The sequence below is a fragment of the Zooshikella harenae genome (assembly GCF_018837975.1).
Taxonomy (GTDB): Bacteria; Pseudomonadota; Gammaproteobacteria; order Pseudomonadales; family Zooshikellaceae; genus Zooshikella; species Zooshikella harenae.
The window spans coordinates 57,672-115,342 of sequence record NZ_JAGSOY010000008.1 but is presented as its reverse complement, the minus strand read 5'-3'; the positions used below and the strand labels follow the sequence as shown (position 1 = coordinate 115,342).

General features: G+C 39.9%; 39 protein-coding genes and 2 tRNA genes (2 of these 41 cut by a window edge). 39 read left to right on the top strand and 2 right to left on the bottom strand.

The genetic code is table 11. From position 1 onward, the window contains the following. From grpE to greA, 7 genes are all read left to right on the top strand, one after another. Positions 1-232, top strand: partial view of a nucleotide exchange factor GrpE gene (grpE, locus tag KCG35_RS05975; protein ID WP_215818763.1) — the final stretch only. 407 nt of this gene lie to the left of the window's left edge; the window shows 232 of its 639 coding nt (coding positions 408-639); the start codon falls outside the window, past its left edge; it ends in the stop codon at positions 230-232. Positions 233-389: 157 nt separating this feature from the next. Then, entirely contained in the window at positions 390-2,318 is a 1,929-nt protein-coding gene (gene dnaK, locus KCG35_RS05970) for a molecular chaperone DnaK (RefSeq protein WP_215818762.1), read from the top strand. Between the two features lie 153 nt (positions 2,319-2,471). Continuing rightward, the gene (gene dnaJ / locus KCG35_RS05965) at positions 2,472-3,602 is read left to right on the top strand and encodes a molecular chaperone DnaJ (protein WP_215818761.1); all 1,131 of its coding nucleotides are present in this window, start codon (positions 2,472-2,474) and stop codon (positions 3,600-3,602) included. A gap of 285 nt (positions 3,603-3,887) precedes the next feature. Next, on the top strand, positions 3,888-4,691 hold the full coding sequence (gene dapB, locus KCG35_RS05960) for a 4-hydroxy-tetrahydrodipicolinate reductase (RefSeq protein WP_215818760.1): 804 nt from the start codon (positions 3,888-3,890) through the stop codon (positions 4,689-4,691). A 228-nt stretch (positions 4,692-4,919) separates the two neighbouring features. Further along, on the top strand, positions 4,920-6,050 hold the full coding sequence (gene carA, locus KCG35_RS05955) for a glutamine-hydrolyzing carbamoyl-phosphate synthase small subunit (protein ID WP_215818759.1): 1,131 nt from the start codon (positions 4,920-4,922) through the stop codon (positions 6,048-6,050). 82 nt (positions 6,051-6,132) lie between these two features. Continuing rightward, entirely contained in the window at positions 6,133-9,351 is a 3,219-nt protein-coding gene (gene carB, locus KCG35_RS05950; RefSeq protein ID WP_215818758.1) for a carbamoyl-phosphate synthase large subunit, read from the top strand. Further along, positions 9,348-9,824: a transcription elongation factor GreA gene (gene greA / locus KCG35_RS05945; protein ID WP_215818757.1), complete on the top strand. Its 477-nt coding sequence runs from the start codon at positions 9,348-9,350 to the stop codon at positions 9,822-9,824. The genes carB and greA overlap by 4 nt, the downstream gene beginning before the upstream one ends. Before the next feature lie 100 nt (positions 9,825-9,924). On the opposite strand, the gene KCG35_RS05940 is transcribed toward greA, so the two are convergent. Continuing rightward, positions 9,925-10,230 carry a YhbY family RNA-binding protein gene (locus KCG35_RS05940; RefSeq protein ID WP_215818756.1) on the bottom strand — a complete coding sequence of 102 codons (306 nt, stop codon included), beginning with the start codon at positions 10,228-10,230 and terminating at the stop codon, positions 9,925-9,927. A 158-nt stretch (positions 10,231-10,388) separates the two neighbouring features. Between KCG35_RS05940 and rlmE the strand changes: the two genes are divergently transcribed. The 16 genes from rlmE to KCG35_RS05860 all read left to right on the top strand — a co-directional run bounded on the left by rlmE (position 10,389) and on the right by KCG35_RS05860 (position 27,716). Continuing rightward, complete coding sequence (gene rlmE / locus KCG35_RS05935) at positions 10,389-11,009, top strand: 23S rRNA (uridine(2552)-2'-O)-methyltransferase RlmE (RefSeq protein ID WP_215818755.1); 621 nt, start codon at positions 10,389-10,391, stop codon at positions 11,007-11,009. Between the two features lie 208 nt (positions 11,010-11,217). Further along, on the top strand, positions 11,218-13,176 hold the full coding sequence (ftsH, locus tag KCG35_RS05930) for an ATP-dependent zinc metalloprotease FtsH (RefSeq protein ID WP_215818774.1): 1,959 nt from the start codon (positions 11,218-11,220) through the stop codon (positions 13,174-13,176). Between the two features lie 53 nt (positions 13,177-13,229). Next, positions 13,230-14,069 carry a dihydropteroate synthase gene (gene folP, locus KCG35_RS05925; protein ID WP_215818754.1) on the top strand — a complete coding sequence of 280 codons (840 nt, stop codon included), beginning with the start codon at positions 13,230-13,232 and terminating at the stop codon, positions 14,067-14,069. A gap of 49 nt (positions 14,070-14,118) precedes the next feature. Beyond that, positions 14,119-15,459: a phosphoglucosamine mutase gene (gene glmM / locus KCG35_RS05920; RefSeq protein ID WP_215818753.1), complete on the top strand. Its 1,341-nt coding sequence runs from the start codon at positions 14,119-14,121 to the stop codon at positions 15,457-15,459. Positions 15,460-15,535: 76 nt separating this feature from the next. Then, the gene (tpiA, locus tag KCG35_RS05915) at positions 15,536-16,282 is read left to right on the top strand and encodes a triose-phosphate isomerase (protein ID WP_215818752.1); all 747 of its coding nucleotides are present in this window, start codon (positions 15,536-15,538) and stop codon (positions 16,280-16,282) included. Positions 16,283-16,289: 7 nt separating this feature from the next. Further along, entirely contained in the window at positions 16,290-16,883 is a 594-nt protein-coding gene (secG, locus tag KCG35_RS05910; protein ID WP_215818751.1) for a preprotein translocase subunit SecG, read from the top strand. A gap of 22 nt (positions 16,884-16,905) precedes the next feature. After that, positions 16,906-16,990: transfer RNA gene (locus KCG35_RS05905), tRNA-Leu, on the top strand. Between the two features lie 59 nt (positions 16,991-17,049). Beyond that, positions 17,050-17,126: transfer RNA gene (locus KCG35_RS05900), tRNA-Met, on the top strand. Between the two features lie 183 nt (positions 17,127-17,309). After that, positions 17,310-17,765, top strand: coding sequence for a ribosome maturation factor RimP (gene rimP / locus KCG35_RS05895; RefSeq protein WP_215818750.1), 456 nt, complete (start codon positions 17,310-17,312; stop codon positions 17,763-17,765). A gap of 47 nt (positions 17,766-17,812) precedes the next feature. After that, entirely contained in the window at positions 17,813-19,309 is a 1,497-nt protein-coding gene (nusA, locus tag KCG35_RS05890; protein ID WP_215818749.1) for a transcription termination factor NusA, read from the top strand. A 24-nt stretch (positions 19,310-19,333) separates the two neighbouring features. Beyond that, positions 19,334-21,799 (top strand): translation initiation factor IF-2, encoded by a 2,466-nt coding sequence (infB, locus tag KCG35_RS05885; RefSeq protein WP_215818748.1) that lies wholly within the window; start codon positions 19,334-19,336, stop codon positions 21,797-21,799. Positions 21,800-21,833: 34 nt separating this feature from the next. Beyond that, positions 21,834-22,226 (top strand): 30S ribosome-binding factor RbfA, encoded by a 393-nt coding sequence (gene rbfA / locus KCG35_RS05880; RefSeq protein WP_215818747.1) that lies wholly within the window; start codon positions 21,834-21,836, stop codon positions 22,224-22,226. Between the two features lie 3 nt (positions 22,227-22,229). After that, complete coding sequence (truB, locus tag KCG35_RS05875; RefSeq protein ID WP_215818746.1) at positions 22,230-23,159, top strand: tRNA pseudouridine(55) synthase TruB; 930 nt, start codon at positions 22,230-22,232, stop codon at positions 23,157-23,159. A 190-nt stretch (positions 23,160-23,349) separates the two neighbouring features. Beyond that, positions 23,350-23,619 carry a 30S ribosomal protein S15 gene (rpsO, locus tag KCG35_RS05870; RefSeq protein WP_215818745.1) on the top strand — a complete coding sequence of 90 codons (270 nt, stop codon included), beginning with the start codon at positions 23,350-23,352 and terminating at the stop codon, positions 23,617-23,619. Between the two features lie 309 nt (positions 23,620-23,928). Then, complete coding sequence (gene pnp, locus KCG35_RS05865; protein ID WP_215818744.1) at positions 23,929-26,016, top strand: polyribonucleotide nucleotidyltransferase; 2,088 nt, start codon at positions 23,929-23,931, stop codon at positions 26,014-26,016. A 260-nt stretch (positions 26,017-26,276) separates the two neighbouring features. Then, on the top strand, positions 26,277-27,716 hold the full coding sequence (locus KCG35_RS05860; protein ID WP_215818743.1) for a DUF4013 domain-containing protein: 1,440 nt from the start codon (positions 26,277-26,279) through the stop codon (positions 27,714-27,716). Between the two features lie 71 nt (positions 27,717-27,787). Here the strand turns inward: KCG35_RS05860 and KCG35_RS05855 are convergent, their stop codons facing one another. Beyond that, positions 27,788-29,230: a rhomboid family intramembrane serine protease gene (locus tag KCG35_RS05855; protein WP_215818742.1), complete on the bottom strand. Its 1,443-nt coding sequence runs from the start codon at positions 29,228-29,230 to the stop codon at positions 27,788-27,790. Between the two features lie 710 nt (positions 29,231-29,940). Here KCG35_RS05855 and KCG35_RS05850 point away from each other — a divergent pair. The 16 genes from KCG35_RS05850 to KCG35_RS05775 form a co-directional block, all read left to right on the top strand. Continuing rightward, positions 29,941-31,719: a ShlB/FhaC/HecB family hemolysin secretion/activation protein gene (locus tag KCG35_RS05850; RefSeq protein ID WP_215818741.1), complete on the top strand. Its 1,779-nt coding sequence runs from the start codon at positions 29,941-29,943 to the stop codon at positions 31,717-31,719. A 24-nt stretch (positions 31,720-31,743) separates the two neighbouring features. After that, complete coding sequence (locus KCG35_RS05845; RefSeq protein WP_215818740.1) at positions 31,744-37,968, top strand: two-partner secretion domain-containing protein; 6,225 nt, start codon at positions 31,744-31,746, stop codon at positions 37,966-37,968. 21 nt (positions 37,969-37,989) lie between these two features. Continuing rightward, positions 37,990-38,739: a SapC family protein gene (locus tag KCG35_RS05840; RefSeq protein ID WP_215818739.1), complete on the top strand. Its 750-nt coding sequence runs from the start codon at positions 37,990-37,992 to the stop codon at positions 38,737-38,739. Then, entirely contained in the window at positions 38,732-40,396 is a 1,665-nt protein-coding gene (gene tssA, locus KCG35_RS05835; protein WP_215818738.1) for a type VI secretion system protein TssA, read from the top strand. Before KCG35_RS05840 ends, tssA begins: the two co-directional genes overlap by 8 nt. Positions 40,397-40,421: 25 nt before the next feature. Continuing rightward, positions 40,422-40,922 (top strand): type VI secretion system contractile sheath small subunit, encoded by a 501-nt coding sequence (tssB, locus tag KCG35_RS05830; RefSeq protein ID WP_215818737.1) that lies wholly within the window; start codon positions 40,422-40,424, stop codon positions 40,920-40,922. Between the two features lie 29 nt (positions 40,923-40,951). Next, the gene (gene tssC, locus KCG35_RS05825; RefSeq protein ID WP_215818736.1) at positions 40,952-42,436 is read left to right on the top strand and encodes a type VI secretion system contractile sheath large subunit; all 1,485 of its coding nucleotides are present in this window, start codon (positions 40,952-40,954) and stop codon (positions 42,434-42,436) included. 212 nt (positions 42,437-42,648) lie between these two features. Next, a complete protein-coding gene (gene tssE / locus KCG35_RS05820; RefSeq protein WP_215818735.1) occupies positions 42,649-43,065 on the top strand; it encodes a type VI secretion system baseplate subunit TssE in 417 nt (138 codons plus the stop codon). Between the two features lie 16 nt (positions 43,066-43,081). Then, entirely contained in the window at positions 43,082-44,866 is a 1,785-nt protein-coding gene (tssF, locus tag KCG35_RS05815) for a type VI secretion system baseplate subunit TssF (RefSeq protein WP_215818734.1), read from the top strand. Continuing rightward, a complete protein-coding gene (tssG, locus tag KCG35_RS05810; protein ID WP_215818733.1) occupies positions 44,830-45,888 on the top strand; it encodes a type VI secretion system baseplate subunit TssG in 1,059 nt (352 codons plus the stop codon). Before tssF ends, tssG begins: the two co-directional genes overlap by 37 nt. Beyond that, a complete protein-coding gene (tssH, locus tag KCG35_RS05805; protein ID WP_215818732.1) occupies positions 45,878-48,589 on the top strand; it encodes a type VI secretion system ATPase TssH in 2,712 nt (903 codons plus the stop codon). Before tssG ends, tssH begins: the two co-directional genes overlap by 11 nt. Before the next feature lie 10 nt (positions 48,590-48,599). Beyond that, positions 48,600-50,210 carry a sigma-54-dependent Fis family transcriptional regulator gene (locus KCG35_RS05800; RefSeq protein WP_215818731.1) on the top strand — a complete coding sequence of 537 codons (1,611 nt, stop codon included), beginning with the start codon at positions 48,600-48,602 and terminating at the stop codon, positions 50,208-50,210. A 503-nt stretch (positions 50,211-50,713) separates the two neighbouring features. Continuing rightward, on the top strand, positions 50,714-52,402 hold the full coding sequence (locus tag KCG35_RS05795; protein WP_215818730.1) for an Hsp70 family protein: 1,689 nt from the start codon (positions 50,714-50,716) through the stop codon (positions 52,400-52,402). A gap of 26 nt (positions 52,403-52,428) precedes the next feature. Next, entirely contained in the window at positions 52,429-54,801 is a 2,373-nt protein-coding gene (locus KCG35_RS05790; RefSeq protein ID WP_215818729.1) for a tetratricopeptide repeat protein, read from the top strand. A gap of 13 nt (positions 54,802-54,814) precedes the next feature. After that, positions 54,815-55,495 carry a DUF1266 domain-containing protein gene (locus KCG35_RS05785; RefSeq protein ID WP_215818728.1) on the top strand — a complete coding sequence of 227 codons (681 nt, stop codon included), beginning with the start codon at positions 54,815-54,817 and terminating at the stop codon, positions 55,493-55,495. Between the two features lie 419 nt (positions 55,496-55,914). After that, on the top strand, positions 55,915-56,397 hold the full coding sequence (locus tag KCG35_RS05780; RefSeq protein ID WP_215818727.1) for a hypothetical protein: 483 nt from the start codon (positions 55,915-55,917) through the stop codon (positions 56,395-56,397). A 274-nt stretch (positions 56,398-56,671) separates the two neighbouring features. Then, positions 56,672-57,671: the 5' portion of a Card1-like endonuclease domain-containing protein gene (locus tag KCG35_RS05775; protein WP_230409044.1), read on the top strand. The gene runs 155 nt beyond the window's last position; the window shows 1,000 of its 1,155 coding nt (coding positions 1-1,000); the start codon lies at positions 56,672-56,674; its stop codon lies off the right edge, out of view.

Below are 57,671 nucleotides of genomic sequence, written 5' to 3'. Positions count from 1 at the left end.
GATGTTTATTGATGTGTTGCAAAAGCATAATGTTGAACAGCTTGATCCTGTCGGAGAGCCGTTTGATCCACAATACCATGAAGCAATGTCTATGCAGGAAAGTCCTGATGTCGAACCAGGTACTGTACTTGCTGCGTTGCAAAAAGGATATACCCTGAGTGGACGGTTGATTCGTCCAGCAATGGTTATTGTGGCTAAGCCTAGTGAAACAAAAATCGATGAGAAGGCTTGAAATTGCTAGAACAGGACGCATATAGCAAAGCAAATAGAGTAATCACTGGCAATCTCCTATATATGCGTATGCAGACAGCGGTTGACTCAACATTTTCAAATTAGGGTTATTGACGAATTAGCTACTCTACATAGGTAGAGTATGGAGAGATAAAAAAATGGGTAAAATCATCGGTATAGACCTGGGTACAACCAACTCTTGTGTTGCACTTTTGGATGGTGACAAGCCAAAAGTGATTGAAAATGCGGAAGGTACTCGTACAACACCTTCTATTATTGCTTTCACTGATGATGGCGAAACACTTGTAGGCCAGCCAGCAAAACGTCAGGCGGTCACAAACCCCAACAACACATTGTTTGCAATTAAGCGGTTGATAGGTCGTCGTTTTGCTGATGATGTGGTGCAAAAAGACATTAAAATGGTTCCTTACAAGATCGTTGAAGCTAAAAATGGCGATGCTTGGGTTGAAGTGAAAGGGGACCAAAAAGCACCACCCCAAATTTCAGCTGAAGTCTTGAAAAAAATGAAAAAGACGGCTGAAGACTACCTTGGTGAAGCAGTTACTGAAGCCGTTATTACTGTACCTGCTTACTTTAATGACTCTCAGCGTCAGGCAACAAAAGATGCTGGTCGTATTGCCGGTTTAGAAGTTAAGCGGATTATTAATGAGCCTACAGCGGCTGCTTTGGCTTATGGCATGGATAAAAAGCGTGGTGATTCCACAATTGCTGTATACGACCTGGGTGGTGGTACATTCGATATCTCCATTATCGAAATTGCTGAAGTTGATGGTGAGCACCAATTTGAGGTATTGGCGACTAACGGTGATACCTTCCTAGGCGGTGAAGATTTTGACTTACGCCTGATTGATTATTTGGCAGACGAGTTCAAAAAAGAGCAAGGCATTGACTTGCACAATGACCCACTAGCGTTGCAAAGACTAAAAGAAGCAGCAGAAAAAGCGAAAATTGAGCTTTCTTCTAGTCAGCAAACAGATGTAAATCTACCTTACATTACCGCTGATGCGACTGGACCTAAGCACCTTAATGTCAAAGTGACACGTGCAAAGTTAGAGTCATTGGTTGAAGAGTTGGTTACACGCTCTATTGAGCCATGTCGTATTGCACTAAAAGATGCTGGGCTGGATATTTCTGAAATCAATGAAGTTATTCTGGTGGGTGGTCAAACCCGTATGCCTATGGTTCAGCAAAAAGTTAAAGACTTCTTTAATAAAGAGCCTCGTAAAGATGTTAACCCTGATGAAGCTGTAGCAATGGGTGCTGCAATTCAGGGTGCAGTATTGTCTGGAGATGTTAAAGATGTATTGCTACTTGACGTTACGCCGCTAACATTGGGTATTGAAACCATGGGTGGAGTCATGACTCCATTGATTGAGAAAAATACGACAATTCCAACGAAAAAGTCGCAGGTTTTCTCAACGGCAGAAGACAATCAAACAGCTGTAACCATCCATGTTTGCCAAGGTGAGCGTAAGCGTGCTGGCGACAACAAATCACTGGGTCGATTTGACTTGGCTGATATCCCAACTGCGCCACGTGGTGTACCTCAAGTTGAAGTAACATTCGATATTGATGCTAATGGTATCTTGAATGTTTCTGCTAAAGACAAGGCAACAGGCAAAGAGCAATCTATTGTCATCAAAGCATCAAGCGGCTTGTCTGATGGTGAAATTGATTCAATGGTTCAGGATGCAGAAGCTCATGCTGAGGAAGACCGTAAGTTTGAAGAACTGGCAAATGCTCGCAATGCCGCTGATGGTTTGATCCATGCTACGAAGAAAACAGTAGAAGAAGCGAAAGATAAAGTTTCTGCTGATGAAAAGGAAAAAATAGAAAAAGCCATTGAAGAGCTGGAAAAAGCCCTCAAAGGTGACGACAAAGAAGAAATAGAAACTAAAACTAAGGCATTAACAGAAGCATCTTCTGCCCTGGCGCAACGTATGTATGCCGAGCAAGCACAACAAGGCGAGGCTGGCCAAGCTCAACCTGAAGGTGAGGGTGCAAACAAATCTGCTGATGATGCTGTTGATGCAGAGTTTGAAGAAGTAAAGGATGAGAAGAAGTAACCTTTTGCTAAAGAGGTATTTTTCTCAACAGGGTGACAACCCTAATGGTATAACGCGGGAGTGCTTCCCGCGTTGTCGTTTGTGTCTATAACTGTCTTGTGCCGAAACAGCAATTGTTTTTCGGGGTAATAAGCTCGCAGGTTTTCTAAAGCTATGGCCAAAAGAGATTACTATGAAATTCTGGGTGTTTCCCGGGATGTTTCTGAAAAAGACTTGAAAAAAGCCTACCGTCGTATGGCCATGAAATATCACCCTGATCGAAATCCAGGGGATAAAGCTGCAGAAGATCAGTTTAAAGAGGTTAATGAGGCATTTGAGGTGCTTTCTGATTCACAAAAGAGAGCAGCTTATGATCAGTTTGGTCATGCTGGAGTGGATGGTCAGGCTGGTGCTGGTGGCTTTGGCGCAGGTAGCTTTGGTGATGTTTTTGGCGATATTTTTGGTGATATCTTCGGAACGGCAGCAGGTGCCGGGCGTGGGCGTAGCAGTGTACAGCGGGGTGCTGACTTACGCTACTCTATGGAGTTAGAGCTTGAAGAAGCTGTAAGAGGTATTGAAAAGAAAATTCGTATTCCGACACAAGTAGAGTGTCGAACCTGTGATGGTTCTGGAGCACGTAAAGGCTCTTCACCAGAAACATGTAGTACATGTGGTGGTGTTGGTCAGGTTCGTATGCAACAGGGCTTTTTCTCTGTACAACAAACCTGTCCAGCATGTCATGGTACTGGTAAGGTCATTAAGGACCCATGTCGAGACTGTCATGGTGAAGGTCGTGTTGAAGAATACAAAACCCTTTCAATTAAGATTCCAGCAGGTGTAGATACAGGTGATCGTATTCGCCTTTCTGGTGAAGGGGAAGCAGGGCTAAATGGTGGGCCTGCAGGTGATTTATATGTTCAAGTTTCTGTACGAGACCATAAGATATTCCAGCGTGATGGCAAGCATCTTTACTGTGAAGTACCCATTACCATTTGTGATGCTGTCTTAGGAGGGGAATTAGAAGTCCCAACACTGGATGGCAAAGTTAAATTAAAAATTCCACCTGAAACACAAACAGGTAAACTGTTTAGAGTTCGAGGAAAAGGCGTTGCACCTGTTCGTGGTGGAGCTCAGGGAGACTTATTGTGTCGTGTAATTATTGAAACGCCAGTCAGTCTGACAAAGCGTCAACGTGAATTGTTTGAAGAATTACAAGCTACATTTGAAGGGGAAGGGGGGCATAAACAATCTCCTCGTAAAACATCTTGGTTTGAAGGTGTAAAAAGCTTTTTTGAAAATATGTAGCGTTAATTATCTTTTGTGCTTTGAGATTGCATGTAGATAGTGTAAGCAGACATTTAAAAATACATTCTGATAAATTTGGCTGGAAGATGATTAAATATTGATCGTTTTCTGGCCAAATTTATATGTACCTACTGAATTTTATCAGCTCGCTGATACTGTTTGGAGGCAGTAGGCTAGAGTGCTTTCAATATAACAAGTAATAAAGTGACTCAACCTCAAGTAGCATGTTAAAAGTAATTCACTGTTCATTTTTTATTTAGCAAAAATCATAAAGTTGAGGGGCGTATGATTCGCATAGCAGTTGTCGGAGCCACAGGTAGAATGGGACGTACACTCATTCAAGCCATCACTGAAAGCAAGGGCTGTCAATTAACAGTGGCTACTGATCGACCTGATAGTTCGTTAGTGGGAGCGGATGTAGGCGAGCTGGCAGGTTTGGGAAAAATGAATATTGTTCTGTCAGCAAGCTTGGATAATTGTCTAGATCAGTTTGATGTAGTTGTCGATTTTACCCGCCCAGAACATACCTTGCACAATGTAGCCCTTTGCCAACAATCGAATAGAGCTATTGTTATTGGCACCACTGGGTTTAGCGATGAGCAAAAACAGCAGTTACAAGAAGCGGCCAAAACAACCTCTATTGTTTTCGCACCTAATATGAGTGTTGGTGTTAATTTGTGTTTTAAATTGTTGGAATTGGCAGCAAAAGTAATGGGTGATGATGTCGATATTGAAGTGATAGAAGCTCATCATCGACATAAAGTTGATGCACCATCAGGTACGGCACTCCGGATGGGAGAGGTTGTCGCTGAGGCATTAGGTCGAGACCTTAAGACATGTGCAGTCTATGGTCGTGAAGGTATAACCGGAGAGCGAGATCGTAAAACTATTGGTTTTGAAACGATTCGTGCGGGTGACATTGTGGGTGATCATACAGTGATGTTTGCTGCTGAGGGTGAGCGTGTTGAGATTACTCATAAAGCCAGTAGCCGTATGACATTTGCACAAGGTGCCGTTCGAGCAGCTAAGTGGTTGGCGAAGAAAGAACCTGGTCTTTACGATATGCAGGATGTTTTAGGCTTACGTTAATACAAGATTTAGTTCTCAACGTAATTTTTTGTAAGCGACCTCGATTTTCCAATAGACGCCGGGCAAGATTTTATTTTAAAATTCCTTAAATTTGTGCCAAGAAAAGGGGTTTGGTTTACAAATGTCCGGCTATCAGAAAAAAGCAAGATGTAGCAGATAATAACTGCAGGCATCTTGCTTTTTTTTTGCCTATGAAAAAATGTATCAGAAAATGTGAGGGAGTTAGCTTTGTCAACACCAGCAATATTAGCCCTTGAAGATGGTTCGATCTTCTCAGGGGTGTCGATCGGCGCTGATGGGCAAACAGCAGGAGAAGTGGTTTTTAATACTGCTATTACAGGTTATCAGGAAATCCTGACAGACCCTTCTTATGCTCGTCAGCTTGTCACTTTAACGTATCCACATATTGGTAACACAGGTATTAATCAACAAGATAATGAGTCTACTCAAGTATGGGCGAGTGGGTTAATTATTCGGGAGCTATCGCCTGTTGTGAGTAATTGGCGTAGCCAACAATCGTTATCTGAATTTTTAAAAGAAAAGGGAATTGTCGCTATTGCTGAGATTGATACACGCCGATTGACGCGTATTCTTCGCGAAAAAGGTGCGCTATCTGGCTGTATTATGGCTGGTACGTCAATCTCAGAAACAGAGGCTTTTGCTCAAACTGAATCATTCCCTGGATTAAAAGGAATGGACTTAGCGTCTGTTGTTACTACAGATAAAATCTATGAATGGAACGAGGGTGAATGGCAGCCATCATCCAATGATTTTTCAGCCAGCAATGAAAAGCCATATCATGTGGTAGCCTATGACTTTGGTGTTAAGCATAATATTTTAAGGATGCTAGCCCATAGAGGTTGCCGTATTACTGTGGTGCCTGCCACGACACCTGCCAGTGAAGTGTTAGCTATACAGCCAGATGGAGTATTCCTCTCAAATGGTCCTGGTGACCCTGAACCTTGTGCTTATGCTATTGAATCTATTCGCGCACTACTTGAAGCTAATATGCCATTATTTGGTATCTGTTTAGGTCACCAATTATTAGCTTTAGCTTCAGGTGCCAAAACTGAGAAAATGAAGTTTGGACATCATGGTGCCAATCATCCTGTGCAAGACCTTAATACCAGTAAAGTGATGATTACCAGTCAGAACCATGGTTTTGCTGTGAGTAAAGCATCATTACCTGAAAATGTTGAAGTCACTCATAAGTCACTTTTTGATCAATCGTTACAGGGTATTCGGTTAACGGATAAACCTGCTTTTAGCTTCCAAGGTCACCCTGAAGCAAGCCCTGGCCCCCACGATGTAGCTCCCCTCTTTGATCTCTTTATCGATTTAATTCGATCTCGACGCTGATTAGCCCTTACAGCAAATCGCCTCTGCATAAACGTAAACACACAATAGATGTAACAAATTTACCGTCAGTGAAGAGAAAACCATGCCTAAACGTCACGATATCAAAAGTATTCTAATCCTCGGTGCAGGCCCTATTGTTATTGGTCAGGCTTGTGAGTTTGACTATTCTGGAGCGCAAGCGTGTAAAGCACTTCGAGAAGAAGGGTTCCGCGTTATTCTCGTGAACTCCAATCCTGCGACCATCATGACGGATCCTGTGATGGCTGATGCAACTTATATTGAACCTGTTCGCTGGGAAACCGTTGCCAAGATTATAGAAAAAGAAAGACCTGATGCCCTATTGCCTACGATGGGCGGGCAGACTGCACTGAACTGTGCGCTGGATTTGTATAAGCATGGCGTTCTGGAAAAGTATAGCGTAGAGATGATTGGTGCTAATCATGATGCCATTGATAAAGCAGAGGATCGACAGCGTTTTGATATAGCCATGAAAGAGATTGCTCTGGAGACACCAAAGTCTGGTATTGCACACTCCCTGGAAGAAGCGTTGCAAGTACTCGACAAGGTAGACTTCCCTTGCATTATTCGCCCTTCTTTTACGATGGGAGGAACAGGTGGTGGGATTGCCTACAACCGTGAAGAGTTTGTCGAAATCTGTGAGCGTGGTTTAGACCTTTCACCAACACGTGAACTATTAATTGATGAGTCACTGATTGGTTGGAAAGAATTTGAAATGGAGGTTGTGCGGGATAAGAAAGACAACTGCATTATTGTTTGTTCTATTGAAAATATTGACCCGATGGGTGTTCACACTGGGGACTCAATTACTGTAGCACCTGCACAGACATTAACGGATAAAGAATATCAACTGATGCGAAATGCATCTGTTGCTGTATTGCGAGAAATTGGTGTTGAGACGGGGGGCTCAAATGTTCAGTTTGCACTGAACCCTGAAAATGGTCGAATGGTAGTGATTGAGATGAATCCTAGAGTATCTCGTTCTTCTGCTTTGGCCTCAAAAGCAACGGGGTTCCCGATTGCAAAAGTCGCAGCTAAGTTAGCAGTCGGTTATACCCTTGATGAATTACAGAATGAAATAACGGGTGGCATTACGCCTGCTTCGTTTGAGCCTTCTATTGATTATGTAGTGACTAAAGTGCCGCGTTTTGCCTTTGAAAAATTCCCAAAAGCAGATAGCCGCCTTACAACGCAGATGAAGTCTGTGGGAGAGGTAATGGCGATTGGTCGTAATTTCCAGGAGTCATTCTTAAAAGCACTGCGTGGTTTGGAAGTAGGTGTGACAGGTCTAGAAGCCAAGCTGAATTTAAACCAGGATGGTGCTTTGGAGCAGTTGAAAGTTGAGTTAATTACTCCCCGAGCTGAGCGCGTATGGTATGTAGGGGATGCATTTAGAGCATCGATGACGGTAGAAGAAGTACATCAGTTGACCCATATAGACCCTTGGTTTTTGACATATATTGAAGACATTATAAAAGCAGAGCAGCAAGTTAAGTTGGGAGGAGGGTTAAACAGCCTCAGCAAGCAAGCTCTTTGGCAATTAAAGCGTAAAGGCTTTTCTGATGCTTGTTTAGCAAAGTTGCTCAGTGTCAGCGAAAAAGCTGTTCGAGAATACAGACAAAAGCTGGGGGTGCATCCAGTTTATAAGCGAGTGGATACCTGTGCGGCTGAGTTTGCGACAAGTACTGCTTATATGTACTCGACGTATGATGAAGAGTGTGAGGCAGCACCCACAAAGCGTGAAAAAATGATGGTGTTAGGTGGAGGTCCTAACCGAATTGGTCAGGGTATAGAGTTTGACTACTGTTGTGTGCATGCAGCTCTGGCATTGCGGGAAGAAGGTTATGAAACCATTATGGTTAACTGTAACCCGGAAACGGTATCAACGGATTATGATACGTCAGATCGGCTCTATTTTGAGCCTGTTACCTTAGAAGATGTCTTGGAAATTGTGGCTATTGAAAAGCCAAAAGGGGTGATTGTTCAGTATGGAGGCCAAACACCACTTAAGCTTGCTAGATCGTTAGAAGCTGCGGGTGTGCCTATTATTGGTACGTCGCCAGAAGCTATTGACCGAGCAGAAGACCGTGAGCGTTTTCTACAAATGATCCAGCGTTTAGGGTTGCTTCAGCCTGAAAATGCAACAGCGAGAAGTAGTGAGGAAGCAGTTAAAAAAGCGGAAGAAATTGGTTATCCACTTGTTGTCCGGCCCTCTTATGTGTTGGGTGGACGAGCGATGGAGATTGTTAGTCAAGAGTCTGAATTAGTACGCTATATGCGTGAAGCAGTTCAGGTTTCCAATGAAAGTCCTGTGTTATTGGACTCATTCCTCAACCGTGCAATTGAGGTTGATGTGGATGCAGTTTGTGATGGCGAAATGGTGGTAATCGGTGCTATCATGCAGCATATAGAGCAAGCTGGTGTCCATTCGGGCGATTCTGCTTGTTCCCTGCCTCCTTACAGCTTAAGCCAAGAAATACAACAAACCATTCGTGATCAAGTGACATGTATGGCACTTGAACTTGGAGTTATTGGCTTGTTAAATGTTCAGTTGGCAGTGCAGGATGACAGGGTTTTTGTTATCGAAGTTAATCCTCGTGCATCGCGTACAGTACCTTTTGTGTCCAAGTGTATTGGCCAATCTCTGGCCAAAATAGCAGCCAAAGTTATGGCAGGGCAGTCACTTGAAGACGTTGGATTTACCTCTGAGGTTATTCCGAATTATTGGTGTGTAAAAGAATCAGTGTTCCCCTTTAATAAATTTCCTGGGGTTGACCCTATTTTGGGGCCAGAGATGAAATCTACAGGTGAAGTGATGGGGGTAGGTGATAGCTTTGCCGAAGCCTTTGCTAAGGGGCATGCTGCCACTAATTTACCTAATACAGGGAAGGTGATTATTAGTGTACGTGATGAGGATAAACCACGTGCAGTGAATGTTGGAAAGTTGCTTATTTCACTGGGCTTTGAGCTTTATGCGACAGAAGGCACAGCGCATGCCTTCAATGCGGCAGGTGTTCCTGTAACTAAAGTCAATAAAGTCAGTGAAGGGCGTCCTCACTTGGTTGATATGATTAAAAACGACGAAATTAGTTTGATGATCAATACCACGGAAGGGCGGCAGGCAATTGCTGACTCTTATATTATTCGCGGCTCGGCTTTACAGCACAAAGTTCCTAATGCGACAACAATTGCAGGTGCTGAAGCAGTTGCCGAAGCGATCCGTTTTGGACCAGAAAAAACGGTTAGACGCTTACAAGATTTACATAAAGGTGTGACTGGATGAATAGAATACCAATGACAGTCAGTGGTGAGGTAGCACTTAGAGAAGAGCTTAAACACCTTAAGACTGTGGAGCGTCCTCGGATTATTCAAGCAATAGCTGAGGCTCGAGAGCATGGAGATTTAAAGGAAAATGCTGAGTATCACGCAGCGCGTGAGCAGCAAGGTTTTACAGAAGGCCGTATTAAAGAGATAGAAAGTAAGCTTTCATCTGCTCATGTTATTGATGTCACAAAAATTACTAAAACAGGTAAAGTGATTTTTGGGGTGACAGTTGAGTTGCTTAACTTAAATACGGACGAAGAAGCAGAGTACCAAATTGTTGGTGATGATGAATCAGATATTAAACATGGGAAAATATCTGTAAACTCGCCGATTGCTCGTGCGCTGATTGGCAAGGAAGAGGGCGATGTAGCGCTTGTCAGGACGCCAAATGGTGAAGTGGAGTATGAAATAGAGGAAGTTAAACATCTCTAGGTATAATAAGATTCAAATGTTGTTGCGAGTATAGCTGTGAACCCCTCGTCCTATTATGGAAGAGGGGTTTGTTATATTCGGTCAGAAGGAAAGTCTGCCGTTAATGCCGATGTAGATTTGAGAGATGCAGGTTGGGTTCTTCTGCTGGGCGATAAATCAAAGCAATATTGCCAATTGTTTGGACCAGTTCGGCTTGGCACTCATTACATAATACTTGAATTAACTGCTGTTTAACCTCTCGATCACCGACTTGAAATTTGATTTTTATTAGTTCGTGATCATTGAGTGCTCTTAAGGTTTCTTCAACAATGCTACTGGAAACGCCTTTTCCAGCTACAGTTACAATAGGTTTGAGGTTGTGCCCAATGGCACGAAATTGCTTTTTCTGACTGGCAGACAACGACATTATTTATAAATCCACTGTGAAAACATAAAATACTCACGGATAATAATACCCGAGTTGGAATAATTTTAGCCTATGAGTACGCTTGGTAACTATTTTACAGGCTATTTTTCTAACAATGAATGCTTGCTTTAGTAAGCCAGATAACAGAGTTGTACGTTATGGGTAAGTCGAAAAGTAGTCATCGCTGGCTGCAGGAACATTTTTCTGACCACTATGTAAAAAAATCTCAACAGGATGGATACCGTTCCAGAGCAAGTTATAAATTACTGGAAATTCAACAAAAAGATAAATTGTTGCAGCCAGGAATGACTGTAGTTGACTTGGGTGCAGCGCCTGGGGGTTGGTCACAAGTTGCTGTTAGCCTGGTTGGAGATCAAGGGAAAGTTGTAGCGTCAGATATTTTGCCAATGGACCCTGTTGCTGGTGTTGATTTTATCCAAGGTGACTTTACTGAAGATGAAGTTCTGCAGGAAATTCTTGCTGTTATTGGTGATACACCAATAGACCTTGTAATTTCTGATATGGCCCCCAATATGAGTGGGGTGCTTGCTGTTGATCAGCCCAAAGCGATGTATTTGGCTGAACTGGCTGTTGATTTGGCACAGCAGGTGCTTAAACCAGGTGGGAGCTTTTTAACGAAAGTGTTTCAAGGAGAAGGCTTTGATGCTTATCTTAAAGTATTGCGTCAGCACTTTAAGCAGGTACAAACCCGAAAACCATCATCATCAAGGCCAAGATCCCGTGAAGTTTATCTGCTTGCCCGTGGTCTAAAGCGTTGAGGTAGAGACGAGTGGTAGTCAATCTTGCGATGAGCTTTAAATGAGAAACTGTTGCAAATAGATAATCTGTAGTATCGTATGGATTATTCCTTGAACGCTTCTCCAATAACGTGATGAAGCTGGTATGGTTACCGGTTAGAAATCTGGTCTGGCAGACTGAGTGACTGTCAACTTTGTTCACTCTATAGAGGATAGCCCTTTGAATGACATGGCAAAAAATCTGGTGTTGTGGCTAATAATAGCTTTGGTGTTGCTAACAGTGTTTAAAAACTTTGGCAATATGCAATCTTCAACCAAAGAAGTTAGTTATTCCGATTTTGTCACGTACATTGAAAACAAACAGGTTAGTAAAGTTGAAATTGATGGCTCAAAAGTCAATGGGCGCTTTACTGATAATCAAACATTTGAAACTAACCTTCCTCTGGCGGTTCGCGATGACAAACTAATGGATGATTTGTTGCGCAATCAAGTTGAGGTCGTAGTTAAGCCTATTGAAAAGCAAAGCATCTGGACTCAGTTGCTGGTAGCAAGTTTCCCAATTCTTGTCATTATCGCCGTTTTCATGTTTTTCATGCGGCAAATGCAAGGAGGTGGCAGCGGCCGTGGTGGTCCCATGAGCTTTGGTAAAAGCAAAGCCAGACTCCTCAGTGAAGACCAAATTAAAACGACATTCGCAGATGTTGCAGGTGTTGAAGAAGCAAAGGACGATGTGCAAGAGCTCGTAGAATTTTTGCGTGATCCTGGCAAATTCCAGCGTTTAGGTGGGCGTATCCCACGTGGTGTGCTGATGGTTGGCCCTCCAGGTACAGGTAAAACGTTGTTGGCTAAGGCGATTGCAGGTGAAGCGAGAGTACCCTTTTTCACAATCTCCGGTTCTGACTTTGTTGAAATGTTTGTGGGGGTCGGTGCTTCACGGGTTCGCGATATGTTTGATCAGGCCAAGAAACAGTCTCCCTGCATTATTTTTATCGACGAGATCGATGCAGTAGGTCGCCATCGTGGCGCAGGTCTTGGTGGTGGTCATGATGAGCGAGAGCAAACACTGAACCAGCTCTTGGTGGAAATGGATGGGTTTGAAGGTAATGAGGGCGTCATTGTTATTGCTGCCACTAACCGTCCAGATGTACTAGATCCTGCATTGCTGCGTCCTGGACGTTTTGACCGTCAAGTTGTTGTGCCACTGCCAGATATTCGTGGTCGTGAACAAATTCTTAAAGTACATATGCGTAAAGTGCCTATTTCTGAAGATGTGAAGCCAGCCGTTATTGCTCGAGGAACACCAGGCTTTTCTGGGGCTGACTTAGCTAACTTGGTTAATGAGGCTGCTTTATTTGCTGCACGTGGTAACCGTCGTGTTGTAGGCATGGATGAATTTGATAAAGCCAAAGATAAAATCATGATGGGTGCAGAGCGTAAATCCATGGTGATGAGTGAAAAAGACAAGGAAATGACAGCTTTTCACGAAGCTGGTCACGCAATTGTCGGCTTAAAAATGCCTGAGCATGATCCTGTTTATAAAGTAACAATTATTCCTCGTGGTCGTGCACTTGGTGTCACAATGTATTTACCTGAGGAAGACAAAGTTTCTTACAGTAAACGCTATTTATTAGGGCGTATTGCCTCTGCTTATGGTGGTCGTATTGCTGAAGAATTGATTTATGGGGCTGATGGAGTATCAACAGGGGCCCAAAATGATATTCAACAGGCGACTCAAATGGCCAGGAATATGGTTACTAAATGGGGATTATCTGAAAAGGCTGGTCCATTACTTTATGGTGAAGAAGATGGTGAAGTCTTCTTAGGCAAATCGCAAGGGGCGCATCACTTGAATGTGAGTCCTGATACTGCCCGATTAATTGATGGGGAAGTTAAGCATATAATTGATACTTGTTATCTGACAGCAAAACGGCTTATTGAAGAAAACAGAGATAAGCTGGAATTGATGAAAGATGCGTTAATGGAGTATGAAACAATTGATGCTGACCAGCTAAATGACATTATGGCAGGCAAAAAACCTAAGCCGCCCGCGGATTGGCCTGAAGATGGGACAAACGGGGGAGCCAAAGTTGAAGATGTCAGTGTTAGTGATAGCAAAGAAAGTAGTACTTCTGATTCAAAAGAAGCATCTAAAAAACCCTCTATTGGAGGACCTGCAGGTGAGCATTAAGCTCACCTTGCATTTTGTTAACCTGCCCTAATTAAGTTTCTTGCTCTTCGGTTATGACAACATCTACTTTGATGCTGAACTGTGGTGATAAAGTATTAGACTTATCTACACCACAGGTGATGGGTATTTTGAATGTAACGCCTGACTCATTTTCAGATGGTGGTCAGTATTGCAATCTGGATAAGGCGCTTCAGCATGTAGAAAGAATGATTTGTGCTGGTGCTGCAATCATCGATATTGGTGGTGAATCCACTCGCCCAGGTGCTGATCCTGTAACTGTGCAAGCTGAGTTGGATAGAGTGTTACCTGTTTTATCTGCACTAAAACAGCGTTTTGATATTGTTGTTTCAGTGGATACGAGTACACCTGAAGTGATGTTTGAGGCAGCACAGTTAGGTGCAGGGTTGATTAACGATGTTAGGGCATTAAATAGAGACAATGCCCTAACAGTTGCTGCAGATCTAACTATTCCTATTTGTCTAATGCACATGCTTGGTGAGCCTGCTACTATGCAGCAGCTTGCCAAATACGATGATGTTGTTGATGAAGTAATAGCTTATCTACAGCAACGAGTAGATGCATGTATTGGTCATGGCATTAAGAAGCAGCGTTTGCTGGTAGACCCTGGTTTTGGTTTTAGTAAAACGCTAGATCATAATTTGCTGCTACTTAAACATTTGAATAAGTTACAGCTGCTTGAATTGCCCTTGCTTGTTGGTTTATCACGAAAGCGCATGATTGGTGATGTGCTAGGTAAACCAATATCAGAAAGGCTATATGGTAGTCTCGCCTTAGCTGCTTGGTCGGTACTGCATGGGGCTCATATTGTGCGAGTACATGATGTAGCAGAGACTGTTGATGTGATTCGTATGCTAAATGCAATACAGGATTAACAGTTCAGCTTTGAGGTAAATAAGGGCGGTTGTTGGAGGCAATTTAAGTATGGAAAAAAAGTTCTTTGGTACTGATGGTATACGTGGAACAGTTGGTGAGTTTCCAATAACACCAGATTTTATGCTTAAGCTTGGGTGGGCTGCAGGTCGAGTATTTGCAGGGAAACAGCAAAGCAAAATAATAATTGGCAAAGACACCCGAATTTCGGGATATATGTTTGAGTCTGCCTTAGAAGCTGGGCTTTCTGCTGCTGGCGTCAATGTTGACTTGCTAGGTCCTATGCCTACACCTGCTGTAGCCTATCTTACCAGAACTTTTCGAGCGCAAGCTGGAATTGTAATTAGTGCTTCACACAACCCTTATCAGGACAATGGTATTAAGTTCTTTTCTGGAAAAGGACTAAAACTTGATGATGACATTGAGCTTCAGATTGAGCAAATGCTAGATCAAGATATGAGCGTTGTCGGTTCTGATGCAATTGGTAAGGTAACTCGCATTAATGATGCGGCAGGTCGCTATATTGAATATTGTAAAAGTACAGTTAATGGTAGTGTCAGTTTAAAAGGGCTCAAAATTGTCGTTGATGCTGCCAATGGTGCAACTTACCATGTTGGACCTGCTGTATTCAGGGAATTAGGTGCGGAGGTGATTGCTATTGGGGTTTCACCTAATGGCATGAATATTAATAAAAATGTAGGTTCAACCTCTCTAGGCTCTTTGCAGCAAGCTGTAATGGACCAACAAGCTGATCTTGGCATTGCCTTTGATGGTGATGGTGATCGCGTGCTAATGGTAGACCACACAGGCTGTGTAGTTGATGGAGATGAGCTACTTTATATTATTGCACGACATCAGCAGTTGCATAAGGCGTTGCAAGGTGGTGTTGTAGGCACTCTGATGACCAACTTAGGGGTAGAAAAAGCGCTTGAGGCTGCTTCAATCCCTTTTATTAGAGCAAAAGTTGGTGATCGCTATGTGAATGAGCAACTTACTTCAAATAATTGGTGTCTTGGTGGAGAGTCTTCCGGGCATATTATTTGTCGCCATGTAACCACGACAGGTGATGGGATTGTTTCAGCATTACAAGTGCTGAAAGCGATGTTTTGTGCCGAGCAGAATTTATACGAGTTAAAGCAGGGTGTTCAAAAATATCCACAAATCATGATCAATGTCAAAATGAAACAGCAGCTGAATATTTCTAATAATGCTGCTGTTCAACAGGCCGTAGCTCATGCCGAAAACAGCTTAGCTGACAAAGGTCGTGTATTATTACGTCCTTCTGGAACTGAGCCTGTAATACGTGTCATGGTTGAAGGTGAAAATGAACAATTGGTTTCTCAGTTAGCTGAAGAGTTAGCTGGGGTCGTACAACAGGCTGCGTCAATTTAGTTAGTAGGTCAGTAGGTTGTATATTACTGGCTACTACGCTAACATGGCCGGCCTCAAGTGACTAGGCGAGGTTTTTATGCGTAAGCCCTTGGTGGTAGGAAACTGGAAAATGCATGGTAATACTGCTGAAAATGCAGCATTACTTGAAGGTTTGCTGAACACTGAGTTAGGAACAGCTGATGTGGCCGTGAGCCCTCCCAGCATTTATGTTGCACAAGTGGCTGAAAAATTAAAGAGCAGTGCAATTAGTTGGGGTGTTCAGAATATTTCCGCAGTAGATAAAGGCGCATATACTGGAGAAATTAGTGCTCCTATGGCTAAGGACTTGGAGTGTAAGTTTGCCATTATTGGTCACTCAGAGCGCAGAACACTGTTCGGTGAAGTAGATAAAGATGTTGCAGATAAATTTGTTGCTGCTCAACAGGCAGGATTAACGCCTATTGTTTGTGTTGGAGAAAATCTGGCAGAACGTGAAGCTGGAGAAACACTCACAGTTGTTGGCCGACAATTGGGGGCTATATTAGCTGCTTTATCTGCAGGACAGGTTGATGGTTTTGTTATTGCTTATGAGCCTGTTTGGGCGATAGGTACTGGTAGAACTGCAACGCCTGAGCAGGCGCAAGAAGTACATAAGTTTATTCGTGATCAACTTGCAGCAATATCAGCTGAATTAGCTGAGAATATTCAGATACTCTATGGTGGGAGTGTTAAAGCTGATAATGCAGAAGCCTTATTTACAAACCCTGATATTGACGGTGGATTAGTAGGTGGTGCTTCATTATTGGTTGATCAGTTTGTAGCGATTTGTCGTGCAGCAGGTTGATGACTGAATGGATACGATCATACTGATAATTCATGTGCTTGCAGCGCTAGCCCTTGTTGGGCTGGTGCTATTACAGCAAGGTAAAGGTGCTGAAGCTGGAGCTTCGTTTGGTGGTGGAGCTTCACAAACAGTATTTGGTAGTCAGGGTAGTGGTAATTTCCTTACTAAACTGACCAGTGTTTTGGCTACAGCATTCTTTGTTACAAGCTTTACTCTCGCAATGCTTGGTAAGCATAGCTCAAGTGCAGTATCAGAGTCTGCAGTACCTCAAATTGAGAAAGTTGAGCAGTCTACTGGTGATGCACCTGTTGTTAATGATGCTGAAGATTCAGCTAATGATGCTCCAGGGGTTGACGAAGTGGGGCAAAATGAAGCAAAATCTGCACCCGCTTCAGAAGCTAATGTAAAGCAAGCTAGTCAAACAGCTGTGGAAGAAAATACAGCTATTGAAGACCAGTCTGAAAAACAGCTTAATAGTGAAGCTTCTGAAGATATGCAACAAGCTCCGCCTGCTGAAAATGAAGCAAGTAATGTGGAGAGTGCAGAAGTAAAGACTGAAAGTCAAAATTCATCTACTGATCAAGAAAATACAGAGCAGTAGATATTTGATGAGACAATGTAAAGCCGAAGTGGTGAAATTGGTAGACACGCTATCTTGAGGGGGTAGTGGCGTAAGCCGTGCCGGTTCAAGTCCGGCCTTCGGCACCATTTGTTTATTAAGTTGACCATGTAGATAATGCTGAATATAATCTAAGCGCCTTTTTTGATGCGGGGTGGAGCAGTCTGGTAGCTCGTCGGGCTCATAACCCGAAGGTCGTTGGTTCAAATCCAGCCCCCGCTACCACTAGATTAAGAAAAACCCCTTAAATAAGGGGTTTTTTATTAGCTGAATTTTTTCAGTGAATGTTTATGACAAGGAGTAGCCTTCACTGTAAATGTGATATTCAAGCTACTATTGATTTTAGGAGTGGGCGCTATGCCCACTTTTTGTTTGTAAAAAAATTATTTGGGTTGAGGCCAGTGACTTGTGGCAAGTAAACACCAGACACTTGAACAATTGATTGTGCCCACCATAGAGGCATTAGGCTTTGTTGTGTGGGGTATTGAGCTTTTTTCTCAAGGAAAACACTCAAAGCTGCAAGTTTTTATTGATTCTCCAAAGGGAATTAATCTAGACGATTGCGAAAAAGTTAGCCGGCAAATAAGTAGTATTTTAGATGTAGAAGATCCAATTTCTGGTGAATATACACTTGAGGTGTCTTCACCTGGTATGGATCGCCCATTATTTACTTTGGCTCATTATGAAGCGTTTAAAGGGCATAAAGTCCAGCTGAAGTTACGCTCACCTTATGAAGGCCGAAGAAAATTCAAAGGCGTTATCACTGGCGTGGAAAATGATGAAGTCGTGGTTCAGGTTGAAGACCATGAATATTTGTTCGCTATCGATCTGATCGAAAAAGCTAACATAATACCTCAGTTTTAAGGGCTCTCTGGGCTTTTGGGCAGGTTAAGTAACAGGCGAGGCGTAGCATGAGCAAAGAAATTTTACTAGTCGTTGACTCAGTATCAAATGAAAAGGGTGTGCCGCCCGATGTTATCTTTGAAGCAATTGAAATTGCTTTGGCAACTGCAACTAAAAAAAGATATGAAGATGATATCGATGTTCGTGTAGCCATTGATCGTAGAACAGGTAATTACGATACTTTTCGGCGTTGGAAAGTTGTTGCTGATGAAGATTATGAAAATCCTGCTGCACATATTGTTATTGAAGAAGTAGATGAAAAAGATCCTAACCTGCAGATTGGGGATTATTGGGAAGAACAAATAGAGTCTGTTGAGTTTGGTCGCATAGCAGCTCAAACAGCGAAACAAGTTATTGTCCAAAAAGTTCGTGAAGCAGAACGTGCTCAGGTAGTTGAAGCCTATAAAGAAAAATTAAACGAAATTGTCAGTGGTACAGTTAAAAAAGTAACGCGCGATAATATTGTTGTTGATCTTGGTAATAATGCAGAAGCAGTATTACCCAGAGACCAAATGATTCCTAGAGAATCTTTTCGGGTTGGAACACGGGTAAGAGCACTCCTTTTTGATATTCGCAAAGACGGACGTGGGCCTCAGCTAGTACTTAGCCGAGCCTGCCCACAAATGTTGATCGAACTGTTTAAAATTGAAGTGCCAGAAATAGCTGAAGAAGTTATTGAAGTTAAAGGTGCAGCACGAGACCCAGGTTCAAGAGCCAAGATTGCAGTAAAAACGAATGATGGTCGGATTGATCCTGTTGGAGCTTGTGTAGGGATGCGTGGATCTCGTGTACAAGCTGTATCTGGAGAACTGGGAAATGAGCGAATTGATATTGTTCTCTGGGATGATAATCCTGCCCAGTTAGTTATTAATGCAATGTCCCCTGCTGAAGTGGCTTCAATTGTCGTGGATGAAGATGCCGATATTATGGATATTGCAGTTGCTGAGGATAACCTTGCGCAAGCTATCGGTCGTAATGGTCAAAATGTCAGGTTAGCCAGTGAGCTAACTGGCTGGACACTCAATGTGATGACTGAGGAAGAAGCGCTGGCTAAGCAAGCGCGTGAAGTGGGGGATATTGTAGACCGCTTCCGTGAGCAGCTTGAAGTTGATGAGGATCTTGCACAGTTGTTAGTTGATGAAGGCTTTACTTCCCTTGAAGAAATAGCCTATGTACCTCTGGAAGAAATGCTGGAAATTGAAGGCTTTGATGAAGACTTAGTAAATGAGTTGCGTCAGCGAGCCAAAGACAATCTGTTAACCCTTGCGATTGCTTCAGAGGAGCAGTTGGAAGAAGCCCAGCCAGCAGAAGATCTGCTGACCATGGAGGGGATGGATAAGCACCTGGCATTCTTGTTTGCCAGTAAAGGCATCATAACCATGGAGGACCTAGCAGAGCAGTCAATTGACGACTTGCTTGAAATTGAAGGCATTGATGAAGAACGTGCTGGACAACTCATCATGACTGCGCGAGCACCATGGTTCGAAGATGGGCAGCAAGGGTAAACCACGGAGAGAGGAGATTTGTTGATGGCAGATGTAACAGTAGAACAACTCGCCCAAGTGGTTGGTGCGCCTGTTGAACGATTACTGCAGCAAATGAAAGATGCGGGCTTACCGCAAACAAAGGCTAATCAGGCTGTTTCTGACAAAGAAAAACAAGTTTTGTTGGCTTATTTGAAGCAAAGTCATGGTGGCTCTGCAGCCGATCCAGGTCGTATAACGCTTAAGCGTAAAACCGTCAGCCAACTTAAGGTGAGTGGCGGTCAAGGAAAAAGTAAAACTGTTAATGTTGAAGTACGTAAAAAACGTACTTATGTAAAACGTAACGAAGCAGATGCTGAAAAAGCTGAGAAGAAACGTCAAGCTGAAGAAAAATCGCGTGAGTTAGAAAAGCGTCGTAAGGCTGCTAAAGAAGACGCGAAGCGAGCTAAAGATCAAGAGGAGCGTGCGCGCATCGAAGCTGAAGCTCGTAAACACTTAGAAGCAGAGCAGTCTCAAAAAGAAAAAGAAAAAGATAAAGCGGCGGCAGATAAAAGTTCACCTAAGCGTAAAGCTCGTGAAAAGAGCCGTCACGAGCGCAGCGATGGTGATAGCGGAGATCGTCGTGGTAATAATAAGAAGCGTCGTTCAGGAGACAAAGGGGAGACTCAACTAAGTCGTGGTAAAGCGGGACGACGTACCAGAGGGGCTCCTCAAAGAGCACAACTGCATGGTTTTGAAAAACCGACAAAACCAATTATTCGGGAAGTGAGTATTCCTGAGACAATTACAGTAGCCGAGTTGGCTCAGAAGATGTCAGTGAAAGCGGCTGAAGTCATCAAAGCCATGTTTAAGCTAGGCACAATGGTGACAATTAACCAAGTCATCGATCAGGAAACAGCAACAATTCTGGTTGAAGAAATGGGGCACAAAGTCAAACTGATAAAAGCAGATGCGCTTGAAGATAGTTTGGCTGCTGAGCTTAATATAGTTGAAGGTGAGCAAGTTTCCCGTGCGCCTGTGGTGACAGTTATGGGACACGTAGACCATGGTAAAACGTCACTGCTTGATTACATCCGCAAAGCCAAAGTACAGGCTGGTGAAGCGGGTGGTATTACACAGCATATAGGTGCTTATCATGTGAATACTGACCGAGGCATGATCAGTTTTCTGGATACACCAGGTCACGCGGCATTTACAGCAATGCGTGCACGTGGTGCCAAGGTAACTGATATTGTTATTTTGGTGGTGGCTGCCGATGATGGTGTAATGCCTCAGACTGAGGAAGCTATTCAACATGCTAAGGCTGCAGAAGTGCCTATTGTTGTAGCTGTTAACAAGATAGATAAGCCTGAAGCTGATCCTGACCGGGTTAAAAATGAGCTGGCTCAGCGTGATGTTATTCCTGAAGAGTGGGGTGGTGATACCCAGTTTATCAATGTTTCAGCGCATAGTGGTGAAGGTATTGATGAGCTATTAGAGGCATTGCTGTTGCAGGCGGAACTGCTTGAGTTAAAAGCTGTTCCTATTTCTCCTGCGCGCGGTATTGTGATCGAGTCTTCTTTGGATAAACGTCGTGGTGCTGTAGCTACGATCTTAGTGCAAAATGGTACGCTTTCTCAAGGTGACAATATTCTAGCCGGTCAATTCTATGGTCGTGTTCGTGCAATGCTGGACGAAAATGGAAAGCCAATTAAAGATGCTGGACCTTCAATTCCTGTGGAAATCCTTGGTTTGGATGGAACACCCGATGCAGGGGATGAGGTTTTTGCGGTACAGGATGAGAAGAAAGCACGCGAAATTGCGCTTTTCCGTCAAGGTAAATACCGTGAGGTGAAGCTGGCACGTCAGCAAGCAGCTAAGCTTGAAAATGTTTTTGAGAACATGAAACAAGATGAGAAGAAAACACTCAATATTGTTTTGAAAGCGGATGTCCGTGGTTCTTTAGAAGCATTAACACAGGCACTGAATGATCTTGGTAACGAAGAAGTCCAAGTGAAAGTGGTTTCAGGTGGTGTTGGTGGTATCACTGAGACAGATGCAAACCTTGCATTAGCTTCCAGCGCTGTTATTTTTGGCTTTAATGTTCGTGCTGATGCAACTGCAAGAAAAATTGTTGAAACCGAAGGCCTCGATTTACGCTACTACAGTGTGATTTATGACATCATTGATGATGTTAAGAAAGCACTCAGTGGTATGTTAAAAGCACAGTTTAGAGAAGAAATTGTGGGCGTGGCTGAAGTTCGTGATGTCTTCAAATCACCTAAGTTTGGCCTTATTGCTGGTTGTATGGTGGTTGAGGGTATGGTTTATCGTAATGAGCGTATTCGTGTACTTCGCGATAACGTGGTTATTTACGAGGGTGAACTTGAGTCTCTGCGCCGCTTCAAAGATGACGTCAATGAAGTACGAAGCAACATGGAATGTGGTATTGGTGTGAAGAACTACAATGACGTACGTGTAGGCGACAAGATTGAGGTTTATAAGTCAATTCAGGTCGAGCGTAGCTTGTAAGTTTGACTGATAAATAAATTGAATGTGAGAATACATGGCTAAAGAATTTAGTCGAACACAGCGTATAGCGGATCAGATTCAAAAAGAATTAGCAGTGCTAATTCAGTTAGAAATCAAAGATCCGCGACTGGGAATGGTGACAGTAAGTAGTGTTGAGGTAAGTCGAGACTTAGCTTATGCAAATATTTATGTCACTTTTTTGGGGAAAGAAGATCAGGTCAGTAATGACGAGCAAGTTGCTGTATTGAATAAAGCAGCTGGCTTTTTAAGGTCAATGCTAGCAAAAAGATTAATCGCTAGAACTACACCTCAACTGCGCTTTTCTTTCGATGAAAGTATTCAGCGTGGCCAATATCTATCCAAATTGATTGATGACGCTGTAAGTAAAGATCGTAATCACCACGATAAAGGTGTTGAGGAAGAGTAAAACGTGGCAAGACGTCGTCGTCAGCGTGGTCGCCCTGTGCATGGTATTCTGGTGCTCGATAAACGTCAGGGTGTAACCTCTAATAAAGTATTGCAGGAAATTAAAAGCCTGTTTGGGGCTGCTAAAGCAGGCCATACGGGTAGTCTTGATCCACTAGCAACAGGGGTTTTGCCTATTTGCTTTGGTGAGGCAACAAAGTTTTCTCAATATTTGCTTGATGCAGATAAAGGTTATCAGGCAGGCGTTCGGTTTGGCATTCGCACTGCTACAGGGGATGCTGAAGGAGAAATCATTGAGCAGCGCCCTATTATCTTTTCTGAACAAGAGCTGTTGACAACGCTAGAGCAGTTTACGGGAGAAATATCTCAAGTTCCTTCAATGTATTCAGCAATTAAAGTTGATGGCCAGCCACTCTATAAGCTGGCAAGAGAAGGGATTGAAGTTGAACGAAAAGCTAGAAATGTGGTTATTCGTGAACTGTCTTTAACTTCATTTAGTCAAGAGACTGCTGAGATACAAGTGGCCTGCAGTAAAGGGACTTATATTCGTACACTCGTAGAAGATATTGGTGAAGCTTTGGGCTGTGGTGCCTATGTGACTTCTCTTCGGCGTACTTCGGCGGGTCCTTTTACTTTAGATCATGCTTACTCCATTGGGCAGCTAGACGAGGCATGCCAGCAAGGTGGGCATGAGGCTTTGGACGAGTTACTCCAGCCTATAGATATGGCACTTAAACTATTACCTCAAGTTATTCTTGGTGAAACAACCGCTTATTACCTAGTTCAGGGACAGCCAGTGCTGGTTCCTCGAGCACCAACAGCTGGTTTTGTAAGGCTCTATCAAGAAGGCGATCAACCTGTTTTTCTGGGGATAGGTGAGATTTTAGATGATGGTCGTGTTGCTCCACGACGATTGGTTAGAATTTACTCGTAATTACGGGTAGAATGTGCAAGCTTCTTTAAGCAGTGTTAGCACTTAATCGCTGCTTGAATTGCGAGGATGGCTGTAAATATGCACGGTCATACCTTCAGTTTGCTTAGTCTAGTTGTCAGGGTAAACAGTTTGTTTGCTTCAAGCTGCTTTGACTACATCAATAAGTGCATATTATTTAGGAGAATTGATTATGGCACTAAGTGCTGAAAAAAAAGCTGAGATCATTAAAAACTTTCAAACGGTTGAAGGTGATACTGGTTCACCAGAGGTTCAAGTGGCATTGTTGTCTGCTAATATTGAAAGTTTGCAAGGACACTTTAAATCTCATATTCATGATCACCACTCTCGTCGTGGTTTAATTAGAATGGTTAATCAGCGTCGTAAGCTGCTGGACTATCTGAAGCGTAAGGATGTAGATCGCTACAGTAACCTGATTTCTCGTTTAGGCTTACGTCGCTAATTAGGTTAGCGATGAAGGTTCGCCAGCTAGACTTCGTGAATGTCTTAATGCTGGTAATCTGCACACCGCTAAGATCAGTGGTAGTTATTACTACCAGTGTTTAGCGGTGTTTTTATTTGTATAAAAAATATACCAACAATAGGCCTGTTATCTCTCGCATTCAGTTGCCGCCAGTCCAGCGCCTCCTTGAATATATAGGCACTGTAAGGTATGGACTAACTCTGTAGAGTTGGTGCTGCTAGCATAAATCAGTGCAAGATGAATATTTTCAGGCAAGATTATTGAAAGATTTGAAAGAAGGATAACATTGTGAATCCGGTAAGAAAGACTTTTCAGTTCGGTGATCAAACCGTAACACTGGAGACCGGGCGCGTTGCACGGCAGGCTACAGGTGCGGTATTAGTAACAATGGGAGGCGTAACTGTTTTAGTTACTGCTGTCGGTGCTAAACAAGCTGTGGAAAGCGCTGGTTTTTTCCCTTTATCAGTTCATTATCAAGAAAAAACATACGCTGCTGGTCGTATACCTGGAGGTTTCTACAAGCGTGAGGGACGTCCATCAGAAAAAGAAACACTTACATCTCGTTTAATTGATCGCCCAATTCGCCCATTATTTCCCAAGGGCTTCATGAATGAAGTACAAATTCTATGTACAGTAGTTTCGACTGATAAAAAGCATGATCCAGATATAGCTTCAATGATAGGTACTTCTGCAGCACTGGCTATTTCAGGTATTCCTTTTGATGGTCCGATAGGTGCAGCTCGAGTTGGCTTTATTGATGAGCGTGGTTATGTCCTCAACCCTAGTTATGCAGAGTTAGAACAGTCTGAATTAGACATGGTGGTTGCTGGTACTAAAAATGCCGTACTTATGGTTGAGTCTGAAGCTGATGAGCTTACTGAAGATGAAATGTTAGGTGGCGTATTATTTGCTCACCAAGAGTGCCAAGTTGTTGTGGATGCTATTACAGAATTTGCTGCTGAGGCTGGCAAACCTCGTTGGGACTGGGAGCCACCAGCTGTCAATGAAGCATTGATGACTACTGTTGAAAATGCTTTTGCATCTGATATACGTGCAGCTTACCAAATTTCTGACAAAATGAAGCGCTATGCTCGTCTTGATGAAATTCGTGAGCAGGCTGTAAGTGAACTGGCCAATGAAGAAGGACAGCCCAGTGCTGCAGAAGTAAGCAGTCTGTTCAGCAAGCTTGAAAAGAATATTGTTCGCCAAAATGTCGTAGATGGTAACCCACGTATTGATGGTAGGGATACAAAAACAGTAAGACCTATTCATGTTGAAGTGGGTGTTTTACCTGCAGCACATGGATCAGCCCTGTTTACTCGTGGTGAAACGCAGGCTCTTGTGGCAACTACTTTAGGTACTGCACGTGATGCACAATTAGTAGATCAGCTTGAAGGTGAGCAGCGTGAATCCTTTATGTTGCACTATAACTTCCCTCCATACTCAGTAGGTGAGTGTGGACGCATTGGTGCGACTGGGCGTAGAGAAGTAGGCCATGGCCGTCTAGCGAAGCGTGGTGTTCAAGCTGTTCTGCCAAAAGACGATACTTTCCCTTATAGTATGCGAGTGGTTTCAGAAATTACTGAATCCAACGGCTCAAGCTCTATGGCTTCAGTTTGTGGTGCATCTTTAGCATTGATGGATGCTGGAGTACCTTTGAAAGCTTCTGTTGCTGGTATTGCAATGGGCTTGGTTAAAGAAGGTGAAAAATTTGCCGTATTGACGGATATCCTGGGTGATGAAGACCATTTAGGTGATATGGACTTTAAAGTTGCTGGTACAGTTGAAGGGATTACTGCCCTACAAATGGATATCAAAATTCAGGGTATTACTGAAGAAATCATGGAAACTGCTTTAGAGCAAGCTCGTGATGCTCGTCTGCATATTCTAGGTGAAATGAGCAAAGTTCTAGCTGCATCACGTCCTGAGCTGGCGGATAATGCACCTACTATGCTAATGCTGAAGATTGACCCAGATAAAATCCGTGATGTTATTGGTAAAGGTGGAACAACTGTTCGTGCTATTTGTGACGAAACGGGTGCAGCCATCGATATTGATGACAATGGTAATGTCAAAGTTTACGCAGATGATAAGACATCTGCAGCGTTAGCTGTTCGTCGTATTGAAGAAATTACAGCAGAAGCTGAAATTGGCCGGATATATGATGGAACGGTACAACGTATTGTTGACTTTGGTGCATTTGTGAATATCCTTCCAGGTAAAGAAGGTTTGGTTCATATATCTCAGATTTCAACGAAGCGCATTCAAAAGGTCTCTGATGCTCTGAAAGAAGGCCAGCAAGTTAAGGTTGTCGTATCAGATGTTGATAACCGTGGTCGTATCAAATTGAGTATGAAAGATATTGCTCAAGAGTAACAGTGAAGAAGATATATAAAAAAGGGCCATCAGGCCCTTTTTTTTGCAAACTTGAAAGTATTGATCGCGTTGATTTGAAAACAGGGTGTTGATTTTATAGCTATGGTAAATAGAAGACCCTTGTTTGACTTAGAATATTAAGAGAGCAAATCTTTATGATGGAGAAAGTAGCATTGCTACTTGTTGGAAAGGAAAAAGTGACTTAAATACCCTTCACTTATGGGTATAACTTTCAATAGCAGGATGTGCTAGATACGATTATGGGAACGTGTAAATATCACCAAGACCAGCCTGCCACATGGCAGTGTAAAAAATGTAACCATTTTTATGGTGACTGCTGTGTACCAATCCCTGCAGATTCAACACGAAAGATAAAGTGTTCATTGTGTACAGAACCGCTCACTTACTTAGGTGGAACTTATTCAGCAGAGCCTTTCTGGAAGAAAACTCACGACTTTTTCGTATACCCCTTTCAGAATAATGCGCTAATTTTTTTGGGAATCATAACGTTAATTCAGACAGGTGTTTTTTTTCTGTTTGGAGATGTCACCTCTTTAGGTGGGCTTATTTTATATATCGCTGCGATGATTGTTGTAGGTGGCATTCAGATTAACTACTTTTTTACGGTAATTAATTATATTGCTGAGGGTGAAATGGAGGCACCACCTGCTACTATAGCATTTTCAATGGAGGGGGTATCTTTACTCTTTAAACAAATAGCTTTAATTGTTATTGCAGTGATTTGTGGTATTGCTGCCTTTAAAACATCCATTGTCATAGGTGTTATTGTTTCTACTTTATTATATCTCTTTATTCCTGTCAGTATTATGATCCTAGCCCGAGAGCATTCGCTAGGGGAAGCTATGAATCCCAGTCGTATTATTGAAATTATCAAGGGAATGGGCTGGCCTTATTTGCTTCTATTTGTGTTTTTATACATTCTTACAATGGGGCCAAATATTGCGACAGAAATAATACTGAAATTTGTCAATGAGTTTTTTGTCATCCCAATAGATGCATTTTTTAGTGCCTATTTCCATTGTGTTTCAGTGGCTATATTGGGTTACTGTATCTATCAATATCAAGTAGCCTTTGGCTTTGTCAGTGAACAAGATGAAACAAGGGTACTCAATGAAGTTGACTACGAAACTAAACTTGCGCTGTGTGAGTCAGAAATATTTATGAAGGAAGGTAGGCGCGAGCAGGCTGGAGAGGTCATTCGTAATGCAGTTAACAAATATCAGAAAAGTCTTGAGTTGAATAGACGTTATCATCATTACTTAAAAACATTTGGTCAAAATGAATTATTGACACGCCATAGCCTTCATTTTATTAATCTATTACTTGAGCAAAATATGGACCGTGAAGCTGCTCAGGTTTATATGACATGTAAAGAAAAGCAAGTGGCACTGACATTTAAGGTTGCAGAAACGTGTCATCGTTTAGGGGCTGCTCTTGTAAATAGCCATCGCTATAAAGAAGCTATCGTGTTACTAAAAAATCTCCATAAGCTCTTTCCACAATACCGTGGTATTCCTGATGCTTACTTCGTTATGGCAAAAGCATTTTCTGAAGGGTTACATCAAGATGAACAAGCAATGAAATTATTAAACTTTATTATTCAGAAATACCCTAATGCAATGGTGACAAAGGAAGTAAAAGATTATCAAAATGTAATACAAAGTATAAAGAAGTCATGAATTAGTTGGATTGAATAAAAACATCCTCAGCAAAGCTGAGGATAATAGTGAAACGACTTTTCATACTAGTATTAATTTTTTTTCAACAGTTTAGCCTGTTGTGAGTCTGGATAGTGGTGTACTAGATAGTTGAGGTAGCGCTGGTAACTCGTTTGATCTTTATCTTTTGCACAAGCTTTGGCTACCAAGAATAATAGATTGGGTAGATTTGTATATTTGGCATCGAGTTTTAACAGGTGTTTTAGTAAAACCTCGGCATCTGCCCGATAACCATGTTTCGAAAAATGTTCTGTGAGAAAAGCAAGCACTTTAGGTGAATTAAGTGATGAGGCATTTTTTTGTTGAGAGTACTTTTTAAACATTTTATGGACAAAACCTATATGTTGAGGGTTTTTGGCCAATTGAAATATTTTTAATGCAGCTTGATGAAAGTTTTTATCTGAAGGATTATGACTGGTAATCGCATAATATTTTTCTAGAAGTTGGTGATTTTCGGGATATTCATTAATAGCACTCAGACATACTCGCTGTGCAGCATCTAAATTAAAGTTTGATATATAGTTATCTGCTTGATTAATGGCTCGTATAATGGGTTCATTAGGATCATTTTTTTCGATGTAATCAACATCAACTTTAACCAGCCAGTTTTTGGTCAGGAAAAGCAAGCCAAAACCACTGATTAATCCGCCGATATGAGCCCAGTAATTAACATTATCAAAAGTAAAGAATGCGCCATAAAGTTCTTTCCCTAGCCAAATAGGGAAAATGGCAATAGCTGGTGCGCGAAAGTAATTGAAATAGAACCCTATCCAACAAAAGAATTTTATTTTTCGTAGCCCATAAAGTGCTAAATACATCCCCATGAGGCCTGCAATAGCACCTGATGCACCGATTCCAGGTTGAAAGCTTTGCGGTTCGAGGACAAAGAAAAGTGCATTTGCAGCTAAGCCTGTGATTAAATACAGCGTTGTGAAAATGATTCTACCAATGGCAACTTCCAATGAAAAACCAAAGATAAAGAGAAAAATCATATTTCCCAGTAAGTGATCCCCACTACCATGTAAAAACATGGATACAAAGAACCCGCCAGCTGTAGGTTTAGCGGGAATAATCCCAAACCGGATATAGCTAATGTCATCCCGCTGATCTGTAGCTACTTTTCTCGATCGGAGCCACTGCTCTTTATCTTCATCATCTTTGATTTCTTCTTTAAGAAATTGGTCAAAACCAATACTTAATAGTATGTTAGTGGCAACATATTCATTGTAACCCAATTTATCAAGCCGATAAATTTCATTGTACAGCTTATATTCTTTGTCTATGTACTGGTAATAAAGTGGCTTTTCTTTCTCATATAAGCCACTGTTTATATAATAGGTGACGGCATGGTCAATTTTTTGCTCGTCATTGCCTTGGTATCCCCAATAAATAATACAGTTAATAATAATGAGTAAGAGGGTTAAGAGTGGCGGTTTAGACCAGTCTAATTTTTGTTCAGCTGGAACGATTAACATTGTAAATCCATACTCTTGTGTAATGAATCTTAAAGTATGTTCGACTCAATATTGAATGTATATAAATGTCGTTACTGATTATAATGCAGGCTTTAGGTATCTGACAGAAGAATTTGGAAATCAATAAGTTAGACTAAGACTGGCAATTGTTTAATCTGATTAGTAAATAAGCTTACCTGACTACGGTATATCTTGATCTAGAATACAATTAATCTTCATGTTGTTGGTTTAATATTAAGTTTAGATACAGTGTGCTGTTAATACTCTGAGTTTTTCCCTTGATGAGAAAAATTGGCTTAAATTACTAGTCATAATGCTACCAAAAATTATTATTTCAAAAGGGAATATATAGTTTAATTCAACAGTAATATACGTAAAAATACAAAGTGATTTGATTCATAAAAAGAACAATAGTCCATAAAGAAGAGTTATTTTGAGGTCTTATTAAGATTCATATAAATAATGATATTTGTTTAAATTCGTCAAAATTCCCACATATTTATAAAAAGCACTGGTAAGCTGTATTATGTGTCACAAAATTATTAAAACTTGAGTCACAAAAAAGAGGCGTTTAGCTATAACAAATTAGAAAAGTGACAATTTTGTCAACGCGCGTTAAATCCGTATGATCCCTGTTCAAATAATAGGCGAAAGTAAATATTTTCAGCAAAACGCCTGGCTTAATGGTTGTAAGCCAAACAGGGAAACGTATGAAGACAAGCACTATTTCACGTATATTTTCTATTTTCGTTGGTTTAACCTCCTTTGCTGTTATATCTCAAGAGATACCATCAGCAATTACTCCCGGTGGTGCAGAACCTGAGTTGAATCAAAGGTTATCAATGCCTGCTATTCAACAAGAAATCTTTCCTATTCCTCCTTCAATTGAAAGGCCTCTAGAAGTTGATAGTGGCCCAAAAATATTTGTAAAAAATATCAATCTTATTGGCTTTAGTGATCATGCTGAAAATGATATTTTTGTTGATGAGTTAAAAGAGATAGTTACTGAAGAGATTACAAATCATAAAAATAACCAAGGAACAGCACAGTTGACTATTGGCCAGCTACAACTTATTGCCGATAAGCTGACATTATATTTTCGATCTCATGGACTGGTACTTGCTCAAGTATATATTCCTGCTCAAGAAGTAAAAAATAATGCTGTGACATTTAATGTACTTGAAGGAAAATTAGGGAAAGTTTTTGCTAATGATAATACACATTATAGTGATGAGCAGATCTTAAAACCTTTTGCTCAATTATTGAATAAGCCTGTTTCTTCTAAAGAAATTGAAGAAGCACTTTTATTGTTAAATGATTACCCGGGTTTAACGGTTGGAGGCATGTTTACTACTGGTCAGCAAGTGGGTACTGCAGATTTAAAAACAATGACGCTAGAGGAAAAGTGGTACAGCGGACGTTTATTATTTGACTCATCTGGTTCGAAGTATACTGGGAAAGATCGCTATTTAACGGAATTAAATTTTTATAACCTAGCAGGCTTAGTCGATACGTTAAGCCTTCAGCTATTACAAACAGATAGACCCAGTAACTCCTTATACTGGTCTTTTAGGTACGAATTACAGGCATTTAATCCTTATAATTACGTAGGCGTAAGTAGTTCTAAAAATAAGTTTGATGTTGGCAGTGAATTACAAGTATTAGGATTAGAAGGGTACAGTACACAACATGAAGTGTATTGGCGTCATGTGTTTAAACGAAGTAGGAATTTAAATATTTATGGACGTTTAGGTTTAGCTCTTAAAGAATCAGAAACAAAAACAAAAACTGATTTTACCTTAGGTACTGATAAGTTAACGGTATTAGCAGCCCAGTTAAGTTTTGATCATGTAGATAAAAAATATGCAGGTATTAATTTAGGTTCTATTAGTTACTCCCAGGGATTTGATGATTTATGGGGTGCTATGGAAGAAAAAACATTATCAAGTGATGGTGATCATTCAAGCCGAAGAAGAAGTAACGGTGATTATGTAGGTGGAAAATTTTCAAAGTGGAATCTTGAATTAGCACGTGTGCAAGCACTGAATGAAGATCAGACATTAACCTTTAATTTTAAAGGTCAATACTCAGACGATTCATTAGTTTCTTTAGAGCAGTTTAGTATGGGTGGACCTAATAGTGTTCGTGCTTATCCCGCATCTGAGTTCCTTGTGGATAAAGGTTACTTTACATCTTTGGAGTGGAATGTTGGCTTTCCATTTATAGGCGATAACGAAACATATAATGGCAAGCGCTGGAAAGATATGATCAATTTCTCGGTATTTGTTGATCATGCTGAGGGATGGCTTAACGATCCTCTGGATAATGAAGAAGAGAAAAAGTCATTATCGGGTGTTGGGGTTGGTATGTATTTTACGGATATTAATGGTCTTGATGGTCGGTTTTATGTTGCGAAGCCTTTTTCGAGTCATGAGGCCAGTAACGAAAGAGATTATCAAGTCTTTTTTGAAGTTAGTTATAAGTTTTGATGATTAGGCAAAAGGAAGTAGATAATGATTAATGACGTCAAAGTAAAACCTTTAGTTGCCTTAATTCGTCAAAGTATGCTGGCAGCAAGTATTGTTGTTCCAACGCTGGTAATGGCTGCTCCACAGAATGGAACTGTAACTCCTGGGGATGCAGTTATTAACCAGTCTGGTGCTACAACAACGATCACGCAATTTAATAATAGAGCTGTAATTGATTGGCAATCATTTAATGTAAATAAAAATGAAACCGTTCAATTTAAACAGCCAAATCCTTCAGCTACTGTATTAAATAGAATTAATGACCAAAACCCATCACAAATTAATGGGAATATTAAGGCCAATGGACAGGTCTATCTCGTTAATCCTAATGGTATTATTTTTGGTAAAGATGCAACTGTCAACGTCGGTGGAATCGTCGCATCAGGCATGAATGTGTCAGATGAGCATGCGGAAAGCTTTCAGAATACTGGAAAGCTTACATTATCAGGTAATAGTGATGGTAATGTTGAAAATAATGGACTGATTAATGCCTCATCAGGTAGCGTCGCGTTAATAGGAAAACAAGTCATTAATAACGGTATTATTACTGCAAAAATTAATGCCTCATTAATTGCTTCTGATAAGGCTTCACTGGATTTTGATGGTGATGGCCTCATATCTATTGAAGTAGATAGGGAACTTATCATAAATGACAGTACTTCTAGAGAAGTGGTTAATAATGACAAGATTAACGCGCAATATATCAAACTTTCGGCAGAAACAACAAATAATGCCATAAACAGCTTAGTTAATAATGACGGTATTATTCAGGCTAAAGCGACTACGGTTGAAAATGGTAAGATTACTCTTTCAGGCAAGAAAGTTGTTAACACCAAAGAGCTTAAAGTCCTTAGTCATATCGGTGCTGGAACGGGTGGAACTATTGAGATAACTGGCGATGAAGTTGAACTGGCTGGAAAAGTTAATGAATTTAGCTGGTGGGACAGAAAAAAACAGAAAGCAAATATCAAAGTTGAAGCAAAAAATATCACTTTGGCAATATCTGAGTCAGCTAAGATTAATGACTTAACAGTTAAAGCAGAAAATACACAGTTTGGCTCTAATCTCAATGAAGTTGATGTTAATCAACTTAGGTTGGAAGGCAATGTTAACTTTGCTAAAAATACTTCAGTAAATGGAACTAACATAGATCTGGGGGATGCTCAAGTTATTGGTGATCAGCATTTAACGATTAATGCAAATAATGAAGCTATATTAGGTGATATTAACCAGTCAACATCTCCACTTGATCAGTTAACGATTAGTTCAGCATCACTTGCCTTAGCGGGTGATATTTGGACAGATAACTTAACGCTGAAGAAACAAAATAATATCAAGTTAAATACTGATTCTTTAATTAGTACCAATAGTGATTTGACATTACCGATTGTACAAGGTGACTACACATTAGCATTAAAAACACCAGGTTATATTTACTTTAAAAATTCTGTCGATATAGCCAGTTTAAGCCTTGATGCGGATCAGCTTTACCTTGCTGGTGACCTTAGTTTGAATGGTATTTTTGATATTGAAAATGTAAACGATATTATTCTTTATTATAGTAATTCACCCATAAGTATTTCAAACCAAGGTGGGGATATCAGGCTTGATAAGCATGATTTTATTGATAACAGCAGGCAACTAAAACTTTCCGCACCTGGTCATGCGATAGCGCTCGGAGAAATAAGCTTAAATGAACTTGAAATATTTGGAAATACACCCTCTAATTTAATCCTGTCTGATAATATTTACACTAAAAAATTAATTGATTTTAGTGATACTGGAAAAATTACGTTAGCTGGAGATGTTGAGTTAGAAACGGGTAACAACTGGTCTGAAATAAAGTTATCCAAGCTTGTAACTGGAGATCATAATCTCAAGATACAAAATCGTGGTGGAAATATTCTATTACAGGATGTTGATATTAAAGGCGTGCTTGATATAGATACTCAAGCGATACTTCAGTTAAAAGGGAATATTAGTGCTAATAAAGGAATTGACTTAGCTGCAGATTATGGCCTTATTTTACAAAATGATGTGTCAATGGTATCAAACAGTGGGAATATTAGCTTTAATAACAATATTTCAGGAGATTACGCATTAGGCCTTACGGCTAACGAGGCTTACTTAAAAAGGTTAGATGTAGGTTCACTTGCAATGAAAAACGCTGCCTACCTTTCTGTTGAAGGTAATATTATCGCTGATAGTGACATTGCGCTTAATAATATTAATAAAATTAGTCTTTCTGGGGATCGTAAAATTCATTCTGATTATGGAATAATTGATCTGCGTGATTCTCACCTAATCAACTCATCAACGTTAGACTTAAATGCAAAGAATATCAAACTTGGGCAAATTGGCAGCCAAGGTGATCAATTCAATATAGTTAAATTAACAAATGCTGATGAAGTGGTTTTAGCTGGTGATATCTATGTTTATAATGCAATCGATTTTAATCATATTGAAAAGTTATCCCTAGAATATGATACTGCAATTAATGTTGATAGATGGTATTCATCATTAGACTTAATCAATACAGAGATAAGTGGTATTGGAGACCTTACGTTTAACCTCAATCGAGGTAATCTTTCAACTGGACTGATTAACATTGATGGAGATTTTATCTCAAATGGTGTTTATTTAACCTCTATTAATAACGATATAACTTCGAATATTGGCAAAGTACAATTAAATAGTGATTACATTTTTTTAAAACAAAATGCAGTTGTCAGTGCTCGTGACGATATTGACTTATCGATGGTTAGTGATATTTATGGGCAACGTAATTTATCTCTTATAAGTAGTCATGGAGACATCAAACTTTCTAGTATTGGCGCTAACATCAATATTGGCGATTTAGACATTTCTGCAAAAGATGTATTTCTTAATGATTCTGTAAATGCTAAGAATATTATATTTAATAATACAGACCGTATTCACATTCAGAATGATCTTCAGCTGAAGTATTTAAGTAGTGGTTTAAACCTCGCTGATACTGTAATTTCAGGTAGCCATCAGTTAGGCATTTATAGCAATGGAGATATAAATTTCGGTTCCATCAATTTAGGTGCTGGAAAACTAACCGTTAGTACTATTGGAGATATTTCACTCGTTGATGATATAACGGCTGATAATGGTGTTTACTTTAAAGGGCATGGCTCTGTTACCTTGATGGATGATATTGCTATAAATAGTAAAGATTCTTATTTAGATTTAGCGGCGAATACATTATCTGGTAATTATGGGTTAACACTAAATGCAGAAAATATAACGCTAGGTAAACTGGATACTTTTAACCCACTTAAAACATTGACGATCAACCACGCTAAAAATGTGCTACTCAATGATAATATTGTTGTTTCTGAGCGAGTTGATTTAACTGACAATGGTCGAATTAAGCTAGGTCAACCTATTGAAATTCATGCTTTGCAAGGTGATGTGCTGCTAGAAAACAGTAAGCTCTATGGTTCTGAATTAAATATTGATGCCAAAAACATTACTTTAGGCGCATTAACAGTTGATAAGCTAGGCTTTCAGGCACAATCTTTAACGCTTAATGATAACATCCAAACTCATTCTACTTTTAACACAGAAAGGGTAGATACAGTTGAGATTATTGGAAAGACGATTATTGATACACACCTTGGTAATGCTAATGTCAGTTTAGAAGATAGCTTAGTACAAGGTGACAATCTTTATATTGAAGCTGGACAAGGTGATGTGCTGTTAGGGACGCTATCAGTCAAAGAACTTGCTGTAAATAATACGGGACAATTCTCTACAGTTGGTAATATTGATGCTGAAAGTGGTATTTATTTTGATGGAACCGGAAACTGGCTATTAGCGGGTGATACAGGTATCAACGTTAATAATGGTTCTATATCTGTTGATGATAAGAATATATCAGGTAATTATGGTTTAAACTTGTCAGCTGACCGAGGTAATATTTATTTAGCTGATGCTGATGTAAATAATTTAGATGCTTCTGCTCGTACCGTTTATTTACAGGGTGATATTGAGGTTGGTAATAGCTCTCTAGATTTAACACGTGTTGGTGTTTTGAATGTTGATGGTAATCGTTCACTAATAGTAGATAACGTTAGTCCTTCACAAGCAGCTATTGATTTAAAAAATACCTTTGTCCAAGGTAGTGGAAGCTTGAATCTCATTAATGAGACAGGGGATATGAATCTTGGTCAGGTGAATATTGATGGCCGTTTAACTGTTGGTGGTACTCAGACGAACCCTTCTGAAACGATTAATCTTTATGCAAACCTAACCGCAGAACAAGGTTTTGATTTTAGAAATGAAGGTAATATTGTCCTGAAACAGGATATATTATTAAGTTCTCCAAATAATGAGTTGGATTTGTCACATAAAACACTTGCAGGTAACTATGCGATAAACCTTAATGCAGATACTGTTAGATTGGGTAAATTTTCTAATAATTCGCTCATTAATACATTATCAATAAGTAATGCTGGTTTAGTCGATATTTATCATGATATTACGACTGAACAAGGGATATTTTTTAATAATAACAAAGCAATTAATGTCCACCAAAATACGATTTTTAATGCATTAAATGGTCAAATTTATGTCAGTAAAGCTACGATCAATGGTAATGTCACATTATCTGGCAATACTGTGTCTTTAGATAATACTTCTGCACGGCGGTTTGATGTAAAAGCACAAAAACTTAATTTGGCCGGAAATATTGCTACTTATGATGGCTTAAATGCTGTAGGTGCTGATCTGATTGCTTTAGAAAATAAAGTTGTTGTATCAACCCAGCATGGTGCTATTAACTTTTCTAATGCTAAGGTTAAAGGTGATGGTTTAACCATAAATGCCAACGGAGGCGATGTAAGCTTATCTGATGTTTCTGTTAACGGTCTTACAGTGTTTAATACTGGATCATTAACAACTGATGGCAAGATACAAGCTTTTAATGATGTACGTTTTAATGGTACAGGTTTGTGGCAGTTAGCTAATGATACATCTATTGTTTCCAGCGCTGGTGATATTTTAGCTGCAGATAAATATGTGCAAGGTAATTATGCATTATCACTTACAGCTCCTAATGGCATAATCAAATTAGCTTCTGCCCATATAGCTTCACTAGGTATTACAGCTCCTCGAGTCGAATTAGAGGGTGATATAAGTGCTAAGCAAGGTGGCTTGGATTTTAGCCAGGTTGGAACGTTAGATATCGCTAAGCATGTTAGCTTGAAGACGCAACAGAATGCAGGAAATATTAACCTGTCTCAAACGTTGGTTGAGGGGGCAGGTAACCTGGCATTATACAGTGGATTAGGAAGAATACGCCTTGGACAGGTGTCGCTTGATGGTCAGCTAATTATCGAAAATCAAAGTGGTGTTGATGTCTTTCACTCTGTATCAGCAAAAAGAGGCATTAATCTGGAAAAAACACCAGCAGTTTACCTGTATAACAATGGAATTTTTTATAGCGATACGGGAGAAATTCTACTACCTAACGTTGTTGGTAATGGTTATAGCTTTTTAGCAAAAGCTGCGGGAAATGTTAATGCGCGTTCGCTTACAGCAGCAAATGTGAATATTCACAGTGGTCAGGGAATTGTGCTTGGAGCTGTGAATAGCAACTATTTAAATGTGCTGGCACAGAAAGATATTAATCTAAATGGAAATGTTAATGCTCAGGCTGTATCCATCATAAGTAACAAGGGACAGGTTAATATGTTTAGCAATCGCTCATTGAGTACTGTTGGAAATGCGGTACTCAATGGGTATTCTGGTGTAAATATTTCACATATTAAAGCTGACGATGTGCGAATCACCTCTAAAGTGGGTGATATTTATACATTGCCTAATCCGTATAGACGCAATATTATCGCGCGTAGGGTTGAATTAAATACACGTGGTGAAATTGGCAGCAACTATCAACCTGTTAACTTACTCGTGAGCAAAGACCTGCTAATTTATAATGCACGTAAGGCGGTATTAGAGGGATTATTTAATAAACCAACGTTGGTAAATACGTCTGAAACGACAACAGTTATGTTACCTAAAGTCTCTAAGGATGCGGCCAAAACAGCGCTAATAACACTTGAGGATACACGCTATTTTGATAGTAGTATCTTTCTTGATGGGGTAACACTGTTTAGCTATAGCGATGAAGATCTGCTTCAAGTGGAAAGATTGGAGTCAATGACTACTATGAAGGAATAAATAGTATGATGTTGTAAGCAGATGAATACGAACAACGCGTTTTATAAGCATATTGTACCACTCAGCATGGAAGACCATGCTGAGTGTAAAATTCTCGAAAATGCGAACTATAAATTTGCTGCTGACACCAGCGCTGTTTATTTAACTTCCACAGAGTTTAGTCAGGCTTCAAAAGTTTTTCCTATTGTCTTTGTTGAACAAGATGATCAGATTCAGCCTGCGGCTGTCCTTGGGTTAGAAAAACACCATAATGTATTTGTGACTGACAGAGGAAGTTGGACAGCTAAATATATTCCTGCCTATATAAGACGATATCCGTTCATATTGGCCGAAGTTCAGCAGCCTGAACAAGACTGGATTGTTTGTATTGATGATCAATCAGCCGTATTAAATAAAGAACAAGGCGTTGATCTATTTCATTCAGGTAGCGTGAGCGAGTATACAAAAAGTAAAATTAATTTTTTAAAGACTTTTCAACAGGCAAGTGAGGACACAAATACCTTTTGTAAGCATATAAAAGCACTTAATTTATTGGAGCCTATGAATGCTCAAATTAAAATGAATAAGGGAGATGATTTATCCGTCACAGGTTTTATGGTGATTAGTAAGGCACAATTGCAAAAACTAACAGAAAAACAGTTGAAGGAACTTATTACAAACGATTATATGATGCTCCTTTATGAACACCTATCGTCATTAACTAATTTTTCGGTACTCGTGGATAAAATAGCGGCACAAAGGATTATTGAGGGGCAAAGCAGTTATGAGTGAGTTAGATGTCAGTTATTTTCAGCAAGTCGCGACGGCTCAATTACCTGAAGATGCTCCATCTGGGTCCGATGCTCGCTATGCTTCTACTTATGAAACGCTGGAAGCTGAGTTTGCCAAGCTTACAGCGCTTACTGACCAAGGTTCTGTCACCTGGAAAAAGGTTGTTGCTCAAGCAGAAGAGCATTTACAGCAGCAATCAAAAGATATTTTAGTCGCTTGTTATCTTTGTCGAGCGCTTTATGAAATGTATGGCTTTGAAGGGTTGTATGCAGGCTTTCAAATGCTGAGACATTTTATTGAGCATTGTTGGGATATTATTTTTCCCCCAAAAAAGCGGATAAGAGCACGAGTTAGTGCTTTGGAGTGGTTGGTTGAAGAACTCCAGGAAAAAATTGAAAACTATAAACCTGTGCAGGATGATCACGCGACGTTGTCTAAAGCAACTGAGGGAGTAAAAGCTTTAGAACAGCTAGTAAATGATATTATGGGAGACCATGCGCCTGCGCTGGGACCATTTCGTCGCTTATTGGTGGGGTTTATTGAGGACATTGAGTTATCAATGCCTGCTGAGGCTGTTAATCCACAACCTGAAAGTAACAAGCCACAGGAAGCAGAAACTTTACTGAGCAAATCGTCAGCAGAGCCAGTAAAAGCTCAAGAAGAAAAACAAGCTACAAGTACAAAGCCGCAAGCACAAAAAACAGAGGCTAAACCTGTTTCGAGTCCAGTTAAGACGGATATAAAACCTTTAGAAGGTGATCTAACAGATGACCGAGAGTGCAATAAGGCTTTACGAACCTGTCAGGACTATTTGAGACAAATTGCCGCTTATAAGCGTGAGCAGCAATTAAGTGATGCATTTGCCTATGAAATTAATCGTTATGCGACATGGTTGAATGTTTTTCAGCTGCCTCGTCACCAGCAAGGTAAAACAGATTTAAGACCTATTCCAAAAGACAAGCGATTAGCCTATGAAAATCTTATGGCTAATGGTCAATATCAACAGCTTGTTGATGAAGTTGAAAACAGTATTTCAAAAGCCCCTTTTTGGTTAGATGGCCATCGTTTAGTGGCTGAAGCATTACTTCAGTTGGGTTTACAAGAAGCCTATGAGGCTGTAATAACACAAACAGCTAGTTTTTTACGAAAGTTTCCGGAGTTACTCGAATTAACATTTTTTGATCAGTCTCCTTTTGCTGATGAGGAAACAAAAGACTGGGTTAAGTCTACTGTGTTAGCAAGCAGCAATCAGTCATCATCAAGTCACTTACAAGATGAGAACCAGCCGTGGGTAGAAGCATTTAAAGAGGCAAAAGCATTAGCAAGTAAAAAACAATTACAGGAAGCATTATGCCTTTTTAGACAAGGATTACGATCTGCATCGTTAAGAGAGTCAATGTACTGGAAATTACAACAGGCACAGTTTTGCTTTGATGTAAAAAAGTATGAATTGGCTTGTCCTATTCTAGAAGAGATGGATCGCTATTTGGTAGCACATCATTTAGATCAGTGGGAACCCGAATTATGTATTCAGGTGCTGTCACTTTTATTACGAAGTTATAAACGACTACCCAATAAAAAAGTAGCACCTGAAACTATAGAAAGTTTGCATGCAAGGCTATGTTGTTTTGATGTTGCAGCAGCACTTGAGTTATAACGTTTATTGAATAGAGGGATAGAAAATGGCAAAAGAAGGTTCTGTAGCACCTAAAGAACGTATCAACATTTCTTATAAGCCTGAAACAGGTGGTGCACAGGAAGATGTTGAATTACCACTTAAAATGTTAGTGGTCAGTGACTTTACCTTAAGGGAAGATGACCGTTTAATTGAAGAGCGCAAAACAATTAGCGTTGATAAAGACAACTTCAATGAAGTGTTGAAAAAGCAAAACCTTGCCATTGATATTGCTGTGCCCAATACGCTATCTGATAACGAAGATGATGATATGGGGCTATCGTTAAAATTTGAAAATATTCGTGATTTTGAACCTGAAAGTATTGTTCAGCAGGTGCCTGAACTGAATCAATTACTGGAATTAAGAAATGCTTTAGTAGCACTTAAAGGCCCATTGGGTAACGCTCCTGCGTTTAGAAAAGCCATTCAAAATGTATTGAATGATACTGAATCTAGAGAGAAGCTACTGCAAGAATTAGGGTTAGATAAAGAACATTCTGGCGAATAATCCTTAAAGTATTTAAGTAGGAGAGCGTTATGTCTGATTCACCAGAAATGAATCAACAAACAAATGAGCAGGCTACTGAAAGCAGTTCACTCTTAGATGAAATAGTGCAACAGACAAAAATAGCGCCTCAAGAAGAGGGCTATGATGTTGCTAAAAAGGGTGTAACTGCATTTATTGCTGAATTACTGAAGCCCCAAAATCAAGAAGAGCGCATCAACAAAAGCCTTGTTGATAAAATGATCGCTGAAATTGATGGGCGTATTAGTAAACAAGTTGACCAGGTTTTACATAACAAAACATTCCAGCAACTGGAGTCGACTTGGCGTGGCTTAAAAGTGCTTGTTGATCGGACAGACTTTCGGGAAAATATTAAAGTCGAAATATTAAATGCATCAAAGCAAGACCTGTATGAAGATTTTGAAGATGCGCCTGAAATAACCAAGTCAGGTCTTTATAAAACGGTATATACCGCAGAATATGGCCAGTTTGGTGGACAACCTTTTGGTGCCATTATTGGCGATTATGACTTCTCACCAGCAGCAGCAGATGTGAAATTATTACAGAATGTAGCCAGTGTTTCTACAATGTCTCATGCTCCATTTATTGCTGCAGCAGGGCCAAAATTCTTTGGCTTAGAATCATTTGAAGGGTTACCGAACCTAAAAGATCTGAAAGCAATTTTTGAAGGTCCTCAGTACGCGAAGTGGCATAGTTTCCGGCAATCAGAAGATTCCCGCTACGTTGGATTAACCATGCCTCGTTTCTTACTACGCCAACCTTATGATCCAGAGGAAAATCCGGTTCGTGCATTTGAGTATAGAGAAGATGTGTCTTCCAGTCATGAAGACTATTTATGGGGAAATACAGCATTTACATTTGCCTCTCGATTAACAGACAGCTTTGCAAAGTACCGTTGGTGCCCAAATATTATTGGACCACAAAGTGGTGGTGCGGTAGAAGATCTTCCCGTGCATTTATTTGATTCTATGGGTGATGTGGAAATGAAAATTCCCACAGAAATCCTTGTCTCTGACCGGAGAGAATATGAGTTGTCAGACGAAGGCTTCATACCTTTAACAATGCGTAAGGGAAGTGATAATGCGGCCTTTTTCTCTGCAAACTCAGTTCAAAAACCGAAGAAGTTTTCTAATAATCCTGAAGGCAAAGCGGCTGAAGTCAATTATAAACTAGGTACGCAACTGCCTTATATGTTTATTATTAACCGGCTAGCGCATTATTTAAAAGTTCTCCAGCGAGAGCATATTGGTAGCTGGAAAGAGCGCTCAGACCTTGAGCGGGAACTAAATACATGGATCAGACAGTATATTGCTGATCAGGAAAACCCTTCTCCAGAGGTTCGAAGTCGTCGACCTCTACGAGCGGCAAAAGTAATTGTTTCGGATGTTGAGGGTGAACCAGGCTGGTATCGAGTCAACTTATCTGTGCGCCCTCACTTCAAATATATGGGGGCTGATTTTACGCTGTCACTCGTAGGTAAGCTTGATAAATCATAGGTGGTAGTGAATATACTTGATTGAGCTTATCAGTGTTGTTGGTATTGCTGAACTTATATGAAAGGCAAAAGTTCGCCAGTATGGATCTAGCAATACCAACAACCTGGATCTCTTTCTATAAGTCTATTCTTTAGCTAGAAATATACTTTTTTAGTAAAAGGTATATTTCTTATCAATGGGTTTAACTCCAACTGATTTAATAAAGAGAGCGCATGACTGCAGAGCGTTGTTTATTTGAACGAATCATCAATGCAGAAACAGTTAACCAAAGAACATTAGCATTTGATGAGCATAAACTACAAAAGTCGATCCTATCCCACGTACAAGATATGTTAAATGTGCGTCAGGGTAGTGTGATGGCTTTACCTGATTATGGCATGCCTGACTTTAATGATTTAGTGTCTCAATTTCCTGATGCCATTATTCAAATAAAACAAGCTATTAAAGAATACCTGAGTTTATATGAGCCCAGGCTATCTACGATACGTGTTGAACACTATGAAGATGCAGATAATCCATTAGTGCTTAAGTTTGGTATTACTGCAGAAGTCGTAACGGAAAATCAACGTTCACGTATTTCATTTGAAACTGAGTTAGCTGGTTCTGGTCAAGCGCGGGTAAAAGGTTGATAAGGGGAAAAGTGCGGTGTCTTTCAATAAGTATTTTCAGGATGAACTTAATGCCGTTCGTGAGTTGGGTAAAGAGTTTGCAGAAAAAAATCCAAGGCTGGCACCTTATTTATCAGTGCAGGAACAAGACCCTGATGTTGAGCGTTTAGTTGAAGGTTTTTCATTTCTTACGGGGCGGTTACGGCAAAAGCTAGAAGATGAGTTACCAGAGTTATCTCATTCGGTAATGAGTTTACTCTGGCCAAACTATTTAAAACCCGTTCCTTCGATGAGTATTTTGGAATATACAATACAAGGTGGGTTATCAGAGAAGCAAACAATTGAACGCGGTGTTGAAGTTCAATCACTACCTGTTGATGGGACGCGTTGTAAGTTTCATACATGTTACGATGTGGATATTTATCCTATTACTTTAGATGATCTTGAGTATACCCTTCAAGCAACAGGTAGTAGCTTACGATTACACTTTTCTTTGCAAAACTTTACAACTTTACAAGATATATCGCTGCAGAATTTGCGGCTTTTTTTACACGGTCAATTTAATATTTCTCAAACGCTTTATTACTTTTTGAGCAGACATGTTAAAAAAATAATGGTGACTACTTCTGTTGAAGGAGAGTCAATTGATTTATATAGGTTAACTCCCAACCATGTAAAGCCGGTTGGCTTTGCTGATAATGAAAGCTTATTACCCTATTCAGATAATACTTTTATGGGGTATCGCTATATTCAGGAGTATTTTGCTTTACCAGAAAAATATTTGTTTGTTGATATTGAAGGTCTGGATAAAATCTATCAAAAAGAAACACTTAAAGAGATTTTGCAAACAGCTGGTGAATTTAACTTAGTTATTGAGTTTGATCGACCCATTGAACGTCAAGATATACCTAAATTAGAAAATGTTCGCTTGTTTTGCACTCCAGTTGTTAATTTATTTGAACATGAAGCCACCCCCATTCGGATGGATCAACGCCGTACTGAATACCGGGTTTTACCTGCAGGTGAAAGTCCTTCACACTATGAAATTTACAGTATTGATAATGTTATAGGGTGGGGGCATGGTGACCAGCTAAAAAGAGCGTATAAACCCTTTGAGTCGTTCGATCACGCTATTTCAATTGGTGGTAGCCAAAAAAATATTTATTACCGTACACGTCTAAAAGATTCTGTTGTTCAACAAGGCGTAGATACTTATTTATCTTTTGTTTCATTTAATGATGAAGACTTAGCACCGCAAGCAGAAACTATTTCTGTTGAGTTAACCTGTAGTAATCGTAATTTGCCGAGTAAATTATCAATAGGTGATATTAATGTCGAAACAGGTGATACTCCCGAGTATGTGGATTTTGAAAATATAACGAAGGTAACACAATCATTCACACCTCCATTAGATAAAGGTTTTCATTGGCGTGTTATATCCAATATGTCGTTGAATTATGTGTCATTAGTCAATACTGAAGCGCTAAGAATTATTTTATCAACCTATGATTATCGTAGTTACTATGATCGTCAATATGCCCGAATAAGCAAAAATAGACTTGAAGGCATTGAAAAAATTGAGCATGAAAATATTGATCGATTATATAAAGGCTTGCCAATAAGAGGCATCAAAACACGATTACAGGTGAGAATAAGCAAGTTTGCGAATGAAGGTGAAATGTTCTTGTTTGCTTCAGTATTAAATGAGTTTTTTGCTTTATATGTATCATTGAACTCATTCCATATTCTTGAAGTGGTTGGTATTGAAAATGGGGAGATTTATACGTGGGAGCCTCGCATAGGTCAGCAGCCAGTGCTTTAATGTATGATTTGCTGGTCAACAGCAGGCAATATAGCTTTTATCAAGCGGTTCATTTACTAACATCATACTATATTCCTGTATCTGCTAAGTTTGATGACCAGCCAATTAACATGCGTTATCGGGCAAATGCCTCGCTTGCATTTCCTCCGAGTGATATTGCTTCGCTTGAAATAAGGCAGTTAGAAGCAAGGCAAGATTACTTGCTGACAGTTAATTTTATGGGACTGTACGGACCAGCTTCCCCATTACCTGCTTTTTATACAGAACGAATTGTACAAAATGATCCAGAAAATCATCCAATACGTGATTTCATGGATTTATTTAACCACCGATATATTGAGCTACTGTATCACGGTTGGAAAAAATATCGATACTACCTTAACTATCAAGAAGAAGCGTTAGATGAGTTCTCTCAGCACATGTTTTCGCTGATAGGATTAGGTGAGCTTAACCTTAGAAAAAGTACTCACTTACATTGGCATCGGTTGCTGCCTTATTTAGGCTTATTGAGTATGCGTATTCATTCTGCGGGGGTATTGTCAGGAATTATGCGGCATTATTTTCAGCATAAAGCCATTTCAATTCAGCAGTGTATGTTACGTGTGGTACCAATCCCAGAGGAACAGCGTAACCGGCTTGGGGCGGCAAACTGTGAAATGGGAATTAACTTAGTATTAGGTGCCTCTGTCAGAGATCGTTCTGGTAAGTTCAGAGTAGTCATTGATGACTTGGATTTTTCACGTTTTGAACGGTTTCTTCCTTCTGGGGATGATTATCGTCCATTACATGAGTTAATTAAATTTATTCAACGCGATCAACTTGAATATGACATCAAGTTGGGTCTTAGGCCTTATGAAGCGCCTAAACTGGAGTTAAAACAAACCAGTCGTTGCCGGTTAGGTTGGACAACATGGTTGGGTGAACACCAGTCCTTAAAAAATCATCATGAAGTGGTATTGCCAAGCTATCACTGGTTTTCTGCGGATCAACAGCAACAGGATATCGTGACACATGAAGCTTGATCTTAATTTACTTATTTCCCATTTAAATCCAGAAAGCCGAACAGCAATAGAGTCTGCTGCCAGTCGCTGTGTAGCGAGGCAAGGCTTTGAAATAACAGTAGAAGATGTTTTATTAGAGCTTTTAGCTGTTGAAGAAGGTGAAATTCAAAAAGTATTGAAGCATTATGAAATTGAGAGCAGTCGGTTAGAAAAAGCATTGCAGCACGAGCAGGATATGCGAGGAGGCCATAATGGCCGACCGGTGTTTTCTCAGTTTTTACAGGATTGGCTGCAGGAAGCATTTTTATTAGCAACTGTCGAATTAAAAATGGACTTTATCTCTCCAGGCATTTTGTTATGTACGGTACTTGATAATGAGTTACGCTTCTCGCGATTGGCTTATTATAAAGTGCTAAGTACGATTCCAACCGATGAGTTAAAGCAATTATTACAAGGTGCGGATGAAGAGAATAAATCACCTGTTTCCAAACCTTTATCTTCAGCAGGGGATCAGCAATCTGTTTTAGAAAAATATACCATTAATTTTACAGAGCATGCTAAACAGGGAAAAATTGATCCGGTTTTCTGTCGGGAAAACGAAATACGACAAATGGTTGATGTGTTATCTCGCCGAAGAAAAAATAATCCCATAATTGTCGGTGAACCAGGTGTAGGTAAATCTGCCGTAGTGGAAGGACTGGCATTAAAAATAGTTGAAGGAGATGTTCCGGCCATTTTAAAAGATGTTACGCTCTTAGGTTTGGATATGGGCTTATTGCAAGCAGGAGCTAGTGTAAAAGGAGAGTTTGAAAAACGTTTAAAAGGCGTTATTGAAGCTATTCAATCATCAGTAAAACCCATTATTTTGTTTATTGATGAAGCGCATACGTTAATTGGTGCGGGTAATCAAGCGGGTGGAGGTGATGCGGCAAATTTATTGAAACCAGCGCTCGCGCGAGGTGATTTGCGCACGATAGCAGCAACAACTTGGTCAGAATATAAAAAGTATTTTGAAAAAGATCCTGCTTTAGCTCGGCGTTTTCAGTTAGTTAAGCTAGAGGAACCTAATGCAGAGCAAGCGGCGATTATTCTACGAGGCTTGAAAGGTATTTATGAAAAAAATCACGGTGTTTATATCCGTGATGATGCCGTTGTCGCTGCAGCTCAGTTGTCAGAGCGTTATATTTCAGGTCGCCAACTGCCTGATAAAGCGATTGATGTGATCGATACAGCCTGTGCTCGGGTCAAAGTGAGTATGGCTGCAAAACCTGCTCAGGTAGAGGATCAGCTATTTAAACAAGCTTGTTTACAACGTGAGTTTGCAGGTTTAGAGCGGGATAAAAAGCTCGGCGTCAAATATGACAGTGAGCGTTATCAAGAGCTACAAGCGTTATTAGATGAAGTCGCTGAGTCATTGGTAATTGTTGAGCAACAATGGCAGGAACAACAGCAGCAGGTTACGGAGATTCTTGAATTAAGGCAAAAGCTACGGGATATCCAACATCATCCCGAAGGAATGCAATCAGAAGGTCAAGAGGAACAAGCGAGTCAAAACGAGACTGGCAGCGAAGATCGCACTGAAGAAGATGTGCCATTAACGATAGAAGATGCTGTAGCTGAGCCTAGTGAAGATGTTAGCCAACTGTTATTAGCCCTTGAAGAGGCAGAGCAAAAGTTAGGGGTTATGCAGGAAGAGCATGTATTAGTCAGCTTTGAAGTAGATCCGGAAGTCATAGCACAAGTAATTTCTGCTTGGACAGGCATACCTGCATCTAAAATGCTGGCAACCGCTGTTCAGGGAGGTGTTGATTTTGTCTCTGAAATGACAAGCCGGGTTAAAGGTCAGGATCATGCCGTTGCTGAGATTGATAAAGCACTTAAAGCGGCTAAGGTTGGCTTGAATAACCCTGATACGCCAATGGGTGTGTTTTTATTGGTTGGCCCTAGTGGAGTAGGTAAGACCGAGACAGCCCTTAATGTGGCTGACCTATGTTTTGGTGGTGAACGTTTCATGACGACCATCAACATGTCTGAATTTCAAGAAAAGCATACCGTATCACGTTTGGTTGGCTCGCCACCTGGCTATGTGGGATATGGTGAAGGCGGTGTGCTCACTGAAGCCGTTCGTCAGCGACCATACTCTGTTGTGTTATTAGATGAAGTTGAAAAAGCTGATTTGGAAGTGATGAATTTATTTTATCAAGTATTTGATAAAGGTACGTTATCTGATGGTGAAGGTCGGGAAATCGATTTTAAAAATACCTTAGTGTTTATGACCAGTAATTTAGCATCAGATATTATTTGTGATTTATGTCAGGATGGAAAGTACCCTTCACAAGATGAACTCGCCAAAGCAGTACGCCCTGTACTCAGTGCTCATTTTAAACCTGCATTACTCGCCAGAATGAAAATAGTGCCATTCTTTCCAATTGCAAGTGATGTCATGGCTGAGCTGGTTGAGTTGAAATTAAGTAAACTCAATAAACGTATAATACAACAGCAAAAACTGGCTTTAAGTTATGATCCTGAATTATTAGCGCAAATGGCTGCAAGGTGCACTGAAGTTGAAGCGGGAGCGCGTAACATTGATCAGCTGATTAATGGTGGGTTATTGCCAAAAATATCTGATTGTATTTTACGTATGGATTCAGATCAGCATGCTTATACAAAACTGCATGTGAGTTTGAATCAGGATCTTGCTTTTGTGGTAACACCTGCGTAGTAGGAAAAGGATGTCAGCAATTTCTGTTGAAGAGCTTTTAGCAACCAGTGTTGCCTTAGCCACGGAGCGTGATATAGATCGCCTAGCTCAGCAAATTGTTTTGCTGGGCTGTAAGCTTTGTATGGCTGATGGAGGATCGTTATATACGCTGGACATCACTAAGTCTCGTCTGGAACCCAAAGCAGCTATTTGGCGAGGAACGCCAACTGCTTTCGATTATGCAGCAGATGTTCCTCTACGTGCGCATGGACAGTTTAATACGCAGAATATATATAGCTATGTCGCTTTTACTGGCCTGCAAACCTACATTGATAGTGCCTATCAGTTTGCTGGGTTTGAACTGACAGAAATTTATCTGCGTGACCAGGTTTTAAAATGTAAGACTGAAACACTATTGGTGATGCCGCTTCGAGATTGTAATCAGCAAACGCTAGGAGTGTTGGAGCTATTTAAAGTACAAAATGGGCATATTTCTGCCTCTTTTCGGTCGGTTGAAAAAATTGCCCAAGCCTTTGCTCTCCAAGCTGCTGTAGCGCTAGATAATGCGATGTTGATGGCAATGAATCGACATTTGATTCAAGTACTTGATGCCTCAAACCGTCAACTTGAAGCAGAAAATAAACAACTTCGGCTGCAACGGAAATCATCACAGAATTACGAAATTATCGGTGAAAGCGAACCGATGCAGCAAGTTTATGCACTGATGGATAAAGTGTTGAGTTCAAATGTCACTGTGCTATTGCGTGGAGAGACGGGAACAGGTAAGGAAGTTTTTGCACGAACAATTCATCAGCACAGCGACCGAAATGATAAACTCTTTGTCACTCAAAATTGTGCAGCAGTCCCGGAACAATTGCTGGAAAGTGAGTTGTTTGGCTATAAAAAAGGTAGCTTTACGGGGGCGAGCAGTGATCGAAAAGGGCTACTTGATGAAGCTCATCGTGGCACGCTGTTTTTAGATGAAATTGGTGACATGCCACTGAATTTACAGACCAAGCTTCTACGAGTGCTGCAGGACGGGGAAGTTAAGCCAATAGGTGAAAATAAGGCACATAAAGTTGATGTCAGGATTATTGCTGCTACTCACTGTAATCTGGAAGATAAAATTACCAAAGGGGAGTTTAGAGAGGATTTATACTATCGGTTAAGTGTTTTTCCAATTGTTTTACCCCCCTTGCGAGAACGTAAGGAAGATATTCCTGCACTGGTTAATCACTTTATTAAGGGGTATTGCCAAAGCTATGACCGCAAGGAAATTCAGGTTTCGCCTGCAGTGATGGATATACTTATGCGATATAACTTTCCTGGAAATGTGCGACAGTTACAAAATATTATTGAGCGAGCAGTATTACTTTGTGATAGGGAAACAGTCCTATTACCACAGCATATGCCAGAGCAAATTCTCTTGGAGAATGGTGCTTCCTCAGAAATGCCTGATGAATTAGTTGTTTATCCTCAAAATGGGTTGCCTTTGAAGGAAATGGTGCAACACTATGAGAAAAAACTACTTGAATCACATTTACGAGCAAATAACTGGAATCAGACCCAAACTGCAAAAGTATTGAAAATGCCAAGGCGCACGTTAGTAGAAAAAATACAACGTTATGGCATTCACAATTAAATATTGCTAGCTAAAGAATATATCCATAATGGAGGATTTTTATACCCCTAGGGCACAAGGGTGCGGCCGTCAAGTGAAGAAACTCCAGAGGTTTCTATAAGCGACTGGAGTGACAGTTAAAAGCGCCTGCATGAACTGCATTCCCAACATCCTTGCTGGTCAAGCGTGCAGGCAACAAAGCTTAAAATTTATTCGCGTAGAGTATATCTATGTTATTTCTCATAATTCGTTGTGTAGTTTGGTCAGTCTGAACAGACTATAAAACAAAAAAGGATTATAAAAGTTACACTGTTCACTTTATAAAATAGATATTCCTCACAGCTAAATACAACTTTACTGTTGCTGCTCTATAAGCCGACAAATGGTATTTACTAGCTTGGTACATTTCGCACTTTATTTAGTCTTTTATCTTTATAATTGTTATCAAATTAAACTATCTGATAACAAAAAGATTTTGTTAACTGAGCCTGAATTTACCAATCATTATCTGCAATGGAGTTGCCATGAGTATTGTAGGCATCGATCTTGGCACTACACATTCGCTTATCGCTATTTGGCAAAACGGTAAGACAGATGTTATTCCCAATGCTTTAGGTGAAAAGCTTACACCTTCTGTCGTTGGTCTTGACGATAACGGTGATATAGTCGTTGGTCGTGTGGCACAGGAGCGTCTGTTTACCCACCCTCTTCATACCTTTGAAGTATTTAAGCGATATATGGGAAGTCAACGTGAGATTGGTCTGGGTGCGCAACAGTTCTTACCTCATGAACTTGCCTCGTTTGTCTTACGGGCCTTGAAAGAAGATGCGGAAAACTACACTGGACAGCATATTTCCGAAGCAGTGATTAGTGTACCAGCTTATTTTAGCGAGCATCAGCGCAGAATGACGCGCTTGGCAGGTGAAATAGCAGGATTGAAGGTAACTCGTTTGGTTAATGAGCCAACTGCAGCGGCACTTGCTTATGGTATTCAGGAACAGCGTGAGCAACGGGTGATAGTACTTGACTTAGGTGGCGGGACTTTCGATGTATCACTACTTGAACTGTTTGACGGTGTTATAGAAGTCAATGCCAGTGCAGGTGACAACCATTTAGGTGGAGAGGACTTTTTAGAGCAGTTGGTACGTTACTGTTGTGCAAAGCAGGCGATTATTTTGGAGTCACTGACACAAACAGAGCGTACGACACTACGGCAAGCAGTGAAACGTGTTTTACATGAATTAAGTACGAAACAGCAGACTACTTTGAAAGTAGTATTAGCATCTGCCTCGATAGAAATGGATATTAAACGATCAGAGTTTGAGCAAGTAGCTGCAAACTTATTGGATCGTTTACGTAAACCTGTGGAAAGGGTGCTAAAAGACGCTGGTTTTCTGCCAACAGATATCGATCAGTTAATTTTAGTCGGTGGGGCTACACGCATGCCGATGGTCAAAACGATGGCGACCAAGATATTTTCACGATTTCCCGTTACTGGGATAGATCCGGATCAGGTTATTGCAATGGGGGCAGCAATACAGGCTGGACTGCTTGTACAGGATAAAGCACTTGAAGAAGTGGTAATGACCGATGTTTGTCCTTATTCATTAGGGGTTGAGGTGGCAGCATCACGAGGTAAATACACAGAAACAGGACTTTATCAGCCAATATTAGAAAGAAATTGTATTATTCCGATTTCACGTGTGGAACGTTTTTATACTACAGCAGACCGACAATCAAAAGTATGTATTCAAATTTATCAAGGAGAAAGTCGGCGGGTTAAGAATAATATAAAATTAGGAGATATTTCCGTTGATGTTCCTACGGCACAAGCTGGTCAAGAAGCGGTTGATGTTCGTTTTACCTATGATGTAAATGGATTGCTTGAGGTTGAAGTAACTGTGCTATCAACCACAGAAACTTTTTCAACAGTTATTGAAAAAAATCCTGGGCAGTTTTCAGCAGAAGAAATTACTCAACGACTACAAGCATTAAGCCGTTTGAAAATTCATCCTCGAGAACACTTGCCAAATCGTTTTTTACTGGCAAGAGGTGAGCGCCTCTTTGAACAAGCTTTAGGTGAAAAGAGAATATTAATAGGACAGCTCATTGTTGACTTTGAAACGGCTTTAGCTCGTCAGGATCAGCACTATATTGCGGAAGCTTACCATGAAGTAAGTGCTTTGTTAGACCACTTGGAAGCAGAAATGTAGTTTTAAGTTAACTAAAAGTGATCGCTATGGACTGTTGGGAACAATTAAGGATTAAGCCTACAAGTGATGTGCAGGCAATTAAGAAAGCTTATGCTAAGCAGCTAAAAGCACTTGGTCATTTAGATGATGTGTCCGCATTTCAGGGTTTAAGAGAGGCTTATGAGCAAGCTCTGTTAAGCGCTAAGCATAATAAGTTAGATGTTGATGGTTACCGGCTTCATCAGCATAACGTAGGGATGACTGGTGTAGAACAAGCACTGTACGCTGTTGAGATGATTTATTCTGACTTTTCACAAAGAGTACAGAGTATTGTTTGGGATAACTGGTTATTAAGTATAAATGGTCTGAACAAAGAAGCGAAAGAAGAGCTTTCTGTACAATTATTACGGTTTTTTTTAGATCACCCTTTTGTTCCCCCAACTATTTTAAAACGCTTAAGTTGTCACTTTGACTGGATAGCTAATCAGTGGATTTTTTATCGCCAGTATCCTGAAAGCTTAGTTGATCGTTTTTTTGGAAGTTTTAAAGATGGCCCTGGATTTTTAACTTATGATGGACTGCAAGGGCTACCATCAGTCAATGCTGATGAGTATTTACAACGGAGACTTGAAGGGCGTCATGCTTTAATCTGTAATGATATTAGGTCTGCAATTGAGCATTTGATGTCTGCATACGCAATCTATGATGCAGATCCTGTGCTCCTGAGATTGCTAGGGTGTTCATTTGAGCTAGCTAATTTGTTGGAACGAGCTAAAGACTGTTTTTATGCTGGTTATCAGTTAGATAATGATCTTGATTTCTTATTAAGAATTGCAACAATAGAAGTAAAACAAAAAAACTGGAGCCAGTCTTTAAATATTTACACTTTGATTTTTAATATTGATCCTCAGAATCATGAGGCCATCCATGGGCTTTATACATCACTTTTAAACTCAAACCAAATACCTTCTGATGAAATCGAAAGTGCGTTAGTGAGGCTGCTTGAGGCACCTATTAATGAGAGAATGCTAATATTACTTGCTGAAATTGATTTTCAAGAGTTTGAGAGTCATGTGCTTAAAGTTGTAACTGCCTTACTTAAGGTAAAGGTATCCTTAGCTTTAGGAAAAGCGAATGAAGCACTAACTACTTTAAATCAGTTGCCTGCAATACAGGATTATCGGCTTGCTGTATGGAGTATTTTATTCAAAATTAAAGTTTGTACAAACTTAAACAGACATGCTGATGCTAAACATTATATTACGTACATACAGCAGTGTGAGGAGGTATGTACTGAAGCTAAAAAAGAACTAGTGGTCTGTTATTTAGAGTTGGGTTATTACCTGCATGCACTGAATTTGATTAATATTGATATCAATGATGATAATCATATTTACTTATCATGTCGTGCTCGCTGTAATTTTGAATTGGCAAATTACAGTGATGCGATTAAGGATTACCAATCAGTATTAACACAGCTTGATATATCCGCGAATGATTGGTTTCGATTAGGACAATGTTACTATCTAGTAAAAAATTACCAGCAGGCGTTAACCAGTTTCCGTAAATGTGTTCACATAGATAATGCAAATATCAATGCAAAAGTGGAGATTGCTGCTTGCTTATTAGCCTTAAATGAATATCAAAAGGTAGTGAATTATATTAATAAAAATGATTTATATCGTGTGAGATTTTCACTACGGCTTTTATGGATATTAACTGAAGCAAGCTTTGGCCTGAATCGCACAAAAGATGCTCTAGATTATGCTGTACAAGCTTGGGAAGTATTTACATGTCAAAGTCTGGTTCGACGATGTATTTATTTATGTATAACCTATAAAAAAATTGATCAACTAGTTGATTTATTTGAGGTTTTTGATAAGGCTGCATCAGTGAGTACTTGGTGGCTTTGGCATAAACTTATTATTCTATTTTTGCAAAAACAATATTCTTCTGCCTTTGATTTATTAAAAAGTATTGAGTCTAATGGTCACTTTCCCCCAGTTTTAGCTGTAAGTATTCACAGTTTTTTTTCAAGCTTACTGTATATTTGGGAATGTAATCCCAGTAAAGCAACTGGGGCGATGACTGTAAAAGAAGAGCAATCTGCAGCTAGTCAAGTTTTATTAGGATTGGCTGAATTTGGTATGCAAAATTTTGTTGCTGCAATGCGTCATTGGGTTAAAGCAAAAAGACTACTTAATGTGTTTAGTGAAGACTATGAACAATGGCTTTTATTGATTAATCATTGGATTGTACTGGCGTCTGAATCAACAAATATGCAAAACACGATGTGTGTTGATGAAAAAGAGTATCAAAAAATATTCATTAATATATATTCACTTTTGGATGTAATTAATTGGGCTGATTTTGCCTTAGTTTCTGATGAAGAGCCAAGTAGCTTAAATATTTGTCCATAAGGTCAAAAACTAGATGATGAAGTTTAATTACCCCCCTCAACACACATCTCAACAGATGAGGGCTATCGGACTGGCCTGTCTTCATGATGTTCTTCTGGAAGACGCTAACCAAACATTATTTGGCTGTGATGATAGTGAAGAATATAAAAACCATTGGCGAACCCAGTTGCAAAGAGATTGGAAAGTAACTTGTGGAAGCTCTCTCATTGAATTAAAAAACTGGTTAATTGAGCAGGGGGGGTATAATGCTGCCTTTAGTGCAAGAGCAAGGTTTTTGAATACAATCGATAGTAAAAGGCAATTATCGTATATTGATACCTATAAACAGGAGCAAGAAGAGTACCAGGTTCTCCAGTTTGTAAAACGTAGTCTTCCAGAATTAACTCATATGGGAATTAAAGCATGGGATATTGCTACATGTATTCATCTGTTTAGGCGAGGGGCCTTCGTGGGTTATATCAGTGAAGAAAAAGCTTGGGAATGTATATTCGAAGCTGCTGATTTAGCTTTTTCTTGTTTTTTAAGTTGGCGCGAATTTGCCTTGAGTTTTCTTTATGGTCGACAGTTTTGGAAAAAAGAGTTTACTGTAAATAGCATTTTGGACATTTATTGTTGTTGGAAAACATTATTGACTACTAACGATAGTCCAGTAAACACGTTTTACTGGCACAATAAATTGAACGTGATAGGGTAAAGAGGATAAGAGTGCTTTAGTTTTCTATAAACTACTTCAAAGCCTTCAGTTCTAATGAGTCAATATTTATTTCTCGTAAAATTTTAAGGTACTTTTTAGGCGTATGGAATTAATTATATCTTTGATATGAGTAAAGTATTTCTCTGTTAGAATATTTTTGCACATAGCGTGTAAACAGAGTATAGTTACGTTTAGTTAGTTAATTGCTAAGTTATTACGACAGAAGTCGTAAGTGTCTGACAAGACTAATAAGTTCAGTTTAAAACTTATTTATCCAGAGATTATTCTAAATCGCTATAAGAAAATAATAGAAAAGAATATTAAGTCTTCTTGCTTAACACTGTGATGTAGTGCACGGCAGTAATGTAGTGGTTGTCGTAGGCTTGCTAAAATGAATTTAAGATAGCGGAAGAACATATATGGAAATTCCTTTTATGATGGCTGACGTAGGGTTAAGTCAGCAGCTTTCAACGCGTTTGCGGCAAGCAATGATTGATATAGAAATCGATGTAGATGAGCTTGCAACGCGCTCTGGTGTTGATGTCTCTGTTATTGAGCAGTTACTTGTGCAAGGTATACCTACTAGTGAATCTGTCAGTCTGTATAGTGATATACTTCGCAAATTAACCCATGTATTGTTAGTTCCGATGGATTATCTACTGGGGGTTGAAGAGTCTCCAGGCACTCTTATGCCTGATGAAAGGCACTTTCTTTCAGTTTTTACATGTCTCCCTAAAGAGATGAGGGACCAGGCAAGACAACTTATTAAACTATTAACTGATGCACCTGATCATATTGTGGAAGAATGCACAGAGCGGATGCAAAGCCAAAAGTATTCTCTCTCTCAGTTAGTAGAATGGCTTGAGAATGCAGTAGAGTTACATAAGCTTGGTTGCCACTAGGTATATACTCTTTCAATAAAAAAACCACCGTTAGGTGGTTTTTTTATTTCATGATTTATCCTTTTGAATAAGATTGTATGAGTCTGTATCAGATACGATCATTGTGTTATCTGATGTCTATTCAGTACCCCGTTTCTGATTCACTTTTTAAGTGTAATGCTTGAGTTGTTCTAATTATTTTATTGGTCATGTTTTGCAAAAAGTTACAGTGCGTATGGTATTTTACATTTAGCAATGAAAAGATAAGACTTTCGCTTACTTGACGAGTACTGTGATGGCTAAAAAAAGAGTACAAATTATTTTATTTAGTGAATCTGTAAGTGCAAATGTGACCCCTATTCTTGATTCTAGAATGCAACCAAATGAAGTTGTTTTTGTTGCTATAACACGTTTACAGCAAGCTGTTAATAGTGCATCGGCTTTCATAGAAGAAATAGGAATTACTACTAAAACAGTTTTTATAGATGATGCTTGGAACTTCAATGATCTTTTAATTACAATTAGTGCGTTATTGCAGTATCCAGATAAAGTTGACTATGAGCTAAATATTTCAGGAGGAAATAAAGTTTTAGCGATTGCAGCTTATGAGGTTTTTAAACAGGAAAATTTGGGTATTTTTCAGGTCAATCAAACAAGTGATGTAGTTGTTTGGCTAAATAACCCTGCAAATAAAGGGGTTATAAACCTAGAAGATCATCTCTCAATTGAGCGCTATTTTCAGCTACAGGGCGTTGCAGTTACGCACCAGCAAACGAGTAAGATTTCCCAAGAAGCTCAACGTTTAGGTAAACGATGGGTTAAACGTGCTAGGCACTTGACCAAAGGGTTGGCACTACTAAATCATTTAGCCTCAACAGCGAATAACCTAAAGTTATGTTCTAGGCGGCTATCCAGCCAGGAGTATTATAATGCTCAGCTTCAAGAGCTTGTGGGTTCTTTGGAGTTCTACCACTTGGTTACGTTAGAGAAAAAGCGTTTAATTTTTTCTAGTGAAGAGGATAGGGCATTCTGTAATGGTTTTTGGTTAGAGGAATATGTTTTTTCTGAGTTAGATAAAATAGCGAGAGAAAGTGAGTATATTCAAGATGTTGCCAGAGGAGTTGAAGTTGTCTGGGACTATGGAAATAGTACCGTTAGAAATGAGTTAGATGTTGTATTTTTAGCAAATAATCAGTTATTTATTATTGAGTGTAAAGCTAGGAATTTTTTGGCTCAAAGAAAGAGTGGAATTAATACAATATATAAAATGGAAGCATTATTACATCGATTAGGTG

What these genes read in the sequence shown, in the direction of transcription:
- dnaK (WP_215818762.1), top strand. Translation starts at nt 390, where the DNA reads ATGGGTAAAATCATCGGTATAGACCTGGGTACAACCAACTCTTGTGTT.
- dnaJ (WP_215818761.1), top strand. Translation starts at nt 2,472, where the DNA reads ATGGCCAAAAGAGATTACTATGAAATTCTGGGTGTTTCCCGGGATGTT.
- dapB (WP_215818760.1), top strand. Translation starts at nt 3,888, where the DNA reads ATGATTCGCATAGCAGTTGTCGGAGCCACAGGTAGAATGGGACGTACA.
- carB (WP_215818758.1), top strand. Translation starts at nt 6,133, where the DNA reads ATGCCTAAACGTCACGATATCAAAAGTATTCTAATCCTCGGTGCAGGC.
- greA (WP_215818757.1), top strand. Translation starts at nt 9,348, where the DNA reads ATGAATAGAATACCAATGACAGTCAGTGGTGAGGTAGCACTTAGAGAA.
- KCG35_RS05940 (WP_215818756.1), bottom strand. Translation starts at nt 10,230, where the DNA reads ATGTCGTTGTCTGCCAGTCAGAAAAAGCAATTTCGTGCCATTGGGCAC.
- rlmE (WP_215818755.1), top strand. Translation starts at nt 10,389, where the DNA reads ATGGGTAAGTCGAAAAGTAGTCATCGCTGGCTGCAGGAACATTTTTCT.
- ftsH (WP_215818774.1), top strand. Translation starts at nt 11,218, where the DNA reads ATGGCAAAAAATCTGGTGTTGTGGCTAATAATAGCTTTGGTGTTGCTA.
- folP (WP_215818754.1), top strand. Translation starts at nt 13,230, where the DNA reads ATGACAACATCTACTTTGATGCTGAACTGTGGTGATAAAGTATTAGAC.
- glmM (WP_215818753.1), top strand. Translation starts at nt 14,119, where the DNA reads ATGGAAAAAAAGTTCTTTGGTACTGATGGTATACGTGGAACAGTTGGT.
- tpiA (WP_215818752.1), top strand. Translation starts at nt 15,536, where the DNA reads ATGCGTAAGCCCTTGGTGGTAGGAAACTGGAAAATGCATGGTAATACT.
- secG (WP_215818751.1), top strand. Translation starts at nt 16,290, where the DNA reads ATGGATACGATCATACTGATAATTCATGTGCTTGCAGCGCTAGCCCTT.
- nusA (WP_215818749.1), top strand. Translation starts at nt 17,813, where the DNA reads ATGAGCAAAGAAATTTTACTAGTCGTTGACTCAGTATCAAATGAAAAG.
- infB (WP_215818748.1), top strand. Translation starts at nt 19,334, where the DNA reads ATGGCAGATGTAACAGTAGAACAACTCGCCCAAGTGGTTGGTGCGCCT.
- rbfA (WP_215818747.1), top strand. Translation starts at nt 21,834, where the DNA reads ATGGCTAAAGAATTTAGTCGAACACAGCGTATAGCGGATCAGATTCAA.
- rpsO (WP_215818745.1), top strand. Translation starts at nt 23,350, where the DNA reads ATGGCACTAAGTGCTGAAAAAAAAGCTGAGATCATTAAAAACTTTCAA.
- KCG35_RS05860 (WP_215818743.1), top strand. Translation starts at nt 26,277, where the DNA reads ATGGGAACGTGTAAATATCACCAAGACCAGCCTGCCACATGGCAGTGT.
- KCG35_RS05855 (WP_215818742.1), bottom strand. Translation starts at nt 29,230, where the DNA reads ATGTTAATCGTTCCAGCTGAACAAAAATTAGACTGGTCTAAACCGCCA.
- KCG35_RS05850 (WP_215818741.1), top strand. Translation starts at nt 29,941, where the DNA reads ATGAAGACAAGCACTATTTCACGTATATTTTCTATTTTCGTTGGTTTA.
- KCG35_RS05845 (WP_215818740.1), top strand. Translation starts at nt 31,744, where the DNA reads ATGATTAATGACGTCAAAGTAAAACCTTTAGTTGCCTTAATTCGTCAA.
- KCG35_RS05840 (WP_215818739.1), top strand. Translation starts at nt 37,990, where the DNA reads ATGAATACGAACAACGCGTTTTATAAGCATATTGTACCACTCAGCATG.
- tssA (WP_215818738.1), top strand. Translation starts at nt 38,732, where the DNA reads ATGAGTGAGTTAGATGTCAGTTATTTTCAGCAAGTCGCGACGGCTCAA.
- tssB (WP_215818737.1), top strand. Translation starts at nt 40,422, where the DNA reads ATGGCAAAAGAAGGTTCTGTAGCACCTAAAGAACGTATCAACATTTCT.
- tssC (WP_215818736.1), top strand. Translation starts at nt 40,952, where the DNA reads ATGTCTGATTCACCAGAAATGAATCAACAAACAAATGAGCAGGCTACT.
- tssE (WP_215818735.1), top strand. Translation starts at nt 42,649, where the DNA reads ATGACTGCAGAGCGTTGTTTATTTGAACGAATCATCAATGCAGAAACA.
- tssH (WP_215818732.1), top strand. Translation starts at nt 45,878, where the DNA reads ATGAAGCTTGATCTTAATTTACTTATTTCCCATTTAAATCCAGAAAGC.
- KCG35_RS05800 (WP_215818731.1), top strand. Translation starts at nt 48,600, where the DNA reads ATGTCAGCAATTTCTGTTGAAGAGCTTTTAGCAACCAGTGTTGCCTTA.
- KCG35_RS05795 (WP_215818730.1), top strand. Translation starts at nt 50,714, where the DNA reads ATGAGTATTGTAGGCATCGATCTTGGCACTACACATTCGCTTATCGCT.
- KCG35_RS05790 (WP_215818729.1), top strand. Translation starts at nt 52,429, where the DNA reads ATGGACTGTTGGGAACAATTAAGGATTAAGCCTACAAGTGATGTGCAG.
- KCG35_RS05785 (WP_215818728.1), top strand. Translation starts at nt 54,815, where the DNA reads ATGATGAAGTTTAATTACCCCCCTCAACACACATCTCAACAGATGAGG.
- KCG35_RS05780 (WP_215818727.1), top strand. Translation starts at nt 55,915, where the DNA reads ATGGAAATTCCTTTTATGATGGCTGACGTAGGGTTAAGTCAGCAGCTT.